We start from the raw sequence: 52771 nt of genomic DNA on the forward strand, positions 1-52771 counted from the left end.
CGCGGCCCGGGACACCGTATGAACGGCGGGGGAAACCCCGCCGTCTCTCTTATCGGTGAATAAAGGTGTGATTGCCTCTGGACAGGCCGTCCGGAAGCGACTATCCCGCGCCAATTCCAAACGGCGGGCTGCCCTGTTCCGACAGGGTCCGCCGTAGGGTTCGACGAGGGACAGGGGTGAGCCCTGTTCGTCCTATCAACTCCAATGCCGCGAAAGGCTATAAAAATGAGCCAGACCATTCGCATTCGGCTGAAGGCATTCGATTACCGCGTCCTGGATTCCAGCACGCAGGAAATCCTGAACACGGCAAAGCGCACCGGCGCGACCGTCCGTGGCCCGATCCCGCTGCCCAACAAGATCGAGAAGTTCACGGTTCTCCGTGGCCCTCACGTCGACAAGAAATCCCGTGACCAGTTCGAGATCCGCACTCACAAGCGTCTCCTGGACATCGTTGATCCGACCCCGCAGACGGTGGACGCGCTGATGAAGCTCGACCTCGCCGCCGGCGTGGATGTCGAGATCAAGGTTTAAGGAGGGTCCAACTGATGCTCCGTTCCGGTATCATCGCCAAAAAGGTCGGCATGACCCGTCTCTTCATGGAAGACGGCAAGCAGATCCCCGTCACTGTCCTGCAACTGGAGAACCTCCAGGTTGTCGCGCAGCGCACCGCTGAATCCAATGGCTACACCGCCGTCCAGCTGGGCGCCGGCAATGCCAAGGCCAAGCGCACCTCGCAAGCCATGCGTGGCCACTTCGCAGCCGCGAAGGTCGAGCCCAAGCGCAAGGTCGCCGAGTTCCGCGTGGACCCCGAGAACCTGATCGAAGTGGGCGCAGAGATCTCTGCCGACCATTACTTCGAAGGTCAGTTCGTCGACGTCTCCGGCACCTCGATCGGTAAAGGCTTCGCCGGTGGCATGAAGCGCCACAACTTCGGCGGTCTGCGTGCCTCGCACGGCGTGTCGATCTCGCACCGTTCGCACGGTTCGACCGGCCAGTGTCAGGACCCCGGCAAGGTGTTCAAGGGCAAGAAGATGGCCGGCCACATGGGCGCCGTCCGTGTGACCACCCAGAACCTGCAGGTCGTCAAGACCGACGCCGACCGTGGCCTCGTGTTCATCAAGGGCGCCGTTCCCGGCTCCAAGGGTGGCTGGGTCACCGTCAAGGACGCCGTCAAGAAGCCGTTCCCCGAGAACGCCGTTCTGCCGGCAGCTCTGAAAACCGCCGCCGCTGCCGAAGCGCCCGCGGCTGAGCAGAAGGAAGGCGAAGAATGAAACTCGACGTGATCAAACTGGACGGCTCGGCTGCCGGTTCTGTCGATCTCGGCGACGAGATCTTCGGCCTGGAGCCCCGTGCGGACATCCTGCACCGCGTTGTACGCTGGCAGCGTAACAAGGCGCAGGCAGGGACCCACAAGGTCCTGACCAAGTCTGAAGTCAGCTACTCGACCAAGAAGATCTATCGCCAGAAGGGCACCGGCGGCGCACGCCACGGTTCGCGCAAGGCACCGATCTTCCGCAAGGGTGGTATCTACAAGGGCCCGACCCCGCGTAGCCACGCCCACGAGCTGACCAAGAAGTTCCGCAAGCTGGGTCTGAAGCACGCCCTTTCGGCCAAGGTGAAGTCCGGCTCGCTGGTCATCATCGACACCGCCGAGTCCGAGGGCAAGACCGCCGCACTGGCCAAGATGGTTTCGAACCTGGGCTGGAAGCGCGCTCTGATCATCGACGGCGCTGCCGTCAATGAGGGCTTCGCCCGTGCCGCCGCCAACATCGAAGGTCTGGATATCCTGCCGACGATGGGTGCAAACGTGTACGACATCCTGAAGCGTGACACCCTGGTGATCACGAAGGCGGGTGTCGAAGCTCTGGAGGCTCGCCTGAAATGAGTGCCAAGGCAAACCACTACGACGTGATCCGCAAGCCGGTCATCACCGAGAAAGCCACCATGGCCTCCGAGGCCAACGCGGTTGTTTTCGAAGTCTCGATCGATGCCAACAAGCCGATGATCAAGGAAGCCGTCGAGGCCCTGTTCAACGTCAAGGTGAAGGCCGTGAACACGACCGTCACCAAGGGCAAGGTCAAGCGTTTCCGGGGCACCCTCGGCAAGCGCAAGGACGTCAAGAAGGCCTATGTGACCCTCGAAGAGGGCAACACGATCGACGTGACCACCGGTCTCTGATCGTGTGGTGGGATGCTCCCACCCTACGCATGACAACAGGCCCCTCGCTGCAAGGCGGGGGGCTTTTCCTTTGGCGGGCCTGTGCGGCCCGCGACCTGAACGGAGGCGCATATGATCCCCTGGGAAGATCTGGCAGAGGCGCGTGCGCCCGAGGGCGACATCCTGCGCCTGTTCCGGCGCGGCACCGAGTATTCCATCCGTCTCGGCGACGGCAACGAGCTGATGAACTCGCGCCTCGGCGGGTCAGAGATTGCGCTTGCGACCCTGTCCTTCGACTGTCTGGGCGCGCGGCCTGCGCCCCGCATCCTGATCGGGGGCCTTGGCATGGGCTTCACCCTGCGCGCGGCGCAGGAGCTGGCGCCGCCCGACGCGCGGATCGTGGTGTCCGAGGTGGTCCCCGAACTGATCGGCTGGGCGCGGAGCGAGATGTCTGCGGTCTTCGGAGACTGCCTCTCGGACCCCCGCGTCGAGCTGCGCCCCGGCGACGTGGCAGAGGAGATCGCCTCGGTCACCGCGGGCTGGGACATGATCCTGCTGGACGTGGACAACGGCCCGGACGGGCTGACGCGGGACGGCAACGATGTGCTCTATGGCGAGGCGGGCCTGGCGGTGGCGCACCGAGCGCTGACGGTGCATGGCGTGCTGTCGGTCTGGTCGGCGCATCCGAGCCGGGAATTTGCCAAGCGCTTTGCCCGGGCGAACTTCGATGTGAAGGAAGAGGGGGTCAGGGCCGGACGGACGAAGAGGGGGTCTCGGCATACCGTGTGGACGGGGGTGCGGAAGGGGCGGTGAGGGGCGCCGCAATGCTGAGGGTCCAGTGCTCGTCTGCGGTACGCAACGGCGGCGGATCGCCTGTGCGTCTGTGCACTTTGTTCTGTGCCGCAGAACGCCCTATTTCGGGCATGAGACGAATTCGAGCCTCGCAAGAAAAGGAGTTTTGTCATGGAATTCAAGGACAAGGTCGTCCTCGTCACCGGTGCTGCCGGTGGAATCGGCATCGCGGCGGCGCGCAAGTTCGCGGCCGAGGGCGCAAAGCTGGCTTTGGTCGACCTGAAGATGGAGGCGCTGGAGAAGGCTGCCGCCGGTCTGGATGAGGCGCTGCTGCTGACCGCTGATGTTGCAGATGAGGCAGACGTGAAGGCCTATGTCGAACAGACAGTAGCGCACTTCGGTCGCATTGATGTCTTCGTCAACAACGCCGGAATAAATGGCGACTTCAAGAACATCGAAGAGCAGACGTTCGAGAACTACTCCAACGTGCTCAACATCAACGTGATCGGCGTCGCCATGGGGCTCAAGCACGTTGTGGCGCAGATGAAGTCCCAGGGCGGGGGCGCCATCGTCAACACGGCCTCCAATGGCGGCCTGCTGGGGGCCCCGGGGATGAGCGCCTATGTCGCCTCCAAGCACGCTGTGATCGGTATCAACAAGTCCGTCGCTCTTGAGGCCGCGCCGCACAAGATTCGGGTGAACGCCGTTTGCCCTTCGGGGGTCGACACCCAGATGATGCGCTCGATCGAGGAGCGTGCGACGGCCAGCGGCGCCGAGAATGCGCGTGAAACCTTCGAGAGCTCGGTGCCCCTGGGGCGTTATGCCGAGGCCGACGAGATCGCCGACCTGATGCTCTTCCTGGCCAGCGACCGGGCGAGCTTCATCACCGGGGCCTACTACCGCATTGATGGCGGCGGCGGCGCAACTTCGGTCTGACCGTGCAGGCAGGGCCACCGGGAGGAATATGCTCCGGCAGCCTTGCCACCCCTCCACCCCCCTGCTATACGCGCCCAATCCTGACGGCCCCGGATTCGCTCCGGGGCCTTCGGGTGTTTGACGCCTGGGGACCTTCGGGGCCCTGTAACATCCGGGTAGTCTGTCAGCGGCGGTACTTCCAACCGCCCGGCAAATACCCAATACATAGCCGCCTCACGTGGACCCCGGCCCGACTTTTCCGGACCAAACGAGGGCGGCGCTTGCTAAACGGAAGACAGAAAGCATGGCACTCAAGTCGTATAAGCCGACGACGCCGGGCCAGCGCGGGCTGGTGCTGATCGACCGTTCGGAGCTGTACAAAGGACGCCCCGTCAAAGCCCTCACCGAGGGTCTGACGAAGTCGGGCGGCCGGAACAACACCGGACGTATCACCTCCCGCCGTCGTGGCGGTGGCGCTAAGCGCCTCTACCGGATCGTCGATTTCAAACGCAGCAAGGTTGACGTCGAAGGCGTCGTCCTGCGGATCGAGTATGACCCGAACCGCACCGCGTTCATCGCGCTGATCCAGTATGTCGATGGTGAAAAAGCCTACATCCTCGCGCCGCAGCGCCTGGCCGTTGGTGACAAGGTCGTCTCTTCGCAGAAGGCCGACATCAAGCCCGGCAACGCAATGCCCTTCTCGGGCCTGCCGATCGGTACCATCGTTCACAACATCGAGCTGAAGCCCGGCAAGGGTGGCCAGATCGCACGCGCCGCGGGCACCTATGCCCAGTTCGTCGGCCGTGACGGTGGCTACGCCCAGATCCGCCTCAGCTCGGGCGAACTGCGCATGGTGCGCCAGGAATGCCTGGCAACCGTCGGCGCGGTTTCCAACCCCGACAACTCGAACCAGAACTACGGTAAAGCCGGCCGCATGCGCCACAAGGGCATCCGTCCGTCGGTCCGTGGTGTCGTCATGAACCCGATCGACCACCCCCATGGTGGTGGTGAAGGCCGTACCTCTGGTGGCCGTCACCCCGTTACCCCCTGGGGTAAGCCCACCAAGGGTGCGAAAACCCGCAAGAACAAGGCCACGGACAAGTTCATCATCCGTAGCCGTCACGCGAAGAAGAAGGGTCGCTAACCTATGGCACGTTCTGTTTGGAAAGGCCCCTTCGTTGACGCTTACGTCCTGAAGAAGGCCGAAGCGGCACGCGAAAGCGGTCGTAATGAAGTCATCAAGATCTGGTCCCGCCGTTCGACGATCCTGCCCCAGTTCGTGGGTCTGACCTTCGGCGTCTACAACGGCCAGAAGCACATTCCTGTCAACGTCACGGAAGACATGATTGGTCAGAAGTTCGGTGAATACTCGCCGAGCCGTACCTATTACGGTCACGCCGCCGACAAAAAAGCGAAGCGGAAGTAAGTCATGGGTCAGGAAAAAAATCCCCGCCGCGTGGCAGACAACGAAGCCATGGCAAAGCTGCGCATGCTTCGGACCAGCCCGCAGAAGCTGAACCTGGTGGCTCAGCTGATCCGTGGCAAGAAGGTTGATCGGGCTCTGACCGACCTGACCTTCTCGAAGAAGCGTATCGCGCAGGACGTGAAGAAGTGCCTTCAGTCCGCCATCGCCAATGCCGAGAACAACCACGGCCTGGACGTCGACGAGCTGATCGTCGCCGAAGCCTGGGTCGGCAAGAACCTCGTGATGAAGCGTGGCCGTCCGCGGGCACGTGGCCGCTACGGCAAGATCATGAAGCCGTTCTCGGAAATCACCATCAAGGTGCGTCAGGTCGAGGAGCAAGCCTAATGGGTCAGAAAGTCAATCCGATCGGCATGCGCCTGCAGGTCAACCGCACCTGGGACAGCCGCTGGTACGCCGATACCAAGGATTACGGTGATCTTCTTCTGGAAGACATCAAGATCCGCGAGTTCATCAAGACCGAGTGCAAGCAGGCCGGAATTGCCCGCGTGATCATCGAGCGCCCCCACAAGAAGTGCCGTGTGACCATCCACACCGCACGCCCGGGCGTGATCATCGGCAAGAAGGGCGCGGACATCGAGGTGCTTCGCAAGAAGCTGGCCAAGATGACCGATAGCGAGCTGCACCTGAACATCGTCGAAGTCCGCAAGCCGGAACTGGACGCCATGCTGGTTGCCGAGTCGATCGCTCAGCAGCTGGAACGCCGTGTGTCCTTCCGTCGTGCCATGAAGCGTTCGGTCCAGAACGCCATGCGCATGGGCTCGCTGGGTATCCGCGTGAACGTCGCCGGCCGTCTGGGCGGTGCCGAGATCGCGCGTACCGAGTGGTACCGTGAAGGCCGTGTGCCGCTGCACACCCTGCGCGCAGACATCGACTATGCTCACGCCGAAGCAATGACCCCCTATGGTATCATCGGGATCAAGGTCTGGATCTTCAAAGGCGAGATCATGGAGCACGACCCGCAGGCCCGCGACCGCAAGTCGCAGGAACTGCAGGACGGTCCGGCTCCGCGTGGTGCCGGCGGTGGCCGCCGCGATCGCGACCGGTAAGGAGACAGAAAGATGCTTCAACCGAAACGCACGAAATTCCGCAAGATGCACAAGGGCCGGATCCACGGCCAGGCAAAAGGCGGCTCCGACCTGAACTTCGGGACCTTCGGCCTCAAGGCCACCCAGCCCGAGCGTGTGACTGCACGTCAGATCGAAGCAGCCCGCCGTGCCATGACGCGCCACATGAAGCGTCAGGGCCGGGTCTGGATCCGGATCTTCCCGGATACCCCCGTCACCTCGAAGCCCGTCGAAGTTCGTATGGGTAAAGGTAAGGGGTCGGTCGATTACTGGGCCTGCAAGGTCAAGCCCGGCCGGATCATGTTCGAGATCGACGGTGTCTCCGAGGGCGTCGCACGCGAGGCCCTGCGCCTGGCGTCGATGAAACTGCCCGTCAAGACCCGCGTCGTCGTTCGCGAAGACTGGTAAGCGGAAGGCGGGATATCTCCCGCCCTACGAAATCGGTAACCCCCGGTGCCCATGGCGCCGGGGGTTTTCCTTTGTACGGCCGGGGGCTGCCGCCCTCTGCCCCTGGTGGGGCCGGAGCAGTGCTTGCCATGGGAGGGGGCAGGAGGGTGCCGGGTTCGCCCGGCCCGGCACACCGAGGCATTCACAGACGGCCGAGCGGCCGAGGTCGAGACTTTCGACCAGCGCGCCGGTGTTCTGGCCGGGCTGGGGCAGCAGGGGCTGCAGCAAGTGGCGGGCGGGATGGGTGAGGGCCTGGAAGATGGTGTCAGCGAGCATGGAGCATGATGCGTCGGGATTGTCCGACATGTCGGCAGGTCCCGACGCATTCGCGCATTTGCAGCGCGTGGGAATCGCGGTAGGGCGGGGCAGATCCCGCTGCCGGAGGTATGTCATGTCCGAGATCCGCTCTCTTTTCGCCACCCGTCTCTATCGCGCCGCCCTGAACGAGAAAGGGCCGGGCGTCGATGCCGAGGAGCTTGAGACCTCCTGCTATTCCATCGCCGAGGATGACGAGGCGGGGCAGGAGTGGTGCGAGGCCAACGACTATCCGGGCTACACCTCCTATGCCTCGCTGACTGACCTGGCCTGGCGCTTTCCGATCTTCGAGGATGTGAAGGCGGCGCTGGATCTGCATGTCGCCGCCTTTGCCGATGACCTGGCCTTCGAGCTGGGAGAGGGCAAGCTTGAGCTGGAGGATCTGTGGATCAACATCCTGCCCGAGGGCGGCACCCACAGCTCGCATATCCACCCGCATTCGGTGATTTCGGGGACGACCTATGTGGCGATGCCCGAGGGCACCTCGGCGCTGAAATTGGAAGATCCGCGGCTTGCGATGATGATGGCGGCCCCGACCCGCGCAAGGGATGCCCGGGAAGAGCTGAAGCCCTTCATCTACGTCAAGCCGGCGGTCGGCGAGGTCCTGCTCTGGGAGAGCTGGCTGCGCCATGAGGTGCCGATGAACATGACCGAAGAGGACCGCATCTCGGTCAGTTTCAACTACAAGTGGGTGTGAGCACCGGTCCCGCAGGGCAAACCCTCCGGGGGAGGGTTTGAGGCGCGAACGGGCGGAGCCCCCTGCCGCCGATACCGCAGGGCAAACCCTCCGGGGACAGGCTCCGCCGCGAACCGCAGGGCTTTGCGACGCCTGTCGAGGGCCGGCATCGAAATTGCGGAAAGACCCGTCCCGGTGGTGTTCCCCATGGGGCCACGTTCTTGCGGGCTGGTTGCCCGGCCGTGCCTCGCGACGCATAGGCCGGGCGGCTTCCCGGGCGCAGGGGCGCCCTGCGCGGACGGCCCGGCGCTGAGCCGGACCGAGAACTGCCTGGGCCCCCGTCGGCGAACGAACCCCCGGCGTCCTGTGGTGGGCAGCCCTCACCACGGGCGTGGGGTGGATGGCAATCCACCTTCCCCTTGTCCTGTTTGCGCAGCCGAAGGTGGCGTCCGCCCGCCCTCCGCTGCGTCAGATGAAGCGCGACAGCAGCACCATGGCCGCCAGGGCGCGGGCGAGCCCGGCCACCTCGCGCGGCCCCGGCATTTCCCGAACCAGCGTGCGCCGATCAGCGCCAGGGTTAGCAGCGTCACCATGGAACGGGCCACGCCCGCGGGGCTCAACAAGATGTGGCGGACCGACCAGAACCTGCAGACCGCGGAGAGAGCGCAACCCGCGAGCATCAGGGTTGACCAGCCTTTGTGCCCCAGGTCCGCTGCCAGCTTGAGGATGAAACCGCCCAGTATCACGACACAGGCCGTCTGGGCTGCAATGGCGCGCCCGAAAAGGCAAGTCATCTGTTCCAACTAGTCATAAAACGATTAGAAACATGCGTGTGCAGGACGGTCCGGGCGAAATCTGCCCGCCGCCGGGATCTGCACCCCACCACTGCACCCTGGCTGACTCGTCCGTCGGTCATTGAATTTTGCCGCGGCCCCGGGCCTTGGCGTGAACCCGCTCCGGCCCTCAGTGGCCCTGCCAGCAAGGAAGACCTCTCTGCCATGGATTCCCGCAAGCTCGAGATGACCGTCCTGATGACCCCCGACATGGCCAACTTCAGCGGCAAGGTGCATGGCGGTGCGCTGCTGAACCTGCTCGACCGCGTGGCCTTCTCCTGCGCCTCGCGCTACTCGCGCCAGTATGCCGTCACGCTCTCGGTCGACCAGGTGATGTTCAAGGAGCCGATCAACGTCGGCGAGTTGGTCACCTTCCGCGCCAGCGTCAACTACGCAGGTCGCACCTCGATGGAGATCGGGATCCGTGTCGAGGCGCAGGAGATCCGCTCGGGCCGGTCCCGCCATACCAATTCGTGCTACTTCACGATGGTTGCGGTTGATGACCAGGGCAGCCCGGTCGAGGTGCCCGAGCTGCAGGTGCTGACCGAAGAGGAAGAGAAACGCCTGAGCGCCGCGAAGATCCGCAAGAAGCTGCGCCACGAGTTCGCCGAAGAGATGCAGAAGGCCGCAAAAGGCTGACCCGCGCTCCGGTTGTCCCCGGTTGTTCTTGACCCGGCAGGCCGCCCCGGCTACCCCAAGGGCATGACGCATCAGGCCGCCTTTATCGCTCAAGCCTATTACCCGCTGTATTAACAGCGGACCCTTCACCTTGTCTCCGCTGTTTCCAAGCCAGCGGTAGACCGGACCCCCACAGATCAGACCGGACCCTGGCCCCTCTCCTACCAGGACCCCGATCATGCCTCCTTCCCTCTCCCTGTTCGGTTTTGGCGCCTTCGGCCAGCTTCTGGCGCCGTTGCTGGCCACCGATACCCGCCTCACCATCTGCGATCCCCTCCGAGGCGCCGAGGCGCTGGCGGCGGGCTACGAGGTGGTCAGCACCGAAATCGCCGCCCGCGCGGATATCCTGCTGTTGGCAGTGCCGCTGCCTGTGCTGCCCGGGCTGTTGCAGCAGCTTGCCCCGCATCTGCGGCCCGGGCAGGTGGTGATCGACACCTGTTCGGTCAAGGAAGAACCGGCCCGGTTGATGCGCGCCCTGCTGCCCGATGGCGTGGTTCTGATCGGCAGCCATCCGATGTTCGGGCCGGTCTCGGCCCGCGAGGGGCTGCGCGGGTCGCAGGTGGTGCTCTGTCCGCTGAGGGGCGGCGGCGGGCAGCGCCTTGCGGCCTACCTGCGCGCCCGTCACGGCCTGCGGGTGATCGTCACCACCCCGGAACAGCACGACGCCGAAGCGGCGCTGAGCCAGGGGCTGACCCATCTTCTGGGCCGCGCCATGGCCGGGATGGGGCCGGCGCCGCGCATCCGCACCCGCTCGTTCGAGCTGATGATGGAGGCGCTGTCCATGGTTGCCGGCGACGCCCCGGAGGTCTACGACGCGGTGACCGCCGGCAATCGCCACCTCGGTCCGCTGCGGGCCCGGCTGGCGGCGGCCCTGGCCCCCGAGGGGGGAGGCGGCGCGCCGGACAGCACGGCGGGCTGAGGCTGCTCTGCCTTTTTCGCCCTTTCCGTGTTGACCCGCAGGGCGTTCGGGCGTATTGGCAGCGCTCATTGTTCTACATAACCCACCGGATTCGCGGGTCACCCAACCCAGGGGCCTACCGGTGCAAGGAAGGAAAGGAAGCGCCATGAGCGCCAAAGAGCTTCGCGAGAAGACTCCTGACCAGCTTCGTGAAGAGCTGGCAGAGCTGAAGAAAGCCCAGTTCAACCTTCGTTTCCAGCAGGCCACCGGCCAGCTTGAGAACGCTGCGCAGATGCGCAAGGCCCGTCGTGACGCGGCCCGCGTGCTGACCGTTCTGAACGAAAAAGCTGCCCAGGCAGCTGGCGAATAAGGAGCTTTCGAATGCCTAAACGTATCCTTCGCGGCACCGTCACTTCTGACGCCAATGCCCAGACCGTTACCGTGTCCGTCGAACGTCGCTTCACGCACCCGGTTCTGAAGAAGACCATCCGTAAGTCCAAGAAGTACCGGGCTCACGATGAGAACAACCAGTTCAAGGTCGGTGACATGGTCCGCATTCGTGAATGCGCGCCCAAGTCCAAGACCAAGCGCTGGGAAGTGATGACCGCCGAGATGATCGAAGCCGATCAGATCGAGCGGGCAGAAAGCGCCAAGGCCCAGCAAGAGCTGGACGCCAAGCGTCATGCAGAGCACGAGGCCGCGGCTCACTAAGAGCCCCGGCCTCCCGTCGAAACCCTGGGGGGTCTAACCAGAACAACCCCCAAAGGTCGGGAGAAACCACATGATCCAGATGCAGACCAATCTGGATGTCGCTGACAACTCCGGCGCCCGCCGAGTTCAGTGCATCAAGGTCCTGGGTGGTTCCAAGCGTAAGTACGCTTCGGTCGGCGACATCATTGTCGTCTCCGTCAAGGAAGCCATCCCGCGCGGCCGCGTGAAGAAAGGTGACGTCCGCAAGGCCGTCGTCGTGCGCACCGCCAAGGAAGTCCGTCGCGAAGACGGCACCGCGATCCGCTTCGATCGCAACGCCGCCGTCATCCTCAACAACAACAACGAACCCGTTGGTACCCGTATCTTCGGACCGGTTGTTCGCGAGCTGCGCGCCAAGAACTTCATGAAGATCATTTCGCTGGCGCCGGAGGTGCTCTGATGGCTGCGAAACTCAAAAAAGGCGACAAGGTCATCGTTCTGTCCGGCAAGGACAAGGGCAAGACCGGCGAGATCACTTCCGTTGATCCCAAGGCCGGCAAGGCCGTTGTCGAAGGCCTGAACATGGCCGTCCGCCACACCCGCGCGACCCAGCAAAGCCAGGGCGGCCGTCTGCCCAAGGCCCTGCCGATCGCCATCTCGAACCTGGCTTTCGTCGATGCCAACGGCAAGGCGACCCGCGTCGGCTTCAAGCTGGAAGGCGACAAGAAGGTTCGTTACGCCAAGACCACGGGGGACGTGATCGATGCTTGATACCGCGAACTACACCCCGCGTCTGAAGGCCGCCTACAAGGACAGCATCCGTGCCGCCCTGAAGGAGGAATTCGGCTACAAGAACGACATGCAGATCCCGCGTCTGGACAAGATCGTTCTGAACATCGGCTGTGGCGCCGAAGCTGTCCGGGATTCCAAGAAAGCCAAGTCGGCCCAGGAAGACCTGACCACCATCGCCGGCCAGAAAGCTGTCGTCACCAAGGCCAAGAAGTCGATCGCCGGCTTCCGCGTACGTGAAGACATGCCGCTCGGCGCCAAGGTCACCCTCCGCGGCGACCGCATGTACGAATTCCTGGATCGCCTGATCACCATCGCGATGCCCCGGATCCGCGACTTCCGCGGCGTTCCCGGCAAGTCGTTCGATGGTCGTGGCAACTACGCCATGGGCATCAAGGAACATATCGTCTTCCCCGAGATCAACTTCGACAAGGTCGATGAAGTCTGGGGCCTCGATATCGTCATCGGCACCACCGCGAAAACCGACGCAGAAGCCAAGGCGCTGTTGAAAGCTTTCAACATGCCCTTCAACAGCTGATCGCGCGAGGGAGATTTAGATATGGCTAAAAAATCCATGATCGAGCGCGAGAAGAAGCGGGAGAAGCTGGTTGCCCAGTACGCCGCTAAGCGCGCTGCACTGAAAGAGGTCATCTACGACCAGGACAAGCCGATGGAAGAGCGTTTCCGCGCCACCCTGAAGCTTGCCGAACTGCCGCGCAACTCGTCCGCGACGCGTCTGCACAACCGCTGCCAGCTGACCGGCCGTCCCCATGCTTACTACCGTAAGCTGAAGGTCAGCCGTATCATGCTGCGCGAACTGGGCTCGAACGGTTTCGTTCCCGGCCTCGTGAAATCGAGCTGGTAAGGAGGGCATAGAACATGAACGATCCTATCGGCGATATGCTCACCCGGATCCGCAACTCGTCGCTGCGCGGCAAGTCCACCGTCTCGACGCCGGCTTCCAAGCTGCGCGCCTGGGTCCTGGACGTGCTGGCGGACGAAGGCTACATCCGCGGCTACGAGAAGGGCACTGATGCCAACGGTCACCCGACCCTGGAAATCAGCCTGAAGTACTACGAAGGCGCACCTGTCATTCGCGAACTGAAGCGGGTCTCGACCCCCGGCCGTCGCGTCTACATGGGCGTCAAGGACATCCCGCAGGTCCGTCAGGGCCTGGGTGTGTCGATTGTCTCCACGCCCAAGGGCGTCATGTCCGATGCAGCGGCTCGCTCCAACAATGTTGGTGGCGAAGTTCTCTGCACGGTCTTCTAAGGAGGTCTGGAATGTCTCGTATTGGTAAGAAACCGGTCGAGCTGCCCGCAGGCGTCACCGCCAGCGTCTCTGGCCAGACCGTCGAAGTGAAGGGCCCGAAGGGCACGCACAGCTTCACCGCCACGGATGACGTGAACATCGTTGTCGAAGACAACGCTGTGACCGTCTCTCCCCGCGGCACCTCGAAGCGCGCGCTTCAGCAATGGGGCATGTCCCGCACGATGGTCGCCAACCTGGTGACCGGCGTGACCGCCGGCTTCAAGAAAGAGCTGGAGATCACTGGTGTGGGTTATCGTGCCCAGGCGCAGGGCAACGTGGTCAAGCTGAACCTCGGCCTGTCCCATGACGTCGATTTCCCGGTTCCGGCAGGGGTCACCGTGACCACTCCGAAGCCGACCGAGATCATCATCGAAGGCACCGACCCGCAGCTTGTGGGCCAGGTCGCGGCGAACATCCGCGAATGGCGCAAGCCCGAGCCGTACAAAGGCAAGGGTATCAAGTACAAGGGCGAATTTATCTTCCGTAAGGAAGGTAAGAAGAAGTAAGGACCAGACATATGGCAAATACGAAACGTACCCTGTTTCTGAAGCGCCGTCTGCGCGTCCGGAACAAGCTTCGCAAGGTCAACGCAGGCCGTGTGCGCCTGTCGGTGCACCGCTCGAACAAGAACATCAGCGTCCAGCTGATCGACGACGTGCAGGGCGTGACCCTGGCCGCAGCCTCCTCCATGGAGAAGGACCTGGGCTTCGTCGGCAAGAACAACGTCGAGGCGGCCAAGAAGGTCGGCGAGGCGATTGCCGAACGTGCCAAGAAGGCCGGTGTGGAAGCAGCCTATTTCGACCGTGGTGGTTTCCTGTTCCACGGCTCGATCAAGGCCCTGGCCGATGCGGCCCGCGAAGGCGGCCTGAAGATCTGATCTTCGGCTCCGACCGTGGTGGTGGGATATCTCCCACCCTACGCCAAATGCGATGTCCGTCCCCGGTTTGCCCCGGGGTCGGACATGATCGTAGGGTGGGTGCCAACCCACCATTCGAGAGAGGGCCTCTTTGGGGGCCCCGATGATCCGGGAGACGCCGTTCCGACGCGCCTCACCTGGATTGGATAACCCGGGCGGTCAATGGACACGCCCAGAAGTGAAGGAATTGCCTCATGGCAAGAGATGACAACCGGGGCCGCCGCGACCGCGACGAAGCACCGGAATTCGCAGATCGCCTGGTAGCGATCAACCGCGTGTCCAAGACCGTCAAGGGCGGTAAGCGTTTCGGCTTCGCCGCGCTTGTCGTCGTGGGCGACCAGAAGGGCCGCGTCGGCTTCGGCAAGGGCAAGGCCAAGGAGGTCCCCGAGGCCATCCGCAAGGCCACCGAGCAGGCCAAGCGCCAGATGATCCGCGTTCCGCTGAAGGAAGGCCGCACCCTGCACCACGACATCGAAGGTCGTCACGGTGCCGGCAAGGTCGTGATGCGCACCGCACCGCAGGGTACCGGTATCATCGCCGGTGGTCCGATGCGTGCCGTCTTCGAGATGCTGGGCGTTCAGGACGTGGTCGCCAAGTCGATCGGTTCGCAGAACCCCTACAACATGATCCGCGCCACCCTGGACGGCCTGACCAAGGAATCTTCCCCGCGTCAGGTGGCTCAGCGTCGTGGCAAGAAGGTCGCCGACATCCTGCCGTCCCGTGACGAAGCGCCCGCCGCTTCCTCGCAGGTCGCAGAAGAGGCGTAAGGAGGCTTCACCATGGCAACCATCGTCGTCAAGCAGATCGGCTCTCCGATCCGTCGCCCCGCCATCCAGCGCCAGACGCTGATCGGCCTGGGTCTGAACAAGATGCACAAGACCCGCGAGCTCGAGGATACCCCCTCGGTGCGCGGCATGATCCGCAAGATCCCCCACCTGGTGGAGATCGTCGAAGAGAAGGCCTGAGCCTTCCTTCACGGCCCCTCCCGGGCGGACAGTGAATGACGAAACGCCCCGGCCGCAAGGTCGGGGCGTTTTGCGTCGTGACGATGGTCTTGTCGGCGTCGCCGGTCGTGCCCTGGCCTGCCAGGGCATCTGCCTGGTCGGGACTGCGCGAGGTCGGGAATTCTCCTAGTCTGGGATCTGCATGTGCCGGCGGATGGCGGCAGAGGACAGGTCGAGGAAAGGGAAGCCCTGTTCGGCTCCTTCATCCAGGTCGACGTTCAGGCGGATCTGATAGCGGCCGTTCGCGGGCACCTTCATCGGGGCGCTGATCGCTGCGGCCATGAAGCCTTCGGGGAAGGCGGCATTGCCATCGCTGTAGGCCAGTCGGAAGTCCGTGCCGGGGCGTACCGCCACCAGGGCCGGGAAGTCCGAGTCGAACTGGTCGCCGTTGGAGAAGTCGAGCGGGTGGAAGCCATGTTCATTGGCGAAGCCGACGGCAAAGGCCGAGGAATTGCCGGTGCTGCGGATGGTGCGCGTGCGCCTGGCGGGGACGGTCGTCCAGCCCTCGACCCGGATCTTGGCGTCTCCGCCCAATCCGGCGGGCTCGAGCGTCGCCGAGAAGACCTTGAAGTCGGTCTTGCCGCTGTTCTTGACCAGGATCTCGACGCCTGCGGCGGCGGACTGGCCGACAAGCGCGAGGACGAGGGTGCAGAAAGAGGCGAAAAGGCCCCGTCGCATGGTGGAAAGCACGAAAATCTCCCTTGGAAATGGATGCCCGGGAAGACTAGGCAGCGGATCGCGCCATGGGCAGCAGAAAGCGCGCCCCGGGCTGAGTAGGCACCCAGACGCGAAAAAGCGTCACTTCCGCGCAACAGGCCGGCCTGTCCCTTGCTGCGGCGCGGAGCTGCCCCCATATCGAGGCGAAACCGAGGAGGGTTCTCTCTTGTCCCGTTTCCCTGCGCCTGACTTGTCCCGATCCGCCGGCCCGAGGCCAGGGGGGCGTCTGACGGCCCTGGCGGCCCTCTTGCTTGTGGCAGCCTGTGCCACGCCGCCGCGACCGACCCCGGCACCCGAGGCCCGCCCCATGTCCGGCGAGGTTCACGGCACGGTCGGTGTGGGGGTGAACAGTCAGCGCGGTGCGATCGGCAAGGCCGACCTCACGCTGACGATCTGCAACAACACCAGCCCCTTCTCGGTGGGGGTGCGCGGCTCGGACGGGCGCAATGCCGTCGAGGCCCGTTGCTGATCGCGGATCGGGACGGCCTGCGACCTGATCCCGCAGGGCCCGGGGCAGGCCGCTGCGGCCTTGCATCGCGGGCCGCAACCCGCTACACGCGCCCGGTGGCCCTGCGCGCAGATTCCCTGCCGTGCGGTGCCGAATGACAAGCAACCAAGAAAAGCCGTGGCCGTCCCATCCGCTTCGGGGACGTTTCCGGCAAGGAGAAGCGAAATGAAACTGAACGAACTCCGCGACAACGCGGGCGCCGCCCCGAAGAAAAAGCGCGTTGCACGTGGTCCCGGCTCTGGCAAGGGCAAGACCGCCGGCCGTGGTATCAAGGGTCAGAAATCCCGCTCGGGCGTGGCCATCAAGGGCTACGAGGGCGGCCAGATGCCGCTCTACCAGCGTCTGCCCAAGCGTGGCTTCAACAAGCCGAACCGCAAGAATTTCGCCGTGGTCAACCTGGGCCTGATCGCCGCCTTCATCGAAGCCGGCAAGATCGACGCCAAGGCCACCGTGACCGAGGACGTGCTGGTCGCCTCCGGTCTGGTCCGCCGCAAGCTGGACGGCATCCGCGTTCTGGCCAAGGGTGACATCACCACTGCCGTGAACCTGGAAGTCACCGGCGCCTCGAAGTCGGCTGTCGAAGCCGTCGAGAAGGCAGGTGGTTCGCTGAAGGTGGCAGCCGCAGCCGCGGAATAAGGTTGTGAGCCGCCGGTCGGCGGCTTACATCTTGCCACGTCATTTCTCATCGAGCGCCGCCGAGCCTGGAAATGGCTTCGGCGGCGCTCTGCCAAGAAAGAGAGCCATATGGTATCTGCAGCAGAACAGATGGCTGCCAACACCTCCTGGGCCGCGCTCGGCAAGGCCACGGAGTTGCGCAAGCGCATCCTCTTCACCATCGGTTTGCTGATCATCTGCCGGCTTGGCACCTATATCCCCGTGCCGGGGATCGACGGTGCCGCGCTGCGGGAGTTCATGGAAGGCGCGGGCCAGGGTATCGGCGGCATGCTGTCGATGTTCACCGGCGGCGCGCTTGGCCGCATGGGGATCTTCGCCCTGGGCATCATGCCCTATATCTCTGCCTCGATCATCGTGCAGCTCATGACGGCCATGGTGCCGGCGCTTGAGCAGCTGAAGAAAGAGGGCGAGCAGGGCCGCAAGAAGATCAACCAGTACACCCGCTACGGCACCGTGCTGCTGGCCACGCTGCAGGCCTACGGCCTTGCCGTGTCGCTGGAAGCGGGCGACCTTGCCTCGGATCCGGGTCTCTTCTTCCGCCTCGAGGCCGTGATCACCCTGGTGGGCGGCACCATGTTCATGATGTGGCTGGGCGAACAGATCACCGCGCGCGGCGTCGGCAACGGCATCTCGCTGATCATCTTCGTCGGCATCATCGCCGAGGTTCCCGCAGCCCTGGCGCAGTTCTTCGCCTCGGGCCGTTCGGGCGCCATCAGCCCGGCCGTGATCATCGGCGTGATCGTCATGGTCATCGCGGTCATTGCCTTCGTTGTCTTCATGGAACGCGCCCTGCGCAAGATCCATATCCAGTACCCCCGCCGCCAGGTGGGCATGAAGGTCTATGACGGTGGCTCTTCGCACCTGCCGATCAAGGTGAACCCGGCGGGCGTCATCCCGGCGATCTTCGCCAGCTCGCTGCTGCTGCTGCCGACCACCATCGCGACCTTCTCGGGCTCTGATACCGGCCCGGTGATGTCGACGATCCTGGCCTACTTCGGCCCCGGTCAGCCGCTTTACCTGCTGTTCTTCGTCGCGATGATCGTCTTCTTCGCCTACTTCTACACCCACAACGTGGCGTTCAAGACCGAAGACGTGGCCGACAACCTGAAGAACCAGAACGGCTTCGTGCCCGGCATCCGCCCCGGCAAGAAGACCGCGGAGTTCCTTGAATACGTCGTGAACCGGGTCCTGGTGCTCGGTGCGGGCTACCTGGCACTGGTCTGCATCATGCCGGAGATCCTGCGCAACCAGTTCTCCGTGCCCTTCTACTTCGGCGGCACCTCGGTGCTGATCGTCGTCTCGGTGACCATGGATACGATCCAGCAGGTGCAATCTCATCTTCTGGCCCACCAGTACGAGGGCCTGATTGAAAAATCGCAGCTGCGCGGTAAAGGTAAGCGCCGGGCACGCAAGGGAGGAGCTGCACGTCGATGAATATTATTCTGCTTGGACCGCCGGGGGCCGGCAAGGGCACCCAGGCCGGGATGCTGGTCGCGGAACGCGAGATGATCCAGCTGTCGACCGGGGACATGCTGCGCGAGGCCCGCACCTCGGGCACCGAGATGGGCAAGGTCGTCGCCGACGTCATGGATCGTGGCGAGCTGGTCACGGACGAGATCGTCATCGGCCTGATCCGCGAGAAGCTGGAAGGCCCGCAGAAGGGCGGTTTCATCTTCGACGGCTTCCCGCGCACCCTGGCCCAGGCCGATGCGCTCGAGGCGCTGCTGGCCGAGATGGGGCAGAAGCTGGACTATGCCATCGAGCTGCGCGTGCGTGACGAGGTCCTGGTGGACCGGATCGTCAACCGCGCCAAGGAGACCGTCGCGGCCGGCGGCACCGCCCGTGCCGACGACAACGAGGAAAGCCTCAAGAAGCGGCTGATGGAATACTACAAGAAGACCTCTCCGCTGCTCGGCTACTACCATGCCAAGGGCAACCTCGAGCGGGTCGACGGCCTGGCGGCGATGGATGTGGTCAAGGCCTCGATCGGCGCGATCCTGGATCGTTGATCCCCGGGCCCGGATTGCCTTGGGCCGGAGCACAGGAAAGACAGAGGGCGTCCCCGGGGGGGCGCCCTTTTGCATTGATGTCGGGCCTTGTCATTTGACCGGCCGGGGAGGGGGCGGCAGGGTCAGGGCATGACGCGCCCTGCCACGCTTCCCGCCCTTCTGCTGGCGCTGCTGCCCCTCGTGGCCGTGGCACAGGATGTCGCCTGGATCGACGATCCGGCCTATTGCGCCGCTTCGATCGCAGCCTGGGAGGAGCGCGAGCCGATGGTGCTGGAACGGCATCACATGGGCAATCACTACATGGGCTGCGACTGGGCCGCGCGCCTGCCCGACCTCGAGCCGGGGCAGCGCTTCACCATTCCGCAAGCCAGCTGCGCCGACAACCAGGCCATGCCACGCTCGCGCTTCTGGACGACGGAGATCCGCGGAGCCTTCTCCCGTGACGGCAGGATCACGCTGCGCATTCCCGGATTCCGCCCGGCACGGGTGACATTCCGCCGCTGCCCCGGTGTCGGGTGGTGATGCCCGGTCTTGAACCCCGGGCCCGGGCACTGTACCCTGAGGAGACATTCCCATGGGCGTATCGCCGCCCGAACGGACGTGGCTTCGGGCCCCTGGTGGACAATCCGGGGGCGCTCCACGTAACCGTGAAAAATGGGTTGACCCTCCCTCGAATACAAAATACGCAGCCCTATCCCCGCGTGCGCGCCGATTCTGGCGTGTCCTGTGGGTGTCCGTTTCAGACATGGCCCAAGGTCGTAATACCTCGGGCCATCCTGTTGTGAAAAAAGGATCTGGAGCTACGGATCCGCAACCAAAGGAAAGTGACCATTGGCACGTATCGCCGGCGTTAACATCCCGACTGCAAAGCGGGTTCCCATCGCCCTCACCTACATCACCGGTATCGGCCCCGCATCGGCCAAGGCCATCTGCGAAGCCGTCAACATCGACCTGACCCGTCGTGTGAACGAGCTGTCCGATGCCGAAGTGCTCTCGATCCGTGAGCATATCGACGCCAACTACACCGTGGAAGGCGACCTGCGCCGCGAAGTTCAGATGAACATCAAGCGCCTGATGGATCTCGGCTGCTACCGCGGCCTGCGCCACCGCCGCAACCTGCCGGTTCGCGGTCAGCGTACCCACACCAACGCTCGTACCCGCAAAGGCCCCGCAAAGGCCATTGCCGGCAAGAAGAAGTAAGGGGAGACCGCAGATATGGCACGTGATACCCGTCGTGGGGGCAAGAAAAAGGTCTCCAAGAACATCGCAGCTGGCGTCGCACATGTGAACTCCAGCTTCAACAACACCAAGATCCTGATCTCGGACGTGCAGGGCAATGCGATTGCATGGTCCTCCGCCGGCACCATGGGCTTCAAGGGGTCGCGCAAGTCGACTCCCTACGCTGCCCAGATGGCTGCGGAAGATGCCGGCAAGAAGGCCCAGGAACATGGTGTGAAGACCCTGGAAGTCGAAGTGCAGGGCCCCGGTTCGGGCCGTGAATCGGCGCTGCGTGCGCTGGCTGCCATCGGCTTCAACATCACGTCGATCCGCGACGTGACCCCGATCGCACACAACGGTTGCCGCCCGCCGAAGCGCCGCCGCGTCTGATCGGACGTACCTGATACGGGGGGTCGCGCCTTGGCGCGGCCTCTCTTTTCGTCTTTTGAACCTCGGGCGTGCCGGCCTACGGACATGGGGCCGGGACAGGAATTGAGGAGACACGCATGATCCACAAGAATTGGGCCGAACTGATCAAGCCGACCCAGCTTGACGTCAAACCGGGCAATGATCCCGCGCGTCAGGCGACCGTCGTCGCCGAGCCGCTGGAGCGTGGCTTCGGCCTGACGCTCGGCAACGCGCTGCGCCGCGTGCTGATGTCCTCGCTGCAGGGTGCGGCCATCACCTCCGTCCAGATCGACAACGTGCTGCACGAGTTCTCGAGCGTGGCCGGTGTGCGCGAAGACGTCACCGACATCGTGCTGAACCTCAAGGGCGTGGCCCTGCGCATGGAAGTCGAAGGGCCGAAGCGCGTCTCGATCTCGGCCAAGGGCCCGGGCGCCGTCACCGCCGGTGACATCGCCGAGACCAACGGCATCGAGGTTCTGAACCGCGATCACATCATCTGCCATCTCGACGAGGGTGCGGACCTGTTCATGGAGCTGACCGTGAACACCGGCAAGGGCTATGTCCCCGCCGACCGCAACAAGCCCGAGGATGCACCCATTGGCCTGATCCCGATCGACGCGATCTATTCGCCGATCAAGAAGGTGTCCTATGACGTGCAGCCGACCCGTGAGGGCCAGGTGCTGGACTATGACAAGCTGACGCTGAAGGTGGAAACCGACGGTTCGATCACGCCGGATGACGCCGTGGCCTATGCCGCCCGCATCCTGCAGGACCAGCTGTCGATCTTCGTGAACTTCGAAGAGCCCGAGTCGGCCTCGCGCCAGGACGACGACGACGGTCTGGAGTTCAACCCGCTGCTGCTGAAGAAGGTCGACGAGCTCGAGCTGTCGGTCCGTTCGGCAAACTGCCTGAAGAACGACAACATCGTCTACATCGGCGACCTGATCCAGAAGACCGAAGCCGAGATGCTGCGCACCCCGAACTTCGGCCGCAAGTCGCTGAACGAGATCAAGGAAGTGCTCTCGGGCATGGGCCTGCATCTCGGGATGGACGTCGAGGACTGGCCGCCGGACAACATCGAAGACCTGGCGAAGAAGTTCGAAGACCACTTCTGATCCGCAGGGCAGGTGGGTTGCACCCACCCTACGCCGGACCGGACGGAGGGTGCGACAGGTGTAGGGTGGATGAAATCCACCTTCGCCGCGCCTCGGAAGAAATAAAGAAGGGCAGGGCGCAGGCTCTGCCCTTTTCGCTTGCCCGAGGCCTGCGCCTGATGTCGGAGGCGCGTCGGCAGAGTCCTGACACGGCGGCGGCGCACCGCCCATTGCAGAACCTTCATTTCCGCCGGGCCGAACGGGGTGATAGCTCCGGGGCCAGCAATGCCCGGAGGCCCCATGCCGCTTGTCCACTACCTCACCCATCCGCAGGTCCATATCGACGCCGAGGTCGAGGTGACCGACTGGGGCCTGTCGGATGTCGGCGCCGCCCGGCTGACCGTACTGCTTGGGGCGCCGGCGCTTCTGGGCGTGACCCGCATCGTCAGCAGTGCCGAACGCAAGGCGATGGAGACCGCGACCCTGCTGGCCGCCGACCTCGGCCTTTCGCCAGAGATCCGCGCCGCGATGCACGAGAACGACCGCAGCGCCACCGGCTTCCTGCTGCCCGAGCAGTTCGAGGTGGCGGCGGATGCCTTCTTCGCCACGCCCGACGAAAGCTATCGTGGCTGGGAAACGGCTCGCGCGGCGCAGCACCGCATCCTTTCCGAGGTCGGTGATTGCCTCTCCAGCCAGGGCGATGGCGACCTGCTGCTGGTCGGTCATGGCGGTGTCGGCACGCTGCTTTACTGCGCGCTGGCGGGTCTGGCGATCGACCGCTGCCACGATCAGGCGCGTGCCGGCGGCGCCCCGGGCGGGGGCAACTACTTCGTCTTCGACAGCGAGACCCGGCAGCCCCTGCACGGCTGGCGCCCGCTCGAGGCGCTGGTCGGTCTGGCTGCCTGACGGCTCACCTGGCCCGCCCGCGAAAGGCTATCGAAAACAGAGCTGAAAGCCTTGCCTGCAAGGCCGCCTTCGGCTATTGCACGCGCACCGCGAGTCGGCTGGGCAGGTCTGCTGCCGTCGCCCGCGTGTCCGGGGCCGCAAGGCCCGTGGTTTTTCAGGGCATTCCGCCCCAAGGAGAGCTTCCCGACGCAGGGAGGCCGGACAAAGCAAAACCGCCCGTAGAGGGCACCAGGAGTAAGACAATGCGTCACGCAAAAGGTTACCGCCGCCTGAACCGTACCCACGAGCACCGCAAGGCGCTGTGGTCGAACATGGCTGGCTCGCTCATCGAACACGAGCAGATCAAGACCACCCTGCCCAAGGCCAAGGAACTGCGTCCGATCGTCGAAAAGCTGATCACGCTGGCCAAGCGCGGCGGTGACGATCTGCACGCCCGCCGTCAGGCCGCATCCAAGCTGAAGCAGGACGCTCTGGTCCAGAAGCTGTTCGACGTCCTCGGCCCCCGCTACGCCGAGCGTCAGGGTGGCTACATCCGCATCATGAAAGCCGGCTTCCGCTACGGCGACATGGCCCCGATGGCGATCATCGAATTCGTCGACCGTGACGTCGACGCCAAGGGCGCAGCCGACAAGGCCCGCCTGGAAGCCGAGGAAGCCGCCGAGTAATCGCGCGCCCCTCAGCAGAGATCGCGAACCCCCGTCGGTGCCTCCGGCGGGGGTTTTGCTTTGGCCGCAGCGCCGCAGTGGGATGCGCACGGGCAGGTGATCCCCGATGGCTTGCCTTCCGCGCCGCCGGTCCGCATATCTGGTCCCTGACCGCCGCGACAGAAAGGCCCCAAGGTGCTCCGGAAACTCGCCGCCCTGCTTCTTCTTGCCCTGCCTCTCGGCCAGCCCGCCCTAGCGCGGGTGCCCGGATCCCAGGCCGAGATCACCCTCAGCTTCGCGCCCCTGGTGAAGGAGGCCACCCCGGCGGTGGTCAATATCTACGCCAAGCGCATCGTCGAGAGCCGCGCCTCTCCCTTCGCCAACGACCCGATCTTTTCCGAGTTCTTCCGCAACTTCGCGCCGTCGCGACCGCGGGTGCAGAACTCTCTCGGCTCTGGGGTGATCCTGTCGGAGGACGGCTACGTGGTCTCGAACTACCATGTCGTCGGACAGGCGGACGAGATCCGCGTGGTGCTGAACGACCGGCGCGAGTTCAACGCCGAGGTGCTGCTGGCCGATGCCGCCTCGGATCTTGCCATCCTCAAGCTGGAGGGGGCCGAGGACATGCCCCACCTCGACCTGCGTGACAGCGACACCGTCGAGGTCGGAGAGCTGGTGCTGGCCATCGGCAACCCCTTCGGCGTCGGGCAGACGGTCAGCTCGGGCATCGTGTCCGGCCTCGCGCGGTCCGGCACGGCGACGGGCAACGAGCGCGGCTATTTCATCCAGACCGATGCGCCGATCAATCCGGGCAACTCGGGCGGGGCGCTGATCGACGTCTCTGGTCAGCTGATCGGGGTGAACACCTCGATCCTCAGCCGCTCGGGCGGGTCGAACGGCATCGGGTTCGCCATCCCCGCCGGGCTGGTGAAGGAATTCCTGTCGCAGGCGCAGGGCGGCGCCGGCCAGTTCCAGCGTCCCTGGGCCGGGATGACCGGGCAGGCGGTGGATGCGGACATGGCCGACCACTTCGGTCTGGACCGCCCCGAGGGCATCGCGGTGACGGCGCTGCACCCTGCCTCGCCCTTCGCCGAGGCCGGCTTCGAGGTCGGAGACGTGATCCTGGCCGTGGGTGGCCTGCCCGTCGCCTCGCCGCCCGAGATGATCTTCCGCATGACCGTGGCGGGGCTCGGCAATCAGGTGAAGGTCACCCGGCTGCGCAATGGCAAGACCCGCGACGTCAAGGTGCGGATGACCCCGGCGCCCGAGGATCCGCCGCGTGATCCGCTGACCACGGGCCGCGCGGGGCCGATCCCCGGCATGGCGCTGGTCACCGTGAATCCGGCCGTGATCGCCGAGGCGACCCTGCCCAACGACGCCAGCGGCGCAATGATCACCGACCCGGGCGGCATCGGCCAGCGCGCCGGGCTGCGCAGCGGAGACGTGATCACCGAGGTCAACGGCACCGCCGTCGCCAGCTCGGCGCAGGCCGAGGCGGCGCTGTCGGAGGCGCGTGATTTCCTTGCCCTGACCGTGCTGCGCGATGGCAAGGCAATGTCGATGCGGTTCCGACTCTGATGGCGGATCTGTTCGGCTCTGATCCCGCGCCCGGCGCGGCACAGGACAGTTCGGCGGGCCCGCGCCCGCTGGCTGATCGGCTGCGCCCGCAAAGCCTGTCCGAGGTCATCGGCCAGAGCCAGGTCATCGGCCCGGATGCGCCGCTGACGGTGATGCTGGCCTCGGGCGCGCTGTCCTCGCTGATCTTCTGGGGCCCGCCCGGCACCGGCAAGACCACCATGGCCCGCCTCCTGGCCCATGAGACGGATCTGCATTTCGTGCAGATCTCGGCGATCTTCTCGGGCGTGGCGGATCTGAAGAAGGTCTTCGAGGCCGCCCGCCAGCGCCGTCGCATGGGGCAGGGGACGCTGCTGTTCGTCGACGAGATCCACCGTTTCAACAAGGCCCAGCAGGACGGCTTCCTGCCGCATATGGAAGACGGCACGATCCTTCTGGTCGGCGCCACCACCGAGAACCCCAGCTTCGAGCTGAACGCGGCGCTTCTGTCGCGTGCGCAGGTCATGGTGCTGGAACGGCTCAGCCTGGACGACCTGGAACTGCTGGCACAACGCGCCGAGGCGGCGCTGGAGCGCACCCTGCCGCTGAACCCCGACGCCCGCGCGGCGCTTCTGGGCATGGCCGACGGCGACGGCCGCGCCTTCCTGAACCTCGTCGAGCAGGTTGCGGCCTGGAAGGTCGGCGAACCGCTGGACCCCGAGCAGCTGGCCAAGCGCCTGATGCGGCGGGCGGCGAAATACGACAAGTCCGGCGATGAGCACTACAACCTGATCTCGGCGCTGCACAAGTCGGTGCGCGGCAGCGACCCGGACGCGGCGCTCTACTGGTTCTGCCGGATGCTGGAGGGCGGCGAGGATCCGCGTTACCTGGCCCGCCGCATCACCCGGATGTCGGTCGAGGATATCGGCCTGGCCGATCCGCAGGCCCAGACCATCTGCCTGGATGCCTGGCAGGTCTACGAACGCCTCGGCTCCCCCGAGGGCGAGCAGGCGCTGGCCAATGCGGTGATCTACCTGGCGCTGGCGCCCAAGTCGAACGCGACCGAGATGGCCTATCTCGCGGCGCGGGCCGAGGCGCGCAAGACCGGCTCTGTCATGCCGCCGAAGCACATCCTGAATGCGCCGACCAAGTTCATGGCGGGGCTGGGCTATGGCGCGGATTATGCCTATGACCACGATGCCGAGGACGGGTTCTCGGGGCAGAACTACTTCCCGGAGGGGATGAAGCGCCCGGGCTACTACCAGCCGGTGGAACGGGGCTTCGAACGCGACCTGAAGAAGCGGATCGAGTATTTCGCCCGGCTGCGCGCCAAGCGGGCCGGAGACCCGGGGACGTGATCCAGGGACCTGGGCCGACGCAGGGCGCAACGCGGCCATAACCCTGTAAAGCTTGACATTGGAGGGCGCGCAAGCGACAGACGCCGGATGTTTCTGACACTGCTTAAAGTTGCTGCCGGGGGCGCCATCGGTGCCTCGCTCCGTTACCTTTCGGGGGTGGCGATCCTGCGCCTTGCGGGGCCGGGGCTGCCGATGCCGCTCGGGGTGGTCTTCGTGAACATCCTCGGCTCGTTCCTGATGGGGGCGCTGGTGGTCTACATCGGCGAGAAGGGACTTGGTCACTGGAACCCCTTCCTGGCGACGGGGATTCTGGGCGGCTTCACGACCTTCTCGTCCTTCTCGCTCGAGGCCTTCACCCTCTACGAGCGGGGAGAGCCCGGTCTGGCGGCGCTTTATGTCGGTGTCTCTGTGGTGGTCTCGTTGGCGGCAATCGTCGCCGGGACCTACGTGATGAAAGGTGTCCTGGCATGAGCGGCGTGCAGCAGATCGAGATTCCGGCAGGCGATGCCGACATGCGGCTGGACCGCTGGCTGCGGCGGACCTTCCCGCAGCTGACCCAGGGCCGGATCGAGAAGATGTGCCGCAAGGGAGAGCTGCGTGTCGACGGCGGGCGGGTGAAATCCAGCACGCGCCTGTCGCCGGGCCAGATCCTGCGCGTGCCGCCGATCCCGGTGGGCGAGGCGCCCGAGCCCGAGTCCGGGCCGCGCATCTTGGATGCCGACGTGAAGATGATGCAGGCGGCGGTGCTGTGGAAGGATGATCACATCATCGCCCTGAACAAGCCGCCGGGCCTGCCGGTGCAGGGCGGTTCGAAGCAGACGCGCCACGTTGACGGCCTCTCCGAGGCGCTGAAGTTCGGCTATGACGAAAAGCCCCGGCTGGTGCACCGCCTCGACAAGGATACCTCGGGCCTGCTGTTGCTGGCGCGCACCCGCGAGGCGGCGGCGAAGCTGACGGCGGCCTTCCGGTCGCGCGAGACCCGCAAGATCTACTGGGCGCTGGTCGCCGGGGTGCCCCATCCCTACATGGGCACGATCAAGTTCGGGCTGGTGAAGGCGCCGGGCCATGGCTCGGGCGGTGAGGGCGAGAAGATGATCTGCGTCCACCCGCGCGACATCGAGAGCACCCCGGGTGCCAAGCGCGCCGTCTCCGACTACTCGGTCCTGTGGCGGCTGGGTCAGCGGGCGGCCTGGGTCGGGCTGGTGCCGGTGACGGGCCGCACGCACCAGCTGCGCGCCCATATGGCCGAGATCGGCCACCCGATGATCGGCGATGGCAAGTACGGCGGGTCCAGCCAGGAAAACCTGGGCGATGGCTGGGGCGCGCAACTGGGCGGAGAGATTTCCCGCAAGCTGCACCTGCATGCCCGGCTGCTGCGCTTCACCCATCCCTTCACCGGCAAGCCGGTCGAGCTGGAGGCACCGCTGCCCGAGCACATGAAACGCTCCTGGGATCACTTCGGCTGGTCCGAGGATACTGTGCGCAAGGATCCCTTCGACCTCGACGAACCGCTGGGATAAGCCGATGAGTGACCTGCGACTGGTGATCTTCGACGTGGACGGCACGCTGTCCGATTCGCTGGGCGAGATCCGCGCCGCCATGGCCGAGGCCTTCGACGAGATCGAGCTGACGCTGCCCTCGCGCGATGAAATCAAGCGAATCATCGGCCTGTCGCTGGATCAGGCGATGGTCCTGCTGGCGCCCGAGGTGCCGGCCTCGACCCATGCGCGGCTGGTGGCGGCCTACAAGGCGGCCTACCAGCGCAATCGCCTGGCCGCCGGACCCGAGCATTCGCCGCTGTTTCCCGGCATGAAGGCCCTGGTGCGGCGCCTGGCCGGCGAGGATGAGACGCTGCTGGCCGTGGCCACCGGCAAGTCGCGCCGCGGGCTGGAGGCCCTGCTGGATGTGCATGGGCTGCGCGGCTATTTCCAGTCGATCCAGGTGGCGGACGATCACCCCTCCAAGCCGCATCCCTCGATGATTCTCACCGCCCTGGCCGAGACCGGGGTGGCGCCGGCGCGCGCCGTGATGATCGGCGACACGCGCTATGACATCGACATGGCACAGGCGGCGGGCGTGGCCTCGATCGCGGTCGGCTGGGGCTACCATCCGCTGACCGAAATGACCCATTCCAGCGCCACGGCGGAGACCGCCGAAGAGCTGGCCGCAGCCATCGACAGACTGACCGGAGAGACCCGATGAGCGACTGGAAACCGCGCGTCTTCTGGACCCGTTCCGAGGCCGTGCCGACCGAGGGCGGCTACACCGTGCAACTGGACGGGCGTCCGGTCCGCACCCCGGCCAAGGCGCCCCTCGTGGTGCCCTCCGAGCCATTGGCACAAGCTTTGGCTGGCGAATGGGCGGCCCAGGCCGAGGTCGTCGTCCCGGCCACGATGCCGCTGACGCGGACCGCCAATTCCGCCATCGACAAGGTCTCGGTGCAGCGCGCCGAGGTGGCCGAGATGCTGGCCGAATACGGCGACGCCGACCTGCTCTGCTACCGGGCCGAGAGCCCCGCCGAACTGGTGGCGCGACAGCAGCAGGCCTGGGACCCGATGCTTGACTGGGCCGCCGATGAACTGGGCGCCCGGCTGGCGCCCCGGCAGGGGATCCTGCATGCGCCGCAGGACCCCGAAGCCCTGTCGCGACTGCGCGCGCGGGTCCATGCGATGACCCCCTTCGAGCTGGCGGCCTTCCATGACCTGGTGTCTCTCACCGGCTCCCTGGTCCTGGGCTTTGCCTCTTTTTTGACCACCCGGTCGGACGAGGACCTGTGGCAGCTCTCGCGGATCGACGAGACCTGGCAGGAAGAGCAATGGGGCGCAGATGAAGAGGCGCAGGCCGTGGCCGCGCTGAAAAGGGTCGCTTTTGAAGACGCACGACAATTCGTGTCGCTCCTGGCACCTGACTCGCGCCCCTGAGGGGGCCGGGCAGGGGCTGGCCCGGCGCCGCCGACGCCCGCCCCGATCCATTCCAGTTTGGAAATTCGACGTTCGCTTTTCGTGATGAATGGCTTGACCCCTCCAGGTGAATCCGCTCAGTGTTTAGGCATTGTTAAGGGGGAGCACCCTTAGCGAATTCGTCCCCGGCTCTGTGTCGGTAAACCGCCGCAGAGGACAAGGCGGACCATCAGGAAGAGGTAAACATGAAAAAATCCGTATTTCTTGGCGCGCTGACCGTCGCTGGCCTGGCCGCCGGCGTTGCCGGTGCTGCCACCCTCGATGACGTGAAAGCTCGCGGCAAGCTGAACTGCGGCGTCACCACCGGCCTTGTCGGTTTCGCGGCCCCCGACGCCAACGGCGAATGGGAAGGCTTCGACGTCGGCGTCTGCCGCGCCGTTGCCGCCGCCGTGCTGGGTGACCCGACCGCGGTCGAGTTCGTCCCCACCACCGGCAAGACCCGCTTCACCGCGCTGGCCTCGGGCGAGATCGACATCCTGCCCCGCAACACCACCTGGACCTTCTCGCGCGATGTCGACCTGAAGTTCACCTTCATCGGCGTCAACTACTACGACGGTCAGGGCTTCATGGTTCCCAAGGAGCTGGGCGTTTCCTCGGCCAAGGAACTGGACGGCGCCACCGTCTGCATCCAGACCGGCACCACCACCGAGCTGAACCTGGCCGACTTCTTCCGCGTCAACAACATCACCTACGAGCCGGTTCCGATCGAGACCAATGCTGAAGCTCAACAGCAGTTCCTCGCCGGCGCCTGCGACGTCTACACCACCGACGCCTCGGGCCTCGCCGCCACCCGCGCGACCTTCGAGAACCCGGGTGACTACGCGGTTCTGCCCGAGATCATCTCGAAAGAGCCGCTGGGTCCGCTCGTCCGTCACGGCGATGACGAATGGGCCGATATTGCCCGCTGGACGCTGAACGCCCTGATTGCGGCCGAAGAATACGGCGTGACCTCCGCCAATGTCGACGAGCTGGCCTCGGCCCCGACCGACAACCCGGAGATCAACCGTCTGCTCGGCACCGAAGGCGAACTGGGCGCGATGTTCGGCCTCGAGCCGACCTGGGCCGTCGCGGCCATCAAGGCCGGCGGCAACTACGGTGAACTGTTCGAGAAGAACATCGGCGAGAACACCCCGATCGGTCTCGCCCGTGGCCTGAACGCCCAGTACACCGATGGCGGCCTGCTCTACACGCCGCCGTTCCGCTAAGATCTGAGCGAGGAGGGGCGTGGCAGAAGTCGCGCCCCTCCTCCACATCTGGTCCCGCAAAGGGACAGACCCGGCCACGCGCGAAGACGCCCTGATAGAAACGGCCGGACACGGGGAAGATTTACATGACAACGCTTACTGATCCGCCGGCGGAGTCCTTCAAGCTATCCATGCTTGTCTACGACACGCGCTACCGGTCCTACACCTTCCAGATCATCGCGCTGATCGGCGTTCTGACGTTGTTCGGCTGGCTGACGAACAATACGGTCCAGAACCTGAACGACCTGGGCAAGGAGGTCGATTTCGGCTTCCTGAGCACGCCCGCCGGTTACGACATCAACCAGCGCCTGATCGAATACGACAACCAGGACACCCATTTGCGCGCCGCCTTCGTCGGGCTGCTGAACACGCTTCTTGTCGCTGTCCTCGGCTGTGTCACCGCCACCATCATCGGGGTCATCGTGGGCGTGCTGCGCCTGTCGAGCAACTGGCTGGTCGCCCGCCTGATGACCGTCTACGTCGAGATGTTCCGCAACGTGCCCGTGCTGATGTGGATCGTCCTGGCCATGGCCATCCTGATCGAGAGCCTGCCCTCGCCGCGCGACTTCAGGGGGGACACCCCCGAGGCGACGATGAAGCTCTTCGACACGGTCGCCTTCACCAACCGCGGCGTCTACGTGCCGGAGCCGCTCTTCTCGCGCGGGATCGGCGACCTGTCGGTCTTCGGTGCCTTCGGGATCAGCCTCGACCTGATCGCCATCATCGTGGTGCTCATCGGCTCGTTCTGGGTGGCAAAGCGGATCGGACGCAAGGCGGACGCAACCCAGGAAGCCACCGGCGTGCGGCCGCGGACCTGGCATGTGCAGACCGCCGTTATCATCCTGCCGGTCGTCATCCTGCTGGTCCTGCTCGGCTTCCACCTGGGCTACCCCGCGTTGCAAGGCTTCAACTTCCAGGGCGGCACCCACATGCGGAACTCGCTGATCGCCCTGTGGCTGGCGCTGTCGCTCTATACCGCGGCCTTCATCGCCGAGAACGTGCGTGCCGGCATCCTGGCCATCTCGAAGGGCCAGACTGAAGCCGCCGCGGCGCTTGGCCTCAGATCCAACCGGATCATGAACCTGGTCATCCTGCCTCAGGCGCTGCGGGTGATCATCCCGCCGCTGATCTCGCAGTATCTCAACCTGACCAAGAACTCGTCGCTGGCGATCGCCGTGGGCTACATGGACATCACCGGCACGCTGATGGGGATCACCCTGAACCAGACCGGACGAGAGCTTGAGACCGTGCTTCTGGGCATGCTCATCTACCTGGTGATCTCGCTGATCATCTCGGGCGTGATGAACATCTACAACGAGCGCAAGAAACTGGTGGAGCGTTGATATGAGCGATACACACGCAGAAACGGTCCTCTTTGTCCGTGAAACCATGCTGGAGCAGCAAGAGCCGCCATCCTCGATCGTGGGGCCGGTTGGCTGGGCGCGGAGCAACCTGTTCAACGGCTGGAAGAACAGCCTGCTGACGGGGCTTTCTCTGGCCTTCGTCCTCTTCCTGCTCTCGGGGCTGCTGCCCTGGTTCTTCTCGCCGACCTGGAATGCAACCTCGCTGACCGAATGCCGCGAGATCCTCGCCGGACATGAGGGCGCATGCTGGGGGGTGATCCGCGAGCGCTGGCTGCAGCTGCTCTTCGGCTTCTATCCCTCCGAGCTCTACTGGCGTCCCATCCTGACGCTGATCCTGCTGCTGGTGGCCCTGGGCCCGGTGCTCTACACCGATTACTTCCCGCCCAAGCTGCTGTACTTCTCGGCCGCCTTCCCCTTCCTGATGCCCTGGCTCCTGTGGGGCGGCAGCATCTGGATGCCGATCATGGTCGCCGCAGGTTTCGCCATCGGGTACTTTGTCTTCGTGGCGCTGATGAAGGTCGTGAATGCCGGGATCTCGCTTTTCGTTGCCGCAGTGGCGGCGATCGTGTGGTGGATCTTCCTGGCGGCCCTGGTCACCAATGGCATCGCCTCCGTGGTGCCGCTGGTGACGCTGGAGCCCGTGCCCTCGCGGAACTTCGGTGGCTTCATGCTGTCTGTCACCATCGGCGTCACGGCCATCGGCTGCTCGCTTCCCATCGGGATCGTGCTGGCGCTTGGCCGTCGCAGTGACCTGCCGCTGGTCAAGCTGCTCTGTGTCTGCTTCATCGAGTTCATCCGCGGCGTGCCGCTGATCACGCTGCTCTTCGTGGCCTCGGTGCTGCTGAACATCTTCCTGCCGCCGGGTACCAACTTCGACATCATCCTGCGGGTGATGATCATGGTGACGCTGTTTGCCTCCGCCTACATGGCCGAGGTGATCCGCGGGGGCCTCGCTGCCCTGCCCAATGGCCAGTACGAAGCGGCCGATGCGCTTGGCCTCGACTACTGGAAGGCACAGCGCCTGATCATCATGCCCCAGGCCCTGAAGATCTCGATCCCCGGTATCGTCTCGACCTTCATCGGCGTGTTCAAGGACACGACGCTGGTGTCGATCATCGGCCTCATCGACCCGCTGGGCCTGGCTAATGCGATCCGCGCCGACACCGCCTGGAACGGTGTCTACTGGGAGCTGTTCATCTTCATCGGTGCCGTCTTCTTCATCTTCTGTTTCTCCATGTCCCGTTACTCGATGTATCTGGAGCGCAAGCTTCAGACCGGGCACCACTGAGGAGTAAGTCAAAATGACCAATACTGCTGTCGAAACGCCCGTGAACACCTCGGCCATGAAGGTCTCGGACGAGGTCGCGATCGAGATCTCCAACATGAACAAGTGGTACGGGTCGTTCCACGTTCTGCGGGACATCAACCTGACCGTGAACAAGGGCGAACGCATCGTCATCGCCGGCCCCTCGGGGTCGGGCAAGTCCACGATGATCCGCTGCATCAACCGCCTGGAAGAGCACCAGTCGGGCAAGATCATCGTCGACGGGACCGAGCTGACCTCGGACCTGAAGAACATCGACAAGGTGCGCTCCGAGGTCGGCATGTGCTTCCAGCACTTCAACCTCTTCCCGCATCTGACGATCCTGGAAAACTGCACCCTGGCGCCGATCTGGGTGCGCAAGACGCCGAAGAAGGAAGCCATCGAAACCGCGATGTACTTCCTCGAGAAGGTGAAGATCCCCGATCAGGCCAACAAGTACCCCGGCCAGCTTTCGGGCGGCCAGCAGCAGCGTGTGGCCATCGCCCGCTCGCTCTGCATGCGTCCGCGCATCATGCTGTTCGACGAGCCCACCTCGGCGCTCGACCCCGAGATGATCAAGGAGGTGCTGGACACTATGATCCAGCTTGCCGAGGAAGGCATGACCATGCTCTGCGTGACCCACGAGATGGGCTTCGCGCGCCAGGTCGCCAACCGGGTGATCTTCATGGACCAGGGCCAGATCGTCGAACAGAACGAGCCCGAAGAGTTCTTCAACAACCCGCGCTCGGAACGCACCAAGCTGTTCCTCAGCCAGATCCTGGGTCACTGATCCAGCGACAGGCACCGGCGACCGGCGCAAAGACCAGGGCTCCGCTTCGGCGGGGCCCTTTGCATTTCAGCCGCCGTCACGTCGCGGTCCGGCAGCCCTCCGCCACCCGGTCACGCGGATGTGAGCCATTTGGGCGACAAACTCTGACAGGGCGGGCAAATTCAACGGTTCGGAGCCCTCCGTTACAACGGTGGTGACAATGGTCCTTCGTCACAAGCGCTGCAGTGATGACGGTGGCCGAGGCGTCCTTCGAATACCGGAGGGGCGGGCCGCAGGCATCCCATTGAAGGCCCCGTTGGGCCGTGTTGACGAAAGGATACCTGATGAAATTTGCACTCCTCGCCGCCGCCGCCCTCGTCGCGGGCACCTCGGGGGCCGTCTGGTCCGCAGGCTATGGCCAACCCAATGCCCATGCCGGCTACGGCACCCATGCGCTGACCTATACGCCGCAGGCGCTCGAGCCGCTGAAGGTCTCGGGCCCGGCGATCCTGGTCGATGACAAGGGCATGACCCTCTACACCTTCGATATCGACCAGGGCGGGGCCTCGAAATGCTATGATGGCTGCGCCGTCGACTGGCCGCCCTACCTCGCCGGGGCCGATGCCTCCGCGAGCGGAGATTTCAGCACCGTGGCCCGTACCGATGGCACCTCTCAATGGGCCTACAAGGGCGCACCGCTCTACTACTGGATCGGCGACGCCGAGCCGGGCGACACCAATGGCGACGGCATCGGCGGTGTCTGGCACGTCGCGGTGAAGTGACATCCGAATTCGCGGGCAAGCCGGCTCCCCGAACGGATCCCCGCGTCTCGCCCGGTCTGCTCCCCAGCAGGCCGGGCACTTAGGTTTCCAGCTCTCGCGGAACGACGAAGTCGACGACCCGACCGGTTCCGGGGCGCAGGGCCGACCAGTCGGCGATGTCGAACTCGGCCACCAGCGTCGCGCCGGTGGGGTAATCGGCAAAACGCGGATGCGCGGGGGGCTCGCGCAGAAGGCGCGCCGCAAAGAGCCCGATGCCGGGATTGTGCGCCAGCACCAGCACCACGCCGCCGCTCGCCCTCTGCAGGCTGTCCAGCAGCTGCGGCGGCTCGGCATGGTAGAGATCCTCGTGGAGCTCGGGCAGCAGGCCCAGGCCAAGCCCGTCCCAGCTTTCCCGCGTGCGCAGGGAGGTGCTGACAAGCGCCTGGTCCGGCAGGGGGGCATGGGCGCGCAGCCAGTCGCCCAGCAGATGCGCCGCACGCCTGCCCCGGCTGTTCAGAGGCCGCTCGTGATCCGGCAGCTGCGGATCGCCCCACGAGGACTTGGCATGGCGCATCAGGATCAGGCGTCGGGTCATGTCACCCCCAGGAACTGTCGCATGTGATAGGCGGAATGGGCAGGCAGGCGCGCGCCGGGCGTCGCGGCAGGGCAACTGCGGCGGGCCAGGCAACCGCCCCTCAGGCAGCCCTGCCCCTCGGGGCGCCGCAGGTGGGCCTTGCAGGCGGCCACGTCATAGCCCTCGGCGCCGCCGAGCGCATCGACCGGGCAGGCGGTGGTGCAGGGGGCGGCACAGGCGTCGCAGGGGCGCGGGGTGGCGGCGGGTGGCGTGACCTCCCATGACAGGGCAAGGGCGCCACGGAACGAGGTGAACAGCCCCATGCCGCGATGCACCAGCATGCCCACGGGCGAGGCATGGACCGCGCCGCTGGCCTGGGCCCAGCCGAGGAAGGGCAGCCAGGGTGGCCCGCCGAAGGGAAAGAGCGCCTCGGCGCCGATCTCGGCCGCCCAGTCCGAGATGACCCGGCGCGACCAGCGATCCATCGGATCCGCCGCGCCGTCCCGCCACTCGGAGCTGGCGGTGAAGCCGGGCCAGAAGGCGGGTTGGGCCGGGGACAGCAGCAGCAGGCTGCGCGTGCCCTGAGGCAGCACGGGCCAGAGCGCGCATTGCGCGGCATCCAGCCCGCAGGAAATCGTCAGCAGGCGGCTTTTTGCCGCCGCTTCGAGGTCGTGCAGATCCCGCGCCTCACTCGGCACGGATCATCGAGCCGGCACCATGTTCGGTGAACAGCTCGAGCAGGACGGCATTGGGCGCCCGCCCATCCAGGATGACCACGGCCCGCACACCGCGCTCGATGGCATCCAGCGCGGTCTCTGTCTTGGGAATCATGCCGCCGGCGATGATGCCCTCGGCGGTCATGTCGCGAATCTGCTGGGCGGTCAGGGCGGTCACGACCTCTCCGCTGCCATCCTTGACGCCGGCGACATCGGTCAGCAGCAGCAGGCGATCCGCCCGCAGGGCCCCGGCAATGGCCCCCGCAGCGGTGTCGCCGTTGACGTTGAAGGTCTCGCCGGCCCGGCCCATGCCGATCGGAGCGATGACGGGGATGATGTCGCTGCGGAACATCGAATGCAGGATGGTGGTGTCCATCTCGTCCGGGGTGCCGACCAGGCCCAGCTCGGGGTCATCCTGGCGACAGATCATCAGGTTGGCGTCCTTGCCGGACAGGCCCACGCCCTTGCCGCCCTGCTCGTTGATCGCGGCGACAATGCGCTTGTTCACCTGCCCCGAGAGCACCATTTCCACGACATCCATCGTGGCGGCATCGGTGACCCGCTTGCCCTTCACGAAATCGGATTTGACCTGAAGCTTGTCCAGCATCTCGTTGATCATCGGGCCGCCGCCATGGACGATCACCGGGTTCACCCCGACCTGCCGCATCAGCACGATGTCGCGGGCGAAGGTTCGCAGCCCCTCGGCGTCGGTCATGGCGTGGCCGCCGAACTTGACCACGACAATGGCCCCCTCGTAGCGCTGCAGGTAGGGCAGGGCCTCCGAAAGGGTCCGGGCGGTGGCGATCCAGTCTCGGTTCATGGCTGTCTGCTTCTTCATCTCTGCGTCCTCGTTTCAAGGCTTGATACGATGTGACCGCGGCTCTGCCAAGCCCGCTGCGGATGGAGTGGCTTTCGCCGGTTTCAAGGGGGCCTCACGCAAATCGTTAACGCTGTTGCAGACTGCGGCGGGGAATTGCCGTCGTCAGGGGGCGTCGCAGGCGCCTGCTGGCCGATGCCCCCGGGGCATTGCCAAGACCCATGGAACTTTCCGCGATTCTCACCAGTTAGTGCAGCGAGAACGCGGCGGGCTCCGCCGTGTTCACCGCTTTACACGAGGCGGCAGTGCCGGGACCCCCGCCCGGAAAAGGAAACGAAGGAGACAACAATGTTTCGCAACACGATGATCGCAGCAGTGGCCGCAAGCGCCGTCGCAGTCCCCGCCTTTGCAGGCGCCTACACCGAAGCGCCCGCCGACCCCGTCGTCGCGACCCCCGCGCCGGTCTACACCGCCGGCACCGACTGGACCGGCGGCTACGTCGGTGCCCAGCTGGGCTACGGCAATGTCGACGTGAACGGCGTCGGTGAAGAAGATGGCGCCGTCTACGGTGTCCAGGGTGGTTACGACTACGACTTCGGCACCTTCGTGCTGGGTGGTGAAGTCGACTACGTCGGCGCAGAAGACGGCATCCTGGCCGGCGCTGACCTGGATTCGATGACCCGCATCAAGCTGAAAGCCGGCTACGATGCCGGCCCGGCGCTGATCTACGGCGTGATCGGTGCAGCCTACGCCAACACTTCGGCAGGCGACGACAACGGCATGGTCTACGGCGTTGGCGCCGACTACATGGTCAACGACACGGTCTCGGTCGGTGCAGAATACCTGTACCACGAGTTCGAAGACTTCAACGGTTCGGGCACCGACATCGACGCCGGCACCCTGGCGGCACGTGTGAACTACCGCTTCTGATCCGCGTCACCGCGTATCGAACCGACGATCAGAGAGGCCCGGGCATGCGCCCGGGCCTTTTCCGTCGGGACAGTGGTGGTCCGGGTCCCCAGCTGGCCGACCCCTGAGCTGATCGGGCGTCCGGCCCTGTCCTCGCGTCATTGGAGCCCTGATTTTACCGCGAATTTTGCGGTTTCCGGCCCGCTAAATGAACTTTTAGGGCGACTCATGTGTTCTGTTTCCATGGAACGCAAACACGCCCATCTTCTTTTCCCGGTGCTGCTGGCCATTTGCCTGGCTTTTGCGGGACGTCCCGTCGATGCCCGCGATCTCTTCGCCGGCGTCTATGTCGGCGCATCCCTCGGGGTGGCGACCTCGGCGGACAATGACGCGCTGCAAAGCCTCAATGCGGGGATCAACAGCCGTCGCGGTTCGATCGTCCTCGGAGCAGAGGGCGAGATTGCGCGCACGGGGATCGACACCTCTGCCGGCCGGATCGACCGCATCACCCGGCTCAAGAGCCGCGTGGGCCTGGTCGATGGCGGTACGCAGTACTACGCGGTCGGCGGCGTGGCCGAGGCCAGCGGTGATTTCGGCAGCTCGGTCGGCTACATCCTCGGCCTCGGGGTCGAGACCCATGTGCGCGACAATGTCACCATCGGCGCCGAGCTGCTGCATCACGGGTTCCGCGATGTCGGTGGCGCGGCGCGGGATATCGAGGTGAACACCCTGACGGGGCGGGTGAACTACATGTTCTGATGCGGTCTCTGGCCGCGCCGGCACCCCTGGGGGCGCACCCGGATGGGGTGACAGATAAAGATCAGGTCAGGCTGGCGATAATGCTGCGCAGGCTGGCGATGCCATCGCCCTTCTCGGACGACGTCAGCACCAGCTCCGGGAAGGCGGCCGGGTGCTTGGACAGGGCGCCACGCACCTGGTTCAGGACACGCTCCCTGTCTGCCAGCTTCACCTTGTCGGCCTTGGTCAGGACGCATTGGAACGTCACCGCGGCGCTGTCCAGCAGCTTCATGATTTCTTCGTCGACAGCCTTCACACCATGACGCGCGTCGATCAGGACGAAGGCGCGGCGCAGGGTCTGACGGCCCTGCAGGTATTGCTTCAACAGGCGCTGCCACTTCTCGACCACCGAAAGCGGCGCATTGGCATAGCCATAGCCGGGAAGGTCGACCAGGTAACGCTCTTCGCCAAGGGTGAAGAAGTTGATTTCCTGCGTGCGACCCGGGGTGTTCGAGGCGCGGGCGATGCCCTTGCGCCCGGTCAGCGCATTGATCAGGCTGGACTTGCCGACGTTGGAGCGCCCGGCGAAGCAGACTTCGATGCGGTCGGCAGGAGGCAGGCCATCCATGGCGACAACGCCCTTCAGGAAGTCCACCGGACCGGCAAAGAGCTTGCGGCCGACCTCTGCCATATGCGGATCGGGTTCCTCGGCGAGGGGGAAGGGCAGACGTTCCATCAGATCACCTCCAGCGGGGCGTGGACGGTAATCGTGCCGCCCTTGAGGACCCTGGCCTTCACGCCAAAGTCGATGTGACCCCAGGTCCGGCGCAGCACCTGCAGGGTCTGCACGTCCTCTGCGCCGGTCTCGGGGTTGATCTGGGTGGCGCGGCAGCGGTCGATACGCTCGACCACCTCAAGCTCGACCTCACCGATACGCAGGCGGCGGCCGGGCCAGTCCAGCTCCTCCCAGGGTTCCAGGCCCTTGACCCAGAGGTTGCCCCGGAAACGGCGCGGATCCAGGTCTGACCCGCAGGCCTCGGAGAGCGCACCAAGCGAGGCGCGGCCGAGGATCGACAGGCAGGCGTAGGGCGCATCCGACATCCCCTCGTCGGGGGCCGCGATGAGCTGGCCGAGGGGCGGACGCTCCTCGGGCCAGAGCGGGCGCACCCAGTCGGCAAGGCGCGCGCCCTCGGTTGCGGGATCCACCTGGATCTCGCCGGCGCGGGGGTGCGACAGCGCGATGCGGCCATCCGGCAGCGTCTGCGCCGTGATCGCCATCAGCTCGGGGCCGTAACAGCCCCGGGCAAAGTTGCGGCAGCTCTGCCAGGCGCCCGTGTCGCGCGCCTCTCCGGTCAGCAGGGCCCAGGCCCGGTCACCCGGCAGCGGGCGACCGGCGGACAGGTCCACCTGGTCGAGAGGCTCGGCTCCGATCCCCTTGATCGGATGCCGCCAGATATGCGCGACGCGGCTCACTTACTTCTTCGCCTCGGCCTTCTTGCGCGAGAAGGACCCGCGGATATTGCCGAAGACGTCAGGCGTGTAGCCGTGGCTGCGCATGATCAGGTACTGCTGGCAGAAGGTGATCGTGTTGTTGGTGATCCAGTAGAGCACCAGGCCCGAGGCGAAGTTGCCGAGCATGAACATGAACACCCAGGGCATCCAGGCGAAGATCATCTGCTGCGCGGGATCGGCGGGCGCCGGATTGAGTTTCTGCTGCAGCCACATCGAGATACCCAGCAGGATCGGCAGGACGCCCAGGTTCAGGATCGCCAGGAAGCTTTCCGGCGGGAAGGCATCCCAGGGCAGGGCGCCGAACAGGTTGACGATCGAGGTCGGATCCGGCGCGGAAAGGTCGTGGATCCATCCGATCCAGGGCTGGTGACGCAGCTCCAGCGTGACGAAGATCACCTTGTAGAGCGAGAAGAAGATCGGGATCTGCAGCAGGATCGGCAGGCAGCCCGCGGCGGGGTTCACCTTTTCCTTCTTGTACAGCTCCATCATCTCTTTCTGCAGCTTCTGGCGATCGTCGCCGGCCTTGGCCTTCAGCTCTTCCATGCGGGGCTGCAGTTCCTTCATCTTCGCCATCGAGGCGTAGGACTTGTAGGCCAGCGGGAAGAGGATCGCCTTGAGGAAGATCGTCATCGCGATGATCGACCAGCCCATGTTGCCGATGAAGCTGTGCAGCCAGTGGATCAGCCAGAAGATCGGCTTGGTCAGGAAGAAGAACCAGCCCCAGTCGATCGAGTCGAAGAAGCGGGTGACGCCGGCATCCTCGTAATCCTTGATGGTCTCGCCTTCCTTGGCGCCGGCGAAGAGCTGGGTCGCCACTTCGACGGTCGCGCCGGGGGCGGCTTCGACGCCGGCCAGCACGGCTTCGGTCTGGTAGACATCGGGATCGGGGTAGTATTTCGCGGTCGAGCGGAAGGCGCGGTCGCCGGGGATCAGCGTCGCCATCCAGTAGTGCTCGGTGAAGCCGACCCAGCCGCTTTCGCTGACGTCGATGCGTTCGGCCGGGGCGCCTTCGCGGGGGTCGACGTCGAAGTCGACCATGTCGTCGTAGCCCTGTTCTTCCAGCTCGCCGTCGGACATGCGCACCAGGCCCTCGTGAACGACGAAGAAGTTCTGCAGGTCAGAGGGTTCGCCATGGCGGCGCAGCAGGCCGTAGGGGCGCAGGGCAATGGTGCTGTCAGCGGTGTTCTCGACCGACTGGGTGACCGTGAACATGAACTTGTCGTCGACGGCGTAGGTCTGGCGGAAGATCTGGCCGGCGCCGTTGTCCCAGGACAGGGTCACCGGGGTCTCGGGGGTGAGCACCTCGCCGCTGTCCAGCGACCAGAGGGTTTCGGCGTCGGGCACGGCCTCGATGTTGGTGCCGGCGACCCAGCCGTAGAGGGCGTAGTAGCCGCCGGGCTGACCCTGCGGACGGAACAGGGTCACGTCGGGCGAGCCCTCTTCCTGGGTGACCTTGTAGTCGGTGAGCTGCAGGTCGTCGATGCGACCACCGGCCAGCGAGATCGAGCCGGAGAGGCTGGGCGTGGCGATCTGCACGCGCGGAGCATCGGCGGCAGGGCCGGCGTCGATCAGCGGCTGGGCCGTTGCGGTCTCGGCAGCGCCGGCGGGGGACATTGCGCCCCCGGTGCCCTCGGACTGGCTCTGCGCGACGGGGTCATCCGTCGTCGGGGCCTGTTCCTGGGGCGGGAAGAGAAGGAACCATACAAGGACCACGATGAAGCTGAGCACCGTGGCCAGGATGAGGTTCTTGTTCTGATCGTCCATTGCGCTGCGCCACCTTTGGTCTTTGCAATACTTGGAATTCGGTCTTGGGGCGTTCAACCCGTCGCGGGGCCAAAGGTCAAGGGGCTATAGGGTCTTCGCCTCGGTTTGCAGGGAGGATCGCCAGGTCGTGATCCGGGGCGTGGGCCGGGGCAGACCCAGGCCCAGAGGCCTTGCCCCGGCCGCAGGGGGCGGTGTCGCGCCCCGGGGCTTCAGGGTGGCCGGCCGAGGTCGGACCCTCGGGAAACCCGGCGGTCCGGCGCAGGGGCCGGGGCGGCGGATCCCGGTTGCAGCGGAATGGCGCGTCCTGCCGCGCGTCCGCAGGGCGATCCCGGGACCGGGTGCTAGGCATGAGGGTCCGCTGCGCGCTTGGCTCATCCATGCGCCTGTTCCGCCCCGGTGCCCTGTCACATCCGGTCACCCGTCGCGACCCAAGGCCCGGCGCGGTCAGAGGATTCCGGTGCCGAAAGCCCGCCTTCGGGCGATGCCCTGTCCTGAGGCGAGGTCAGCCGGACCGGCGACCGAACTTCGGCGCTTCAATCAGCCCGTCGTGGTAGGCGCGGACCCATTCGAGAGTCTGTTCGAAGGGCATCGGGCGGGCGATCTCGAAGCCCTGCACGTGGTCACAGCCAAGCTGCGCCAGCATCGCATGTTCGCCGGGGGTCTCGACCCCTTCGGCGAGGGTCGTCAGGCCCAGCCGTTCCGCCATGGTCAGGATCGCGGCCACCATGCGCTGCTGTTCGATGTCGCGGTCGACCTTCATCACGAAGCTGCGGTCGATCTTCAGCCGTTCGACCGAGAAGCGGCGGATGGAGGAGATCGAGGCATGGCCGGTGCCGAAGTCGTCCAGGTCGATACGGCAACCCATCCGGGCCAACCCGTTGATATTTCGCGTGATCACGTCATCAGGAGAGCTTGCGACAACGGTTTCCAAGACCTCGACGGTCAGACGCGATGGGTCCAGCCCGTACCTGTCGAGCTGCCAGCGGACCTTTTCCACCAGCTGCGGGTTCAGCAGTTCATCCGTGGCGAAGTTCACCCCGATCTGAGGCACGGTCACACCGGCCTCGTCCCACCGTCGCAACGCGATGAGCGATTGTACCAGCATCTTGTCGCCAAGCCGTTCCATCAGGCCAGCCTGTTGCACCAGGGGCAGGAAATCCCCGGGCGGGATCATGCCGCGTTCGGGGTGGCACCAGCGCGCCAATGCCTCGAACCCCGTCACCAGACCCGTGTCGGTCGAGACCTGGGGCTGGAAGAAGGGCAGGATCTGGTTGTTGTCCAACGCGCGGGTCAGTTCGTCCGTGGACAGGGCGCCGCCCTGGCGGTGGCGCTGCATCTCGGTCGAGAAGGAGCGGATGGCCGAGGGGGCGAAGCGCGCCGCCTCGGCCAGGGCGGCCTGGGCGGCAGAAATCAGCGAGGCCCCTGTCGGCAACGGGCTGCGGGTGCCAAGGCAGAAGCCAATGGAGCAGGAGAGATAGACGGTCGTCGCATCCAGCGAGAGGGGATCCTCGACGGCGGATTGCAGGCGCGAGGCAAGCTGGATCGCCGCCTCGAGGTCCAGCAGTGTTACCGGGCCGATAGCGATGCCGTAGCTGGCCTCGCCCATCTTGCAGACCAGGTCGCCGTCGCGCAGCGCCCCGCGCAGCCGGTCGGCGATCCGGTGCTGGGCATCGTCGGCAGCGGAGGGGCCGTGACGATCGCGGAATGCCGGGAATTCATCGAGACGCAGCATGAAGCAGGCAGTCTTGCCACTGACGGGCTCTTGCCCCCGTAGCGCGTGGTCCAGCACCAGTTCGAGCGAATCCCGCAGCGGCAGCCCGGTCACCGCGTCGCGTGCGGTCGAGGGCGCGGCACGCTGCGAGACCTCGGCCCCCGCGAGGATGTAGAGCACCGGCAGCAGCAGCGCGCCGAGAACCAGCGCGGCCTCGCCGGCGATCCAGAAGCCGGTCAGGCAGATCGCGGGCAGGATCGCCGCGATCTGCGGACCGGCGAGGGCCCGGCGCATGCGACCCCGGACCCTCGCGTAATCGTACCCTTTGAAGCCCGGCATGGCGGTCATCCCAATCGTAACCGGGACGACGCTAGGCCCATAAGTTCAATAGCCGCTTAACGCAGGGAGGGAATCGAATCCTCTTCGCGCGGTTTCTCCCCCAGGGCGAGACCGGCGAAATCGAACAGCTTCGGGTCCAGAAGGTGCGAGGGGCGCGCATTCATCAGCGCCCGGAACATCACCTGCCGGCGTCCGGGAGAGTTACGCTCCCAGCCGTCGAGGATCTGTTTCACCTGCTGGCGCTGCAGCCCGTCCTGGCTGCCGCAGAGATCGCAGGGAATGATCGGGTAGTTCATCGCCTTGGCGAATTTCTCGCAGTCGACCTCGGCCACATGGGCCAGCGGGCGATAGAGGAACAGGTCGCCCTCTTCATTGACCAGCTTCGGCGGCATGGTGGCCAGCCGCCCGCCGTGGAAGAGGTTCATGAAAAAGGTCTCGAGGATGTCGTCGCGGTGGTGGCCCAGCACCAGGGCGGAACAGCCCTCTTCGCGGGCGATGCGGTAGAGGTTGCCGCGCCGCAGCCGCGAGCATAGGGCGCAGTAGGTGCGGCCCTGGGGCACCTTGTCCATGACGACGGAATAGGTGTCCTGGTACTCGATCCGGTGCGGGACGCCCATCTTTTCAAGGAATTCGGGCAGGACGGTCGCCGGGAAGCCGGGCTGACCCTGGTCGAGGTTGCAGGCCAGCAGATCGACCGGCAGCAGCCCGCGCCATTTCAGCTCGTGCAGGACGGCCAGCAGCGTGTAGCTGTCCTTGCCGCCCGAGAGGCAGACCAGCCAGCGCGCGCCGGGCTCGATCATGCCGTATTGCTCGACCGCCTCGCGGGTCTGGCGGACGATCCGCTTGCGCAGCTTCTTGAACTCCGTCGATTGCGGAGCACCGTGGAAAAGCGGGTGGATATCGTCACTGTCATCAAGCATGTCCCGCACATAGAGGAGGCGCGGAGATGCGGCAAGAGCCTTGCGGGGCAGGGCCCGGGCCCCCGAAGGGGCTCCGGCCGGCCGGGGCGCGACCCCGCAGCCGGCCGGAGCGGTTCACCGCATCAGCTCCACCAGGGGAGGAGCGGTTTGGGCGGGCCCGAGGCCGATGTCCCGGCGCAGATGCGCGCTGAGCTCGGCGGCGGGGATCTGGCGCAGCTTGCGCTTGCGCCCGGTCAGCAGCACGCCGAGGGCGGCGAGCAGGACGCGCCGGCTGCCATGGCGGCCGATGATGGCCTCCATCGCGGTGGTCAGGTCATTGAGCTGGACGCTTCGACCCGGGGTATCCAGGGGAAGGGCCAGGGGGCGGGTGGTCTGCATGGGTCTGTCCGGCCGCGGTGCGGTCCGGTCCTTTGCTGTTGAGGGGGTTTGACAGCCAGGGTCCGAACGTCGACGCGGCATCAGGCAGGCAGAACCTGTCCGGAGGCCGGTCACCGGGCAGGCGATACGCTGCGCGCAGGCCAGCCGAAGGGACGTTCGGAAGCATGGATGTCGGGTTGAAGACCAGGATGAACGGAGATCGGACCGGCTATCGCGCGGTCGTGTCCCCGAAGAGAGCGGCTTAGCCGGTGATACGGGCCAGTCGGTCTCGTCGTGCCACGGCGGGCTGGGCGTATGCGAATGCAGTCATCTTGCCCTCCCTTTCCTGGCTGTGGCGCGATGTCGCATCGCTAGCCGGTCGCGGCCGAGGCGCCAAGGTCAAATGTGCCGTACCGCGCTGTCGGGCGAAATTGCGGCCTATCGGCAACAGCGGCTCAGCGATCGCGGTGGCGGGGCGGGGGCACGTCATCGACCCCCATGCCGCCCCAGGGATGGCAGCGCGACACCCGGCGCAGCGACAGCCAGAACCCCCGCCAGGCGCCATGCTTGTCCAGCGCCTCGAGGATATAGGCCGAGCAGGTGGGGTCGTAGCGACAATTGTGCCCGACCCAGGGCGAGAAGATCAGCCGGTAGGCGCGGATCGGCAGGGCAAGGAGCCGGGCAGCGGGGCTCATCTGTCTTGCGGAGAGGTCTTGGACGGTGCCGTCTTTGACGGTTCGGGCCGTGATGAATCGGGCCTGGGCGCTCGCGGCGCGTGCATGCGCGTCAGGGCCTGCTCCAGGTCGGCCTTGAGCAGCTCGAAGGGACGGGCGGCGGTCTGGTCGGCGCGGCCGATCAGCACGTAGTCCCAGCCGGGCCGGCCGAGGTGCGGCAGCATCGCGCGGGCGGCCTCGCGCAGGCGGCGCTTGGCGCGGTTGCGGGCCACGGCATTGCCGACCTTCTTCGAGCAGGTGAAGCCCATGCGGATCTGGGCCGGGGCAGGGCCCTCGTCCTCGGCCCGTCGGCGGCCCTGCAGCATGAAGGAGCCGGCTGCCTGGCGGCGTGCCCGGGCGGCGGCCAGGAAATCCGACCGCTTGGCCAGGACGACCAGCGGCAAGGTCCCGTCCTGAGGGGGGGAAGCCTCCTGCACAGCGGAAGGCCCCTGCGAAGACGAAGAAGCCGCCGACGTTTCCGCCCGCGATGCCTTTTCGGCGGTTGCGGGTGGGACAGTCGGCGGCGTCATATCTTCAGACCTCTGGTCGCTGGTCCGGGGTCTAGCCCCGATCCGGGCGGCAGGCACGATGGCCGCCGCTCCGGGCGCGAATTATGCGCTCAGCGACTTCCGGCCGCGGGCGCGGCGGGCGTTGAGGATCTTGCGGCCGGCCTTGGTGGCCATGCGTGCGCGGAAACCGTGGCGCCGCTTGCGGACCAGGTTCGAAGGTTGGTAGGTGCGTTTCATCGCTCCGTCTCCGTTTCTATCCCGCGGTGGCGACCGGGGTTTCTGTTCACTCGCCACACCACCGGAGAAGCCGGACTGGCAGGGCTGCACGGGATGGATCCGGGAATCGGCTCCGGCCCGTGGATGTTCGAAGCCCGGTCTATAAGAAGGAGGGGGCGGCTTGTCAAACGCAAGTTGGCCTTCCGGCGGAGGTTCTTGGCGAAGGTCTCCATCTCTGCCGCCGAATGCCCCGGAACCTGGACCTTGCCCTGAGCCTTTTCACGCTTCGAGGCTTCGCTTTGCGGAGCGCGCACCCCCGCGGGCGCCCGACGCAGCGGCATGCCGCGGGGAACCCGCCGATGCGGCCGGCCGACGCGACCGGATGACTGTGCAATTGTCTTTCGGGCGCGTAAACTTACATCTGTGTGAACTCAACCCCCGCGCGGGCCGGCGCGGGATGGTAAGGAGGTGGCCGCCCCCATGCTGCGTTCCCTGTCAGGGCGTCTGCTGATCCTCACCGGGATCTTCGTGATCCTGGCCGAGCTGTTGATCCTCGTGCCCTCGGTGGCGCGTTTCCGCGAGGACTACCTGACCTCGCGTCTCGAACGTGCGCAGATCGCCTCGCTGGCGCAGCTGGCCGGCGACATGATCACCGAGGACCTCGAGCAGGAGCTGTTGCGCAACGCCGGGGTCTACAACGTGGTGCTGCTGCGCGATGAGGCCCGCCAGCTCGTGCTGTCCTCGCCCGTGCCCTCCGAGGTCGTCGACACCTACGACATGCGCGAGCCCTCGATGGCGCGACTGATCCACGAGGCCGTGCAGGCCCTGTTCACCCGCGAGGATCACGTGATCCGGGTGATCGGCAACCCGGTGCGCGAGGCCGGGCTGCTGATCGAGGTCACAATGCCCGCCGCGCCGCTGCGGGTCGCGATGGTGGATTACCTGCGTTACATGGTGCTGATCTCGACCCTGTTCTCCGTATCGACGGCGCTGCTGCTGTTCCTCGCGGTGCGCTACCTGATCCTGCGCCCGATGAAGCGGGTGATCGGGCTGATGCGCGCCTATGCCGAGGATCCCGAGGACAGCCGCCGGATCATCACCCCGAGCGCCTCGGTCTCGGATCTGCGCGAGGCCGAGGAGGCCCTGCGCGAACTCGAGACCCAGCTGACCGGCGCCCTGCGCCAGAAGGAGCGGCTGGCCCAGCTCGGCTCTGCCGTGGCCAAGATCAGCCACGACCTGCGCAATATCCTGACCTCGACCCAGCTCTTTGCCGACCGGCTGGAGGGCTCGCAGGATCCAACGGTGAAGCGGCTGGCGCCGAAGGTGGTGAATTCGGTCGCGCGGGCGGTGAACCTGTGCGAATCCACCCTGGCCTTCGGTCGGGCCGAGGAACCGGCGCCGCGCCTCTGCCTGGTGGCCCTGGCGGATGTGGTCGGCGACGTGATCGACGGCGAACGGCTGGCGCTGGGCAGCGAGAGCATCTCCTTCGCCGAGGATATCCCCGCCACCCTGCGCCTGCGCGCCGATCCCGAGCAGCTTTACCGCGTGCTGGGCAACCTCGTGCGCAACGCCCGCCAGGCGATCGAGGTGACCGGCACCGAGGGCGAGATCGCGGTGGCTGCCGAGGAAAGCGACAGCCACTGGCTCATCCGGGTCTCCGACACCGGCCCCGGCCTGCCACCCAAGGCGCAGGAGAATCTCTTCACCGCCTTCACCGGCGGCGCCCGCAAGGGCGGCAGCGGCCTGGGCCTGGCGATTGCCGCCGAACTGGTGCGCGGCCATGGCGGCACCATCGAGCTGGAGCGCACCGGCGCCAGCGGCACGGTCTTCGTGATTCGCTTGCCGAAGGAGATCGGGTTGCAGCCTTTGGCGGCACAGTAGCCCCTGGCGTCGCTGCCTTCGCTGGCCTGCCTTCGTTGGTCCGCCGTCACTGGTGGCCCGCCGTCACTGGTAGCCCGGTGATCCCTGCCGGGCTTGCCGTCGCGCACCACCGGGAAAACCCCGGACCGTCAGCCCTGCCGGTGGCCCGGACGCTCCCCCGGTGGCGCGAGGCGCGCTGCCGCATGCGTCGGCCTCGTACTCCCTGTGGCCCGGCCACCCCCGACTCACCCGCGTCAGAGACCTGATCAACCGGGGCGGGGGCTGCCCTCGACAGCGTCCTGGACCCGGTGGGGAGAGGCTGCCCCCGCCGCACTTGGCCACTATATTGAGCCCCTGCCCATTGGTCTCGGTCCTTTGGGTCCTGTTCAGCGCCCTCTGCCCGTTGTTTCCGGTCGGGTGGGCCCAGTCCGGTGCCTCCCCGTCGGGTTCCGGTTTATCCTTGGCCCGTTGGTCGCGCTGGTGTCCGCTACGCAAACTCGCTTCGGCTGCGGGCGCCTGTCTCTTCGTTCCGACGGGCCGAGACCTCCCGAGTCCATTCGTCCACCCCGGCAGCGACGCGTTTCGCCGAACCGCGCCCGTGCTTCCCTCTCCTGAGGCGGCGCCGCCCTGTCCAGGTGGTCTGTCCGTTGCCGTACCCGCCGCGCTGTACCGACGACCCCTCACCCGGGCCAGGCCGCATCACCGTTGTTTTCAACGCTCCGCCGGGAGGCCTCTTCAAGAGAGCGAAAGACCGTCACGAAATTTTCGATTTTGCGCTTGCATCCCCCTGACCCCCGGGCTACATCGCCCCCCACGACGCACCGGTAGCTCAGCTGGATAGAGTACTTGACTACGAATCAAGGGGTCGGGGGTTCGAATCCTCCCCGGTGCGCCATAAATCTCAATAACTTACCAGCTGGATCACTTGGGTCATAACCGAGTGTTGTGTTGAGGTTGTGTCAGGCGGTTCTGCCTGCGTTCCGAAGTTCGACCACCTTGGCGATGGAATCGCTTCTCCCTCGGATGTACCGATCAGTTGTGCTGACCTGGCTGTGGCCCGCGGCGTCACGCAAGATGAACGGGTCGAGCCCCAGCTTGCCGGCTTCGGTCAGGCCGCCGGAGCGGGTATCCATCATCTTCACCGTCTCAGGAATGCCGGCCGCCCGGCGGCACCGGATGAACGCCTCGGTCCAGCCGTTGCGCGTGTAGGGCATCTCCTTGCGCTCCCCGACGATGACCGGGCCGATCCGGCCGCGCGTCGAGAGCATGAAGAGCCGGCTGCGCAGCTCGGGCGCGTGGGTCAGGTCGAACCAGAGCGGTTCCGGCATCGACTTCGAGGTCTTCGAGATCGTCTTGCTGAAGCCGGTCAGCCCTTCATCGAACATGTCCCAGGTCAGGCCGTCCTGCCACCGCTCGAACTTCCGGGGCAGGTGGAGCTGCCGGCGGTTCCGGGCCAGCTCGCGCACCACGCCCCCTGCCTTCGGGTCGCACTCCAGCCAGTGACCACGCACGTCGACCGCGCGCAGGCAGAAGACCCATTGCAGCAGCAGGCCGGTGGCGAAGGCGAAGAGGCCCTGCTCGTCCGCCTGGTCCACGATCGCACGGATTTGCTCGCGGGTCGGGGCAGATGACTTCTTCGGCGGGGACTGGATCCGCATACCGGAGAGGATGCTTGCCACCTTCACCGCTGGCTCATGCTCGATCAGGGCGCCGTAGTTGGCGAGGATCCGAAGGTGCGTGAAGATCCGCTTGATGTAGCTGGCGGACCGGCCCTTGTCCCTCATGCCGTCCCGCAGATCGCAGAGGACGGTGTAGTTGGTGGCCGCGATCGAGACCTTGCCGATGGCGCCGTCTAGCTTGTCCATGAAGATCACGTAGCCCTGCCGGGTGTTCGCCTTGACGCCATGGATCGGGCTGTGCCGGTCGGTCTTGTAGCGGTGGATCAGCCAGCCCCAGGTGCCGACCTCGTGGGCGCTCATGTCGGCGCCGAAGAAGGCCAGCATCTCGCGGGTCAGCTCGCGGGCCTCGCGGGCCCGGACGAGATCCTGCCCGTCACCTTCTTCGCCGGTCAGGCGGACGGAGGTCTTGGGGTAGCCCATCTTGCGGAACTTGGCGGTGGGCTTCCAGTACCACCAGTTTCGGGATCTCACGGCGCCCGGGGCGTAGGACGGGTCCGAACCGTCCCACAGGGCTTCCTTGTAGGCCATGTGTTTCACTTTCACTGTGGAGCATCACGGGTTTCAGAGGGCGTCGAGATTGATGCTCGGCCTCTCGCCGCCAACGGTCACCTTATCCGAGTCGGAGACCCGGCGGCGTTTTTCGAGCCAAGCCCTGACATCGGCCTTCAGGTAGCGGCCGAGGAGGGGATCAGGCTCAGGGAAGCCCTCGGCCTCCAGGGCGGATCGCTTGTCGCGGAACGCGCGCGGGGACATGCCGAGGTGCTGTGCCGCCCAGGACGCGCTGCCACAGGCTGCTTCCTTGGTGAGGGTGTGGTCAGCCATCGGCAGGGCCCTCCTGCATGTCTTGCCCGAAGCGGGTTTCGGCCAGAAGATTGAGAAGACGGTCATACTGACTACGCGGCAGGCACAGGACCGGGCGCTGACCGGCGCCCAGCAGGTTCTCGGCCGTGGGGATGATCTGGACCTTTCCTGCTTGCGCTAGTGCGATCACGGCGGTCAGGAAGCGATCTTGGCCCGCCTGGATCTCGTCGGCGAACGCGCGAATTGCTTTGAGCTGATCATCCATCCCTCAGCCCTCCTTCTCGATCAGGGCGAGGATAGCGTCGGCAGTCGCGTATGCTGATTCGGCACATTCTGGGTCCTGACGATAGAGGTCTGTGTCTACGCCGAAATCACTAAGCAACTGCAGGTGGTCTAGAGTAATAATTCTTGCTATCGCGTGTCGATCAATAGCGCCGGAACTTCTCGCCTCCTCCAGCCCTTCCCTGTGACCCTCTGCCTTTGCCGCGTCGATCTGGCGCTGGAGGGCGGCGGCGGCGTCATCATCTGCGCCGTAGTGGTCCAGTGCTGCGGCGTAATACTTCCAGGCGTCCCTTAGTGCTGCGCGAACCTTGAAGAGGTCGAACCTCAGCAGGGGATCACCATTCGGCTTCTTTGCTTCGTACCTCATGTTGTGCGCCGACTGTTCAAGGGCCGACTTGCACCGCGCTCTTTCAGCCGCCACCATCGCGTCGGCCTCTTCCCGCGAGAGCATGGCGGGCTGGGGGTCGAGGGCAGGGGCGATGTGCCGCTGGAAGGCTTCCTGACAGGCCCCCTTCGCCTCGGCCATGTCGCCGTAAACCAGTCCCGTATTGCGACAGAGGACTTTCCCGTCCGGCAGACCCTCCAGACGACGGTGAAACCCACACATGTCGGCAACCGAGCCCGGGTAGGAGGCTTTGTAGTCGTACCATTCCAGCGGCTTGACCTTCACCCCCACAGGCTGCGGGGCGGGGCGGGCGAGGTCGGCGCGGATGTTCCAGGCGCTGATGGCTTGCCTGATGTCGTGGTCGTCAGCCCACAAGTCATCATTCCCACGACAACCTCGCGTCGCGCACGAAACGATTGAATAGTTATATCTATCGCCCGACGAACAGGTCACGCCACTTGGCGCTTCCCCACAAAACGGGCACGGCTTCAGCTCCGGTGCGTCAGTCATCGCTCAGCTCCCTGCTGCTCTCGACCAGCTCGCCGCGCAGGAGGGTCCCGCCGGCGGAGATGGTGGCGATCTCGACATGCTCCAGCTCCCAGCTGGTTTCTTTCCGGCGGCGCAGGGTCTGCTCGATCGAGACCACGGCGCCCTGAGAGAGGACGGTGCCGGTGCGGATGGTGCGGATCATCAGACCAGCTCCCCGTCCGGCACCTCGATGATCCCGTGGGCGAAGAGCATCGCCTGGGTCTCGATCAGCGACTTGAAGAAGCGATCCGCCACCGCGTGCGGATAGAGTTCCAGCTGCGCCTGTTCGCGCGGGCTGGGCTGGTCGAGCAGCTGGTGGCAGCGGTGGCAGGCGCAGACGGTGGCCAAGTCCGTCACCTTGGTGCCGGTGCCCTTCCCGGGGCCGGGCAGGTGCGCCATGACGTTGGTCGCTTCGTCGCTGCAGCGCTCCCCGAGGATCGAGCAGATCCGCAGGGTGCAGGGCATCATGACCCCGGTCTTCTGGCGGATGAGGTTCGGCGCCGCCATGATCCGTGTCGACCGGACCTTCGGGAGCATGTGGGGGCGGAAGTCGGTGATCATTTCGTGCCCTCCGGCTTGCCACCGAGGCCGCAGTAGCCCCGGTCGGTCTCGTTGGGATAGGTGAACGCGGCGGGATCTGCCGCGACACGGGCCACGGCTTTCTTGTGGAGGCCGTCCTTGCTCTTCGTGGGCTCCTCGGCCTGCAGGGCGGCAATCTCGCGCTGCACGGCCGACATGAAGCGGGGATCGTTGGCCGCCATCGGCATCCAGCGCCAGACCGCGCAGTCGGCGCCCTGGCAGTAGTTCGATGCCTTGGTAGAGCCGAAGGTGCGGGCGAGGGGGCACTTCCACTGCTTGCCGGCCTCGTCGGGGTGAAGGCTGGTCATGGGGAGGCTCATGCGGACCCCTCCGTCGTCTGGCGCTCGAACGACGAGACGATCTTCTTCAGGATCTCCGACTGCCTCGCGACATAGCGGT

At 65.6% G+C, this 52771-nt stretch carries 69 protein-coding genes, 1 tRNA gene and 1 pseudogene (1 of these 71 cut by a window edge); 50 read left to right on the top strand and 21 right to left on the bottom strand.

The features are described from left to right. Positions 1–204: 204 nt before the first annotated feature. The 25 genes and pseudogenes from rpsJ (at position 205) to rpmD (ending at position 14932) form a co-directional block, all read left to right on the top strand. Complete coding sequence (gene rpsJ, locus OS124_RS0101325) at positions 205–531, top strand: 30S ribosomal protein S10 (protein ID WP_179747236.1); 327 nt, start codon at positions 205–207, stop codon at positions 529–531. 14 nt (positions 532–545) lie between these two features. Then, entirely contained in the window at positions 546–1271 is a 726-nt protein-coding gene (gene rplC / locus OS124_RS23330) for a 50S ribosomal protein L3 (RefSeq protein ID WP_010137466.1), read from the top strand. After that, on the top strand, positions 1268–1885 hold the full coding sequence (rplD, locus tag OS124_RS0101335) for a 50S ribosomal protein L4 (RefSeq protein ID WP_010137467.1): 618 nt from the start codon (positions 1268–1270) through the stop codon (positions 1883–1885). Before rplC ends, rplD begins: the two co-directional genes overlap by 4 nt. Further along, entirely contained in the window at positions 1882–2178 is a 297-nt protein-coding gene (locus OS124_RS0101340) for a 50S ribosomal protein L23 (protein ID WP_010137468.1), read from the top strand. Before rplD ends, OS124_RS0101340 begins: the two co-directional genes overlap by 4 nt. Positions 2179–2289: 111 nt before the next feature. Beyond that, positions 2290–2970 (top strand): spermidine synthase, encoded by a 681-nt coding sequence (locus tag OS124_RS0101345; RefSeq protein WP_010137469.1) that lies wholly within the window; start codon positions 2290–2292, stop codon positions 2968–2970. Positions 2971–3120: 150 nt separating this feature from the next. After that, on the top strand, positions 3121–3885 hold the full coding sequence (locus OS124_RS0101350) for an SDR family NAD(P)-dependent oxidoreductase (protein WP_010137470.1): 765 nt from the start codon (positions 3121–3123) through the stop codon (positions 3883–3885). A 283-nt stretch (positions 3886–4168) separates the two neighbouring features. Further along, positions 4169–5008, top strand: a complete 840-nt coding sequence (gene rplB, locus OS124_RS0101355; protein ID WP_010137472.1) for a 50S ribosomal protein L2 — start codon at positions 4169–4171, stop codon at positions 5006–5008. A gap of 3 nt (positions 5009–5011) precedes the next feature. Next, positions 5012–5290, top strand: coding sequence for a 30S ribosomal protein S19 (gene rpsS, locus OS124_RS0101360; protein ID WP_010137473.1), 279 nt, complete (start codon positions 5012–5014; stop codon positions 5288–5290). Positions 5291–5293: 3 nt separating this feature from the next. Continuing rightward, on the top strand, positions 5294–5674 hold the full coding sequence (gene rplV / locus OS124_RS0101365) for a 50S ribosomal protein L22 (protein WP_010137474.1): 381 nt from the start codon (positions 5294–5296) through the stop codon (positions 5672–5674). After that, positions 5674–6396: a 30S ribosomal protein S3 gene (gene rpsC, locus OS124_RS0101370; RefSeq protein ID WP_010137477.1), complete on the top strand. Its 723-nt coding sequence runs from the start codon at positions 5674–5676 to the stop codon at positions 6394–6396. The genes rplV and rpsC overlap by 1 nt, the downstream gene beginning before the upstream one ends. A gap of 12 nt (positions 6397–6408) precedes the next feature. Next, positions 6409–6822: a 50S ribosomal protein L16 gene (gene rplP, locus OS124_RS0101375; RefSeq protein WP_010137478.1), complete on the top strand. Its 414-nt coding sequence runs from the start codon at positions 6409–6411 to the stop codon at positions 6820–6822. Positions 6823–7252: 430 nt separating this feature from the next. After that, a complete protein-coding gene (locus OS124_RS0101385; protein WP_010137480.1) occupies positions 7253–7873 on the top strand; it encodes a TIGR02466 family protein in 621 nt (206 codons plus the stop codon). 977 nt (positions 7874–8850) lie between these two features. Then, positions 8851–9324: an acyl-CoA thioesterase gene (locus OS124_RS0101395; protein ID WP_010137482.1), complete on the top strand. Its 474-nt coding sequence runs from the start codon at positions 8851–8853 to the stop codon at positions 9322–9324. Between the two features lie 217 nt (positions 9325–9541). Further along, positions 9542–10282, top strand: coding sequence for a prephenate dehydrogenase/arogenate dehydrogenase family protein (locus tag OS124_RS23335; protein WP_010137483.1), 741 nt, complete (start codon positions 9542–9544; stop codon positions 10280–10282). 145 nt (positions 10283–10427) lie between these two features. After that, positions 10428–10631, top strand: coding sequence for a 50S ribosomal protein L29 (rpmC, locus tag OS124_RS0101405; protein WP_010137484.1), 204 nt, complete (start codon positions 10428–10430; stop codon positions 10629–10631). A gap of 11 nt (positions 10632–10642) precedes the next feature. Next, positions 10643–10870: pseudogene (gene rpsQ, locus OS124_RS0101410) on the top strand (30S ribosomal protein S17); the annotation flags it as partial. A gap of 172 nt (positions 10871–11042) precedes the next feature. Beyond that, positions 11043–11411: a 50S ribosomal protein L14 gene (gene rplN / locus OS124_RS0101415; protein ID WP_005621870.1), complete on the top strand. Its 369-nt coding sequence runs from the start codon at positions 11043–11045 to the stop codon at positions 11409–11411. Further along, positions 11411–11722, top strand: coding sequence for a 50S ribosomal protein L24 (gene rplX / locus OS124_RS0101420; RefSeq protein ID WP_010137488.1), 312 nt, complete (start codon positions 11411–11413; stop codon positions 11720–11722). Before rplN ends, rplX begins: the two co-directional genes overlap by 1 nt. Then, on the top strand, positions 11715–12278 hold the full coding sequence (gene rplE / locus OS124_RS0101425; RefSeq protein WP_010137489.1) for a 50S ribosomal protein L5: 564 nt from the start codon (positions 11715–11717) through the stop codon (positions 12276–12278). The genes rplX and rplE overlap by 8 nt, the downstream gene beginning before the upstream one ends. 21 nt (positions 12279–12299) lie before the next feature. Beyond that, positions 12300–12605 carry a 30S ribosomal protein S14 gene (gene rpsN / locus OS124_RS0101430; RefSeq protein ID WP_010137490.1) on the top strand — a complete coding sequence of 102 codons (306 nt, stop codon included), beginning with the start codon at positions 12300–12302 and terminating at the stop codon, positions 12603–12605. A gap of 14 nt (positions 12606–12619) precedes the next feature. Then, complete coding sequence (gene rpsH, locus OS124_RS0101435) at positions 12620–13012, top strand: 30S ribosomal protein S8 (protein WP_010137491.1); 393 nt, start codon at positions 12620–12622, stop codon at positions 13010–13012. A gap of 11 nt (positions 13013–13023) precedes the next feature. After that, the gene (rplF, locus tag OS124_RS0101440; RefSeq protein ID WP_010137492.1) at positions 13024–13557 is read left to right on the top strand and encodes a 50S ribosomal protein L6; all 534 of its coding nucleotides are present in this window, start codon (positions 13024–13026) and stop codon (positions 13555–13557) included. A gap of 11 nt (positions 13558–13568) precedes the next feature. Next, entirely contained in the window at positions 13569–13928 is a 360-nt protein-coding gene (rplR, locus tag OS124_RS0101445; protein ID WP_010137493.1) for a 50S ribosomal protein L18, read from the top strand. Positions 13929–14161: 233 nt separating this feature from the next. Beyond that, on the top strand, positions 14162–14734 hold the full coding sequence (rpsE, locus tag OS124_RS0101450; protein WP_010137494.1) for a 30S ribosomal protein S5: 573 nt from the start codon (positions 14162–14164) through the stop codon (positions 14732–14734). Positions 14735–14746: 12 nt separating this feature from the next. Beyond that, a complete protein-coding gene (gene rpmD, locus OS124_RS0101455) occupies positions 14747–14932 on the top strand; it encodes a 50S ribosomal protein L30 (protein WP_010137495.1) in 186 nt (61 codons plus the stop codon). A gap of 165 nt (positions 14933–15097) precedes the next feature. Here the strand turns inward: rpmD and OS124_RS0101460 are convergent, their stop codons facing one another. Continuing rightward, on the bottom strand, positions 15098–15661 hold the full coding sequence (locus tag OS124_RS0101460; protein WP_029375088.1) for a hypothetical protein: 564 nt from the start codon (positions 15659–15661) through the stop codon (positions 15098–15100). 334 nt (positions 15662–15995) lie between these two features. Between OS124_RS0101460 and OS124_RS27185 the strand changes: the two genes are divergently transcribed. The 21 genes from OS124_RS27185 (at position 15996) to OS124_RS0101565 (ending at position 34484) form a co-directional block, all read left to right on the top strand. Continuing rightward, positions 15996–16157, top strand: coding sequence for a hypothetical protein (locus OS124_RS27185; RefSeq protein ID WP_168161416.1), 162 nt, complete (start codon positions 15996–15998; stop codon positions 16155–16157). Positions 16158–16361: 204 nt separating this feature from the next. After that, on the top strand, positions 16362–16832 hold the full coding sequence (rplO, locus tag OS124_RS0101470; RefSeq protein WP_010137498.1) for a 50S ribosomal protein L15: 471 nt from the start codon (positions 16362–16364) through the stop codon (positions 16830–16832). Between the two features lie 108 nt (positions 16833–16940). Further along, entirely contained in the window at positions 16941–18305 is a 1365-nt protein-coding gene (gene secY / locus OS124_RS0101475) for a preprotein translocase subunit SecY (protein ID WP_010137499.1), read from the top strand. After that, the gene (locus OS124_RS0101480) at positions 18302–18880 is read left to right on the top strand and encodes an adenylate kinase (RefSeq protein WP_010137500.1); all 579 of its coding nucleotides are present in this window, start codon (positions 18302–18304) and stop codon (positions 18878–18880) included. The genes secY and OS124_RS0101480 overlap by 4 nt, the downstream gene beginning before the upstream one ends. 129 nt (positions 18881–19009) lie before the next feature. Next, positions 19010–19402 (top strand): hypothetical protein, encoded by a 393-nt coding sequence (locus tag OS124_RS0101485; protein ID WP_010137501.1) that lies wholly within the window; start codon positions 19010–19012, stop codon positions 19400–19402. 309 nt (positions 19403–19711) lie between these two features. Further along, positions 19712–20080: a 30S ribosomal protein S13 gene (gene rpsM, locus OS124_RS0101490; protein ID WP_010137502.1), complete on the top strand. Its 369-nt coding sequence runs from the start codon at positions 19712–19714 to the stop codon at positions 20078–20080. Between the two features lie 15 nt (positions 20081–20095). Continuing rightward, on the top strand, positions 20096–20488 hold the full coding sequence (rpsK, locus tag OS124_RS0101495) for a 30S ribosomal protein S11 (protein WP_010137503.1): 393 nt from the start codon (positions 20096–20098) through the stop codon (positions 20486–20488). A 116-nt stretch (positions 20489–20604) separates the two neighbouring features. Further along, positions 20605–21621 (top strand): DNA-directed RNA polymerase subunit alpha, encoded by a 1017-nt coding sequence (locus OS124_RS0101500; RefSeq protein WP_010137504.1) that lies wholly within the window; start codon positions 20605–20607, stop codon positions 21619–21621. Between the two features lie 279 nt (positions 21622–21900). Next, the gene (locus OS124_RS0101505; protein WP_010137506.1) at positions 21901–22506 is read left to right on the top strand and encodes a histidine phosphatase family protein; all 606 of its coding nucleotides are present in this window, start codon (positions 21901–21903) and stop codon (positions 22504–22506) included. A gap of 242 nt (positions 22507–22748) precedes the next feature. After that, positions 22749–23171, top strand: a complete 423-nt coding sequence (gene rplQ / locus OS124_RS0101510) for a 50S ribosomal protein L17 (RefSeq protein WP_010137507.1) — start codon at positions 22749–22751, stop codon at positions 23169–23171. A gap of 174 nt (positions 23172–23345) precedes the next feature. After that, a complete protein-coding gene (locus OS124_RS0101515) occupies positions 23346–24728 on the top strand; it encodes a trypsin-like peptidase domain-containing protein (protein WP_010137508.1) in 1383 nt (460 codons plus the stop codon). Continuing rightward, positions 24728–26062, top strand: coding sequence for a replication-associated recombination protein A (locus OS124_RS0101520; RefSeq protein ID WP_010137509.1), 1335 nt, complete (start codon positions 24728–24730; stop codon positions 26060–26062). Before OS124_RS0101515 ends, OS124_RS0101520 begins: the two co-directional genes overlap by 1 nt. 87 nt (positions 26063–26149) lie before the next feature. After that, the gene (gene crcB, locus OS124_RS0101525; RefSeq protein WP_010137510.1) at positions 26150–26533 is read left to right on the top strand and encodes a fluoride efflux transporter CrcB; all 384 of its coding nucleotides are present in this window, start codon (positions 26150–26152) and stop codon (positions 26531–26533) included. Beyond that, entirely contained in the window at positions 26530–27582 is a 1053-nt protein-coding gene (locus tag OS124_RS0101530) for an RluA family pseudouridine synthase (RefSeq protein WP_010137511.1), read from the top strand. The genes crcB and OS124_RS0101530 overlap by 4 nt, the downstream gene beginning before the upstream one ends. A 4-nt stretch (positions 27583–27586) precedes the next feature. Continuing rightward, positions 27587–28264 (top strand): HAD-IA family hydrolase, encoded by a 678-nt coding sequence (locus OS124_RS0101535; RefSeq protein ID WP_010137513.1) that lies wholly within the window; start codon positions 27587–27589, stop codon positions 28262–28264. Then, positions 28261–28983: an ATP12 family chaperone protein gene (locus OS124_RS0101540; RefSeq protein ID WP_010137514.1), complete on the top strand. Its 723-nt coding sequence runs from the start codon at positions 28261–28263 to the stop codon at positions 28981–28983. Before OS124_RS0101535 ends, OS124_RS0101540 begins: the two co-directional genes overlap by 4 nt. Positions 28984–29207: 224 nt before the next feature. After that, positions 29208–30227, top strand: coding sequence for an amino acid ABC transporter substrate-binding protein (locus tag OS124_RS0101545; RefSeq protein WP_010137515.1), 1020 nt, complete (start codon positions 29208–29210; stop codon positions 30225–30227). A gap of 125 nt (positions 30228–30352) precedes the next feature. Next, positions 30353–31609: an amino acid ABC transporter permease gene (locus OS124_RS0101550; protein ID WP_010137516.1), complete on the top strand. Its 1257-nt coding sequence runs from the start codon at positions 30353–30355 to the stop codon at positions 31607–31609. A 1-nt stretch (position 31610) separates the two neighbouring features. Further along, the gene (locus OS124_RS0101555) at positions 31611–32918 is read left to right on the top strand and encodes an amino acid ABC transporter permease (protein WP_010137517.1); all 1308 of its coding nucleotides are present in this window, start codon (positions 31611–31613) and stop codon (positions 32916–32918) included. Positions 32919–32973: 55 nt separating this feature from the next. Then, positions 32974–33723 carry an amino acid ABC transporter ATP-binding protein gene (locus tag OS124_RS0101560; protein ID WP_085994621.1) on the top strand — a complete coding sequence of 250 codons (750 nt, stop codon included), beginning with the start codon at positions 32974–32976 and terminating at the stop codon, positions 33721–33723. A 323-nt stretch (positions 33724–34046) separates the two neighbouring features. Continuing rightward, complete coding sequence (locus OS124_RS0101565) at positions 34047–34484, top strand: COG4315 family predicted lipoprotein (RefSeq protein ID WP_010137519.1); 438 nt, start codon at positions 34047–34049, stop codon at positions 34482–34484. 79 nt (positions 34485–34563) lie between these two features. On the opposite strand, the gene OS124_RS0101570 is transcribed toward OS124_RS0101565, so the two are convergent. The 3 genes from OS124_RS0101570 to argB are packed head-to-tail and all read right to left on the bottom strand — an operon-like array spanning position 34564 to position 36591. Further along, positions 34564–35058, bottom strand: a complete 495-nt coding sequence (locus OS124_RS0101570) for a SixA phosphatase family protein (RefSeq protein ID WP_010137520.1) — start codon at positions 35056–35058, stop codon at positions 34564–34566. Next, positions 35055–35735: a hypothetical protein gene (locus OS124_RS0101575; protein ID WP_010137522.1), complete on the bottom strand. Its 681-nt coding sequence runs from the start codon at positions 35733–35735 to the stop codon at positions 35055–35057. The genes OS124_RS0101570 and OS124_RS0101575 overlap by 4 nt, the downstream gene beginning before the upstream one ends. Beyond that, positions 35725–36591, bottom strand: a complete 867-nt coding sequence (gene argB, locus OS124_RS0101580) for an acetylglutamate kinase (protein WP_010137523.1) — start codon at positions 36589–36591, stop codon at positions 35725–35727. The genes OS124_RS0101575 and argB overlap by 11 nt, the downstream gene beginning before the upstream one ends. 327 nt (positions 36592–36918) lie before the next feature. On the opposite strand from argB, the gene OS124_RS0101585 reads away from it, so the two are divergent. Continuing rightward, the gene (locus tag OS124_RS0101585) at positions 36919–37500 is read left to right on the top strand and encodes an outer membrane protein (RefSeq protein ID WP_010137524.1); all 582 of its coding nucleotides are present in this window, start codon (positions 36919–36921) and stop codon (positions 37498–37500) included. A gap of 222 nt (positions 37501–37722) precedes the next feature. Continuing rightward, positions 37723–38238 (top strand): outer membrane protein, encoded by a 516-nt coding sequence (locus OS124_RS25840; RefSeq protein WP_010137525.1) that lies wholly within the window; start codon positions 37723–37725, stop codon positions 38236–38238. A 61-nt stretch (positions 38239–38299) separates the two neighbouring features. On the opposite strand, the gene yihA is transcribed toward OS124_RS25840, so the two are convergent. The 9 genes from yihA to rpmH form a co-directional block, all read right to left on the bottom strand. Continuing rightward, positions 38300–38953: a ribosome biogenesis GTP-binding protein YihA/YsxC gene (yihA, locus tag OS124_RS0101595; protein WP_010137526.1), complete on the bottom strand. Its 654-nt coding sequence runs from the start codon at positions 38951–38953 to the stop codon at positions 38300–38302. Further along, complete coding sequence (locus tag OS124_RS0101600) at positions 38953–39690, bottom strand: MOSC domain-containing protein (RefSeq protein WP_010137528.1); 738 nt, start codon at positions 39688–39690, stop codon at positions 38953–38955. Before OS124_RS0101600 ends, yihA begins: the two co-directional genes overlap by 1 nt. Continuing rightward, positions 39691–41493 (bottom strand): membrane protein insertase YidC, encoded by a 1803-nt coding sequence (gene yidC / locus OS124_RS0101605; protein ID WP_010137529.1) that lies wholly within the window; start codon positions 41491–41493, stop codon positions 39691–39693. A 502-nt stretch (positions 41494–41995) separates the two neighbouring features. Further along, entirely contained in the window at positions 41996–43498 is a 1503-nt protein-coding gene (locus OS124_RS0101610) for a putative bifunctional diguanylate cyclase/phosphodiesterase (protein WP_138919384.1), read from the bottom strand. A 101-nt stretch (positions 43499–43599) separates the two neighbouring features. Beyond that, positions 43600–44463, bottom strand: coding sequence for a tRNA 2-thiocytidine(32) synthetase TtcA (ttcA, locus tag OS124_RS0101615; protein ID WP_010137532.1), 864 nt, complete (start codon positions 44461–44463; stop codon positions 43600–43602). Between the two features lie 114 nt (positions 44464–44577). Continuing rightward, positions 44578–44841: a hypothetical protein gene (locus OS124_RS0101620; RefSeq protein ID WP_010137533.1), complete on the bottom strand. Its 264-nt coding sequence runs from the start codon at positions 44839–44841 to the stop codon at positions 44578–44580. Positions 44842–45275: 434 nt separating this feature from the next. After that, a complete protein-coding gene (yidD, locus tag OS124_RS0101625) occupies positions 45276–45515 on the bottom strand; it encodes a membrane protein insertion efficiency factor YidD (RefSeq protein ID WP_010137534.1) in 240 nt (79 codons plus the stop codon). Next, positions 45512–46063: a ribonuclease P protein component gene (gene rnpA, locus OS124_RS0101630; RefSeq protein WP_083834503.1), complete on the bottom strand. Its 552-nt coding sequence runs from the start codon at positions 46061–46063 to the stop codon at positions 45512–45514. Before rnpA ends, yidD begins: the two co-directional genes overlap by 4 nt. Positions 46064–46144: 81 nt before the next feature. Next, the gene (rpmH, locus tag OS124_RS0101635; RefSeq protein WP_005980833.1) at positions 46145–46279 is read right to left on the bottom strand and encodes a 50S ribosomal protein L34; all 135 of its coding nucleotides are present in this window, start codon (positions 46277–46279) and stop codon (positions 46145–46147) included. A gap of 459 nt (positions 46280–46738) precedes the next feature. Between rpmH and OS124_RS0101640 the strand changes: the two genes are divergently transcribed. After that, complete coding sequence (locus OS124_RS0101640) at positions 46739–48139, top strand: sensor histidine kinase (protein WP_010137544.1); 1401 nt, start codon at positions 46739–46741, stop codon at positions 48137–48139. A 797-nt stretch (positions 48140–48936) separates the two neighbouring features. Further along, a tRNA-Arg gene (locus tag OS124_RS0101645) sits at positions 48937–49013 on the top strand. A 64-nt stretch (positions 49014–49077) separates the two neighbouring features. Here OS124_RS0101645 and OS124_RS0101650 read toward each other — a convergent pair. The 8 genes in view from OS124_RS0101650 to OS124_RS0101680 are tightly spaced (at most 33 nt apart) and all read right to left on the bottom strand, a layout consistent with a single transcriptional unit that may run on beyond the window. Beyond that, positions 49078–50325, bottom strand: a complete 1248-nt coding sequence (locus OS124_RS0101650) for a hypothetical protein (protein ID WP_010137545.1) — start codon at positions 50323–50325, stop codon at positions 49078–49080. A 33-nt stretch (positions 50326–50358) separates the two neighbouring features. Continuing rightward, positions 50359–50619, bottom strand: a complete 261-nt coding sequence (locus OS124_RS0101655; RefSeq protein ID WP_010137546.1) for a hypothetical protein — start codon at positions 50617–50619, stop codon at positions 50359–50361. Next, a complete protein-coding gene (locus tag OS124_RS23345; RefSeq protein WP_010137547.1) occupies positions 50612–50863 on the bottom strand; it encodes a hypothetical protein in 252 nt (83 codons plus the stop codon). Before OS124_RS23345 ends, OS124_RS0101655 begins: the two co-directional genes overlap by 8 nt. Positions 50864–50866: 3 nt before the next feature. Then, complete coding sequence (locus OS124_RS0101660; RefSeq protein WP_138919385.1) at positions 50867–51775, bottom strand: Lar family restriction alleviation protein; 909 nt, start codon at positions 51773–51775, stop codon at positions 50867–50869. Next, complete coding sequence (locus tag OS124_RS0101665) at positions 51768–51956, bottom strand: hypothetical protein (protein ID WP_010137549.1); 189 nt, start codon at positions 51954–51956, stop codon at positions 51768–51770. The genes OS124_RS0101660 and OS124_RS0101665 overlap by 8 nt, the downstream gene beginning before the upstream one ends. Further along, a complete protein-coding gene (locus tag OS124_RS23350; protein ID WP_010137550.1) occupies positions 51956–52354 on the bottom strand; it encodes a DUF1364 family protein in 399 nt (132 codons plus the stop codon). The genes OS124_RS0101665 and OS124_RS23350 overlap by 1 nt, the downstream gene beginning before the upstream one ends. Further along, positions 52351–52692 (bottom strand): hypothetical protein, encoded by a 342-nt coding sequence (locus tag OS124_RS0101675; RefSeq protein WP_010137552.1) that lies wholly within the window; start codon positions 52690–52692, stop codon positions 52351–52353. The genes OS124_RS23350 and OS124_RS0101675 overlap by 4 nt, the downstream gene beginning before the upstream one ends. Then, positions 52689–52771, bottom strand: the end of a protein-coding gene (locus OS124_RS0101680; RefSeq protein WP_010137553.1) for a hypothetical protein. Its footprint extends 244 nt past the window's final position; the window shows 83 of its 327 coding nt (coding positions 245–327); the start codon falls outside the window, past its right edge; its stop codon occupies positions 52689–52691. Before OS124_RS0101680 ends, OS124_RS0101675 begins: the two co-directional genes overlap by 4 nt.

Source organism: Oceanicola sp. S124 (assembly GCF_000220565.1).
In the GTDB taxonomy this organism is placed as follows: domain Bacteria; phylum Pseudomonadota; class Alphaproteobacteria; order Rhodobacterales; family Rhodobacteraceae; genus Pseudooceanicola.

Bases quoted from the DNA above. Each gene is read 5' to 3' on its own strand.
- rpsJ (WP_179747236.1), top strand. From the start codon at position 205: ATGCCGCGAAAGGCTATAAAAATGAGCCAGACCATTCGCATTCGGCTG.
- rplC (WP_010137466.1), top strand. From the start codon at position 546: ATGCTCCGTTCCGGTATCATCGCCAAAAAGGTCGGCATGACCCGTCTC.
- rplD (WP_010137467.1), top strand. From the start codon at position 1,268: ATGAAACTCGACGTGATCAAACTGGACGGCTCGGCTGCCGGTTCTGTC.
- OS124_RS0101340 (WP_010137468.1), top strand. From the start codon at position 1,882: ATGAGTGCCAAGGCAAACCACTACGACGTGATCCGCAAGCCGGTCATC.
- OS124_RS0101345 (WP_010137469.1), top strand. From the start codon at position 2,290: ATGATCCCCTGGGAAGATCTGGCAGAGGCGCGTGCGCCCGAGGGCGAC.
- OS124_RS0101350 (WP_010137470.1), top strand. From the start codon at position 3,121: ATGGAATTCAAGGACAAGGTCGTCCTCGTCACCGGTGCTGCCGGTGGA.
- rplB (WP_010137472.1), top strand. From the start codon at position 4,169: ATGGCACTCAAGTCGTATAAGCCGACGACGCCGGGCCAGCGCGGGCTG.
- rpsS (WP_010137473.1), top strand. From the start codon at position 5,012: ATGGCACGTTCTGTTTGGAAAGGCCCCTTCGTTGACGCTTACGTCCTG.
- rplV (WP_010137474.1), top strand. From the start codon at position 5,294: ATGGGTCAGGAAAAAAATCCCCGCCGCGTGGCAGACAACGAAGCCATG.
- rpsC (WP_010137477.1), top strand. From the start codon at position 5,674: ATGGGTCAGAAAGTCAATCCGATCGGCATGCGCCTGCAGGTCAACCGC.
- rplP (WP_010137478.1), top strand. From the start codon at position 6,409: ATGCTTCAACCGAAACGCACGAAATTCCGCAAGATGCACAAGGGCCGG.
- OS124_RS0101385 (WP_010137480.1), top strand. From the start codon at position 7,253: ATGTCCGAGATCCGCTCTCTTTTCGCCACCCGTCTCTATCGCGCCGCC.
- OS124_RS0101395 (WP_010137482.1), top strand. From the start codon at position 8,851: ATGGATTCCCGCAAGCTCGAGATGACCGTCCTGATGACCCCCGACATG.
- OS124_RS23335 (WP_010137483.1), top strand. From the start codon at position 9,542: ATGCCTCCTTCCCTCTCCCTGTTCGGTTTTGGCGCCTTCGGCCAGCTT.
- rpmC (WP_010137484.1), top strand. From the start codon at position 10,428: ATGAGCGCCAAAGAGCTTCGCGAGAAGACTCCTGACCAGCTTCGTGAA.
- rplN (WP_005621870.1), top strand. From the start codon at position 11,043: ATGATCCAGATGCAGACCAATCTGGATGTCGCTGACAACTCCGGCGCC.
- rplX (WP_010137488.1), top strand. From the start codon at position 11,411: ATGGCTGCGAAACTCAAAAAAGGCGACAAGGTCATCGTTCTGTCCGGC.
- rplE (WP_010137489.1), top strand. From the start codon at position 11,715: ATGCTTGATACCGCGAACTACACCCCGCGTCTGAAGGCCGCCTACAAG.
- rpsN (WP_010137490.1), top strand. From the start codon at position 12,300: ATGGCTAAAAAATCCATGATCGAGCGCGAGAAGAAGCGGGAGAAGCTG.
- rpsH (WP_010137491.1), top strand. From the start codon at position 12,620: ATGAACGATCCTATCGGCGATATGCTCACCCGGATCCGCAACTCGTCG.
- rplF (WP_010137492.1), top strand. From the start codon at position 13,024: ATGTCTCGTATTGGTAAGAAACCGGTCGAGCTGCCCGCAGGCGTCACC.
- rplR (WP_010137493.1), top strand. From the start codon at position 13,569: ATGGCAAATACGAAACGTACCCTGTTTCTGAAGCGCCGTCTGCGCGTC.
- rpsE (WP_010137494.1), top strand. From the start codon at position 14,162: ATGGCAAGAGATGACAACCGGGGCCGCCGCGACCGCGACGAAGCACCG.
- rpmD (WP_010137495.1), top strand. From the start codon at position 14,747: ATGGCAACCATCGTCGTCAAGCAGATCGGCTCTCCGATCCGTCGCCCC.
- OS124_RS27185 (WP_168161416.1), top strand. From the start codon at position 15,996: ATGTCCGGCGAGGTTCACGGCACGGTCGGTGTGGGGGTGAACAGTCAG.
- rplO (WP_010137498.1), top strand. From the start codon at position 16,362: ATGAAACTGAACGAACTCCGCGACAACGCGGGCGCCGCCCCGAAGAAA.
- secY (WP_010137499.1), top strand. From the start codon at position 16,941: ATGGTATCTGCAGCAGAACAGATGGCTGCCAACACCTCCTGGGCCGCG.
- OS124_RS0101480 (WP_010137500.1), top strand. From the start codon at position 18,302: ATGAATATTATTCTGCTTGGACCGCCGGGGGCCGGCAAGGGCACCCAG.
- OS124_RS0101485 (WP_010137501.1), top strand. From the start codon at position 19,010: ATGACGCGCCCTGCCACGCTTCCCGCCCTTCTGCTGGCGCTGCTGCCC.
- rpsK (WP_010137503.1), top strand. From the start codon at position 20,096: ATGGCACGTGATACCCGTCGTGGGGGCAAGAAAAAGGTCTCCAAGAAC.
- OS124_RS0101500 (WP_010137504.1), top strand. From the start codon at position 20,605: ATGATCCACAAGAATTGGGCCGAACTGATCAAGCCGACCCAGCTTGAC.
- OS124_RS0101505 (WP_010137506.1), top strand. From the start codon at position 21,901: ATGCCGCTTGTCCACTACCTCACCCATCCGCAGGTCCATATCGACGCC.
- rplQ (WP_010137507.1), top strand. From the start codon at position 22,749: ATGCGTCACGCAAAAGGTTACCGCCGCCTGAACCGTACCCACGAGCAC.
- OS124_RS0101520 (WP_010137509.1), top strand. From the start codon at position 24,728: ATGGCGGATCTGTTCGGCTCTGATCCCGCGCCCGGCGCGGCACAGGAC.
- crcB (WP_010137510.1), top strand. From the start codon at position 26,150: ATGTTTCTGACACTGCTTAAAGTTGCTGCCGGGGGCGCCATCGGTGCC.
- OS124_RS0101530 (WP_010137511.1), top strand. From the start codon at position 26,530: ATGAGCGGCGTGCAGCAGATCGAGATTCCGGCAGGCGATGCCGACATG.
- OS124_RS0101535 (WP_010137513.1), top strand. From the start codon at position 27,587: ATGAGTGACCTGCGACTGGTGATCTTCGACGTGGACGGCACGCTGTCC.
- OS124_RS0101540 (WP_010137514.1), top strand. From the start codon at position 28,261: ATGAGCGACTGGAAACCGCGCGTCTTCTGGACCCGTTCCGAGGCCGTG.
- OS124_RS0101545 (WP_010137515.1), top strand. From the start codon at position 29,208: ATGAAAAAATCCGTATTTCTTGGCGCGCTGACCGTCGCTGGCCTGGCC.
- OS124_RS0101550 (WP_010137516.1), top strand. From the start codon at position 30,353: ATGACAACGCTTACTGATCCGCCGGCGGAGTCCTTCAAGCTATCCATG.
- OS124_RS0101555 (WP_010137517.1), top strand. From the start codon at position 31,611: ATGAGCGATACACACGCAGAAACGGTCCTCTTTGTCCGTGAAACCATG.
- OS124_RS0101560 (WP_085994621.1), top strand. From the start codon at position 32,974: ATGAAGGTCTCGGACGAGGTCGCGATCGAGATCTCCAACATGAACAAG.
- OS124_RS0101565 (WP_010137519.1), top strand. From the start codon at position 34,047: ATGAAATTTGCACTCCTCGCCGCCGCCGCCCTCGTCGCGGGCACCTCG.
- OS124_RS0101570 (WP_010137520.1), bottom strand. From the start codon at position 35,058: ATGACCCGACGCCTGATCCTGATGCGCCATGCCAAGTCCTCGTGGGGC.
- argB (WP_010137523.1), bottom strand. From the start codon at position 36,591: ATGAAGAAGCAGACAGCCATGAACCGAGACTGGATCGCCACCGCCCGG.
- OS124_RS0101585 (WP_010137524.1), top strand. From the start codon at position 36,919: ATGTTTCGCAACACGATGATCGCAGCAGTGGCCGCAAGCGCCGTCGCA.
- OS124_RS25840 (WP_010137525.1), top strand. From the start codon at position 37,723: ATGGAACGCAAACACGCCCATCTTCTTTTCCCGGTGCTGCTGGCCATT.
- yihA (WP_010137526.1), bottom strand. From the start codon at position 38,953: ATGGAACGTCTGCCCTTCCCCCTCGCCGAGGAACCCGATCCGCATATG.
- yidC (WP_010137529.1), bottom strand. From the start codon at position 41,493: ATGGACGATCAGAACAAGAACCTCATCCTGGCCACGGTGCTCAGCTTC.
- OS124_RS0101610 (WP_138919384.1), bottom strand. From the start codon at position 43,498: ATGCGCCGGGCCCTCGCCGGTCCGCAGATCGCGGCGATCCTGCCCGCG.
- ttcA (WP_010137532.1), bottom strand. From the start codon at position 44,463: ATGCTTGATGACAGTGACGATATCCACCCGCTTTTCCACGGTGCTCCG.
- OS124_RS0101620 (WP_010137533.1), bottom strand. From the start codon at position 44,841: ATGCAGACCACCCGCCCCCTGGCCCTTCCCCTGGATACCCCGGGTCGA.
- yidD (WP_010137534.1), bottom strand. From the start codon at position 45,515: ATGAGCCCCGCTGCCCGGCTCCTTGCCCTGCCGATCCGCGCCTACCGG.
- rnpA (WP_083834503.1), bottom strand. From the start codon at position 46,063: ATGACGCCGCCGACTGTCCCACCCGCAACCGCCGAAAAGGCATCGCGG.
- rpmH (WP_005980833.1), bottom strand. From the start codon at position 46,279: ATGAAACGCACCTACCAACCTTCGAACCTGGTCCGCAAGCGGCGCCAC.
- OS124_RS0101640 (WP_010137544.1), top strand. From the start codon at position 46,739: ATGCTGCGTTCCCTGTCAGGGCGTCTGCTGATCCTCACCGGGATCTTC.
- OS124_RS0101650 (WP_010137545.1), bottom strand. From the start codon at position 50,325: ATGGCCTACAAGGAAGCCCTGTGGGACGGTTCGGACCCGTCCTACGCC.
- OS124_RS0101655 (WP_010137546.1), bottom strand. From the start codon at position 50,619: ATGGCTGACCACACCCTCACCAAGGAAGCAGCCTGTGGCAGCGCGTCC.
- OS124_RS23345 (WP_010137547.1), bottom strand. From the start codon at position 50,863: ATGGATGATCAGCTCAAAGCAATTCGCGCGTTCGCCGACGAGATCCAG.
- OS124_RS0101660 (WP_138919385.1), bottom strand. From the start codon at position 51,775: ATGACTGACGCACCGGAGCTGAAGCCGTGCCCGTTTTGTGGGGAAGCG.
- OS124_RS0101665 (WP_010137549.1), bottom strand. From the start codon at position 51,956: ATGATCCGCACCATCCGCACCGGCACCGTCCTCTCTCAGGGCGCCGTG.
- OS124_RS23350 (WP_010137550.1), bottom strand. From the start codon at position 52,354: ATGATCACCGACTTCCGCCCCCACATGCTCCCGAAGGTCCGGTCGACA.
- OS124_RS0101675 (WP_010137552.1), bottom strand. From the start codon at position 52,692: ATGAGCCTCCCCATGACCAGCCTTCACCCCGACGAGGCCGGCAAGCAG.